Origin of the sequence: uncultured Georgenia sp., from assembly GCF_937958535.1 — a bacterium.
Taxonomy (GTDB): Bacteria; Actinomycetota; Actinomycetes; order Actinomycetales; family Actinomycetaceae; genus Oceanitalea.
This window is the reverse complement of the sequence record NZ_CALGNQ010000244.1, coordinates 1-43,722: the sequence shown is the minus strand read 5'-3', so window position 1 is coordinate 43,722 and position 43,722 is coordinate 1. Positions and strand designations below refer to the sequence as shown.

Sequence of the window (43,722 nt, the reverse complement as noted above, 5' to 3'; positions counted from 1 at the left end):
CGGGCCCCGCAGTGTGCTTCGTACTTTTCGATCGTCGCTCGCCCCTGGGAGCGGGGCGAACTGAGTGAAAGGGGCGAGACACCTGAGCCGGGGCGGGGCGGACGAGGCCGGTCAGCTCGTCAGGGCGCTGCGCATGGGGCGCAGCTTGGCCTCCGACTCACGTGCCTCGGCGGCCGGGTCGGAGGCCGCGACGATGCCGCAGCCGGCGAAGAGCCGCACCGTGCGCGGGCCGGTCACCTCACCGGACCGCAGCGCGATGCCCCACTCGCCGTCGCCGTCAGCACCCATCCAGCCGACCGGCGCGGCGTAGCGGGCGCGGTCCATCCGCTCCGCGGCGGCGAGCACCTCCACCGCCGCGGCGGTCGGGGTGCCACCCACCGCCGCCGTGGGGTGCAGCGCCGCCGCCAGCGCGAGCGAGCTGGGGGCGTCGGGGGAGGAGCGGTCGACCACGCCGGTGACGTCGCTGGCCAGGTGCATGACGTTGGGCAGGTGCAGGACGAACGGTGACTCGGGGACGTTGAAGCTCGAGCAGTACGGCGCCAGCGCCTCGGCGACGGACTCGACGGCCAGCTCGTGCTCCCCGAGGTCCTTCGAGGAGCGGGCGAGCTCTGCGGCGTGGCGCAGGTCGGCCGCGTCGTCCCCGGTGCGCTGGATCGTCCCCGCCAGCACCCGGCAGGCGACCAGCCCCTGGTCGCGGCGCACGAGCAGCTCCGGCGTCGCCCCGACGAGCGCGTCCACCGCGAAGGTCCAGCAGGTGGGGTACTCGGCGGCGAGGTTGCGCAGCAGGTGCCGCACGTCCACGTCGCGGGCGGTGTGGGCGACGACGTCGCGTGCCATGACCACCTTCTCCACCGCCCCGGTGCGGATCGTGCCGATGACCTCGGCCACCGCCCGCTGCCACTGCGCGGAGGTCAGCGCGCCGTCGGAGAACTCGACGTCGCCCGGCGCGGTGACCGCCGCGACGTCGCCGCGGCTCTGGGCGAGCGTCGGCGTCGGCCCCAGCCCGGCGGGCCCGACGACGGTGAGCCAGCTGCGTCCGTCCCGCCGGCCCACGACGACCTGCGGCACGACGAGCGTGCCACCGGCGGCCGAGTCGCGGGAGAAGGAGAAGGAGCCGAAGGCGACCGGGCCCGTACCGGGCAGCCGCACCTCGTCGCGGACCACCATCGCGGCCGCGGTCGTCCGCCACCAGGTGTCGGCATCGGCCATCCGGGTCTCGCCACGGGTGTCGACGCGGGCGGCCACCCCCCAGCCGACGAGACCGTCGCCGCGCCGCACCCAGCTCACCGTGCTCGCGGCGTCCGGGCGGGGCAGGAGGTCGAGGAGGTCGCCGGGGTCGGGGATCGGGACGGTGCGCGCGAGCAGCGGGGAGCGCGCCGGTTCCCCGGCAGGTGCAGTGGACATCGCGGTGATCCTACGGTCAGCGCGTCGCGCGGTGCAGCGCGACGATCCCACCCGACAGGTTGCGGTAGGCCACCGAGCGCCACCCGGCGCGGGCGATGACGTGGGCCAGGGCCCGCTGGTCGGGCCAGTCGGTGATGGACTCCGCCAGGTAGCCGTAGGCCGGTGTGTTGGAGGACACGAGCTGCGCCACCCGCGGCAGCACCCGGGTGAGGTACCACGTGTAGACGGCGCGGAAGGGGCCGAACGTCGGGCGGGAGAACTCGCAGACGACCAGCCGGCCGCCGGGCCGGGTCACCCGGTACATCTCGCGCAGTGCGCGGTCGGTGTCCACGACGTTGCGCAGCCCGAAGGAGATGGTGACGACGTCGAAGGACTCGTCGGCGAACGGGAGGCGGGTGGCGTCCCCGGCGACGAAGGGCAGGTCCGGCCGGCGCCGCTTGCCCACCCCGACCATCCCGGTGGAGAAGTCGCAGGGGACGACGTCGATCCCCGCGTCGGCGTACGCCTCGCTCGACGTCCCGGTCCCGGCCGCGAGGTCGAGCACCCGCATGCCCGGCTCGGCGGCGACGGCGCGCCGGGTGGCCACCCGCCACAGCCGGTCCTGCCACAGGGACAGGACGTCGTTGGTGATGTCGTACCGGTGGGCGACGGCGTCGAACATCCGGGCGACGTCACGCGGCTGCTTGTCGAGGTCGGCTCGGCTCATGGGACCATCCTCCCAGGCAGCGGGCACCCCTCCTTGGTTAGGTAAGCCTAAGCGGACCTCCCGTCGGGACCTTTGTAGACTGCCTCCGCATCCCGGTGCCCGATCTGGGCCCGCTCGAACATCCTTCGCAGAACCAGGAGAGGTGACGTGCGCCAAGCCCACGATGACGCCGACGTCATCGTCGTCGGCGCAGGTCCCGCAGGTTCGGCCACGGCGCACTACCTCGCCCAGAGCGGGCTGGACGTCCTCCTCCTGGAGAAGGCGACCTTCCCCCGCGACAAGGTGTGCGGCGACGGGCTCACCCCCCGCGCGGTGGCCGAGCTCATCCGCATGGGCGTGTCCATCGACGAGTCCGAGGGCTGGATCCGCAACTGGGGGCTGCGCACCTACGGCGCCGGCCACTGCATCGAGATCCCGTGGCCCGAGCTCGCCGAGCAGCCGGCCTACGGCCTGGCCAAGGCACGGATGAACCTCGACGAGATCCTCGCCCGGCACGCCGAGCGGAGCGGGGTGCGGCTGCGCGAGGGCGTGGCCGTCACCGGGCCGGTCCGTCACGAGCGCTCCGGACGCATCCTCGGCGTCACCGCGCGGCTGGTGGACGAGAACGGCCGCCGCACCCGTGAGGAGCGCACCTTCCGCGCCCGAGTGGTCGTCGACGCCGGCGGTGTCTCCGCGCGGCTGGCCACGACGATGGGGATCGAGAAGAACGACAACCGCCCGATGGGTGTGGCGATCCGCACGTACTTCAAGAGCCCCCGCCACGACGACCCGATGATGGAGTCCCACCTCGAGCTGTGGGACGGGGAGCCGGGCAGGTCCAACCTCCAGCCGGGCTACGGCTGGATCTTCGCCCTCGGCGACGGCACCGTGAACGTCGGCCTCGGCTCGCTCAGCTCCACCGCCCGGCCCACCAAGCTGGACTACAAGGCGCTCTTCGCCCAGTGGATGCGCAACGCCCCCCAGGAGTGGGAGTTCACCCCGGAGAACCAGGTGGGCGAGCTGCGCAGCGCCGCCCTGCCGATGGCCTTCAACCGCAAGCCGCACTACTCCCAGGGCCTGCTCCTCGTGGGCGACTCCGGCGGCATGGTCTCCCCGTTCAACGGGGAGGGCATCGCCTACGCCATGCAGTCCGGGCGGATTGCCGCCGACGTCATCTCCCAGGCGCTCGTGCGGCACACCCCCTACGCCATGGAGAAGGCGCTGCGGACCTACCCCAAGATCCTCGCCGACGAGCTCGGCGGGTACTTCACCCTCGGCCAGGGATTCGCCCGGCTCATCGAGCGCCCGGAGATCATGCGGGCATGCGTGAAGTACGGTCTCCCCCGGCCGGTGCTCATGCGCTTCGTCATGAAGCTCCTGTCCGACGGGTTCGATCGCCGCGACGGTGACTGGATGGATAGGCTCATTGCGGCACTGAGCAAGGCGGTACCGGCCTCGTGACACGCAGACATCACAGCGGCCCGAGCGGATCGGCGCCGACGGCACACCGAGCATCATCGGAGGAACGATGAACCCCTTCGTCCCGATCCTCGTCATGGCGGCGGTCGCCGCGGCCCTGGCGATCGGTGGCCTCGCGGCCAGCGCCGTCGTCGGGCCCAAGCGGTACAACCGGGTCAAGGTCGCCAACTACGAGTGCGGGGTGGAGGCCACCCCCCGGGCGGCCGGCGCCACGCGCTTCCCGATCAAGTACTACCTGGTCGCGATGACGTTCATCATCTTCGACGTCGAGGTGATCTTCCTCGTGCCGTGGGCCATCGCCTACACCGAGCTCGCCGCCTTCGGGCTGATCGCCGCGCTCGCGTTCATCGCCATCATCACCGTGCCCTTCGCCTACGAGTGGCGGCGCGGCGCACTCGAGTGGGACTGAGGAGGAGTCATGGGTCTGGAGGAGAAGCTCCCCGCGGGGTTCTTGCTCACGACGGTCGAGAAGGCCGTCGGGCTCGCCCGCAAGAGCTCGATGTGGCCCGTCACCATGGGCCTGGCCTGCTGCGCCATCGAGATGATGGCTGCGGGCACACCCCGCTTCGACATCTCCCGGTTCGGGATGGAGGTCTTCCGCGCCTCGCCGCGGCACGCCGACCTCATGATCGTCTCCGGGCGGGTGAGCCAGAAGATGGCCCCGGTCGTCCGGCAGATCTACGACCAGATGTCCGAGCCGAAGTGGGTCATCTCGATGGGCGTGTGCGCCTCGAGCGGCGGCATGTTCAACAACTACGCCGTCATCCAGGGCGTGGACCACCTCGTGCCGGTGGACATCTACCTGCCGGGCTGCCCGCCGCGGCCGGAGATGCTCATCAACGCCATCATGGCGCTGCACGAGCAGGTGCGGAACGAGCCGCTCGGCGTCAACCGTGAGGCCGCGGCACGTGCCGCGGAGGAGGCGGCCCTGGCGGCCACCCCGACCCACCAGATGAAGGGGCTGCTGGCGTGAGCGAGCGCGACGACGAGAAGCAGGCCGCCGCCGACACCGTCAAGCCGGGCGACGGCACCACCCAGGCGCAGGCCACCACCGCTGCGGCCCTCGAGGCCGGCAGCCAGAACATCCCCGCCGGGCCGGTCGGCGGCCGCCGCCGGCTGGAGGTCGTCGACGTGCGGCGCGGCATGTTCGGGGTGCACGGCACCGGCGACACCTCCGGCTTCGGCGGCCTGGTCACCACCGTGGCGATGCCCCCGGCCTCCGAGCGGCCCTACGGCGGCTGGTTCGACGAGGTCGTGGACATCCTCGTTGAGCTGCTCCAGGGCGAGGGTATCGACCCCGACGCGGCGATCGAGAAGGTCGTCGTCGACCGCGGCGAGCTGACCCTCTTCATCGTCCGGGAGCACCTGCGGCAGATCGCCCAGTGGCTGCGCGACGACCAGGACCTGCGCTTCGAGCTGTGCCTCGGGGTCTCCGGCGTGCATTTCCCGAACGACGAGGGCCGCGAGCTGCACGCCGTCTACCACCTCGTCTCCCTCACCCACAGCCGCCAGCTGCGGCTCGAGGTCGTCGCCCCCGACGCCGACCCGCACGTGCCCACCCTGGTGGACATCTACCCGGGCAACGACTGGCACGAGCGGGAGACCTGGGACCTCATGGGGATCGTCTTCGACGGCCACCCCTCCCTCGCGCGGACCGCCATGCCCGACGACTGGGTCGGCCACCCGCAGCGCAAGGACTACCCGCTGGGCGGGATCCCGGTCGAGTACAAGGGAGCGACCGTCCCGCCGCCCGACACCCGGAGGTCTTACAGCTGATGGCCGACCACACGAACCTGCACGCCACCGGGCCTGCGCTCGACTCCCACACCGGCCCGGAGTTCACCGCCGAGGGCGGGGACTGGGCGTCCATCGCCGCCGAGGCCGAGCGGCTGGGCGAGGAGCGGATCGTCGTCAACATGGGGCCGGTCCACCCCTCGACCCACGGCGTGCTGCGCCTGATCCTCGACATCGAGGGCGAGACCGTCAACGAGCTGCGGGTCGGCACCGGATACCTCCACACCGGTATCGAGAAGAACATGGAGTACCGCACCTGGACCCAGGGCGTGACGTTCTGCACCCGCATGGACTACGTCGCCCCGCTGTTCCAGGAGGTCGCCTACTGCCTGGCGGTGGAGAAGCTCCTGGGCATCACCGACCAGATCCCCGAGCGGGCCACGCTCATCCGCGTCCTGCTCATGGAGCTCAACCGCATCTCCTCCCACATCGTCGCGATCGCCACCGCCGGTAACGAGCTGGGTGCCACGACGATGATGACCATCGGGTTCCGCGGGCGGGAGGAGATCCTGCGGATCTTCGAGCACATCACCGGGCTGCGGATGAACCACGCCTACATCCGCCCGGGCGGGGTCGCCCAGGACATCCCCGCCGACACCGTCGAGATGGTGCGCGAGCTGCTTCCGAAGGTCCGCCGGGACATCGAGGAGCTCCAGGACCTCACGATGGCCAACCCGATCTACAAGCTCCGCCACGAGGGGGTGGGGTACATCTCGCTGGCCGGTGCGCTCGCGCTGGGCCTCACCGGTCCGTGCGTGCGGGCCGCCGGGTACCCGCTGGACATGCGCAAGATCCAGCCGTACTGCGGGTACGAGACCTACGACTTCGACGTCCCGACCGACACCGTCTCCGACGCCTTCACCCGCGTCAAGGTGCGCTGGGCCGAGTGCTACGAGTCGATGAAGATCATCTACCAGGTGCTCGAGCGGCTCGAGGCCACCCCCGGCCCCGTCATGGTCGAGGACAAGAAGATCGCCTGGCCGGCCCAGCTGTCGATCGGCAGCGACGGGCAGGGCAACTCGCTGGACCACATCCGCGAGATCATGGGCACCTCGATGGAGTCGCTCATCCACCACTTCAAGCTCGTGACCGAGGGCTTCCGGGTCCCGGCCGGGCAGGTGTACCAGACCATCGAGCACGCCAAGGGCGTCATGGGCGTCCACCTCGTCTCCGACGGCGGGACCCGCCCCTACCGGGCGCACTTCCGCGACCCGTCGTTCTCCAACCTGCAGTCGCTGTCGATCATGAGCGAGGGTGGCCAGCTGGCCGACGTCGTCGTCACGCTCGCCTCCCTCGATCCCGTCCTGGGAGGGGTGGACCGCTGATGAGCGTCACCGGTTACGCACCGGAGGTGGAGGAGCGGCTGCGTGGACAGGCCGCGCAGATCATCTCCCGCTACCCGCAGTCGCGGTCCGCGCTGCTGCCGATGCTGCACCTGGTCCAGTCGGAGGACGGCTACGTCAGCGCCCGCGGCATCGCGCTGTGCGCCGAGATCCTCGGCCTCACCCGCGCCGAGGTCTCCGCGGTGGCGACCTTCTACACCCAGTACAAGCGCCACCCCAACGGGGACTACACCGTGGGGGTGTGCACGAACGCGCTGTGCGCCGTCATGGGTGGGGACATCATCTTCGACCGGCTCTCCGAGCACCTGGGCGTGGGCCACGACGAGACCACCGAGGACGGCAAGATCACCCTCGAGCGGCTGGAGTGCAACGCGGCCTGCGACTACGCGCCGGTCGTCATGGTCAACTGGGAGTTCTTCGACAACCAGACCCCGACCTCCGCCGTCGAGATCGTCGACGACCTGCGCGCCGGGCGGCCGGTCGCCCCGACCCGCGGACCGTCCACCGTGGGGACCTTCAAGGAGATCTCCCACGTGCTGGCCGGCTTCGAGGACGGCCGGGCCGACGAGGGGGTGGCCGCCGGGCCCGCCACGCTGGCCGGGCTGAAGCTGGCGCGGCAGCGCGGCTGGCGGGCCCCCGCGATGCAGGCCGACCGCGAGGGCACCGCGGACGGCACCTCCGTGCGCGACGACTACGGCAGCGCCGAGCGCCCGCCGGTGACACCTGACGACACCGACCCGGCGGGCAAGCGCGGTCCCGCCGGTGAGGGTGCGACCGCCGAGAAGGGGAAGGACGAATGAGCGAGACGACGACGGCGGCCCCGACGCCGCTGACGCCGGTGCTCTCGGACATCTGGGACGCCGAACGGCCCTGGACCCTCGAGACGTACCGCTCCCGCGGCGGCTACCGGGCGCTGGCCAAGGCCTTCACCATGGCGCCGGGCGACATCATCGAGACGGTGAAGAGCTCGGGCCTGCGCGGCCGCGGCGGCGCCGGTTTCCCGACCGGCCTCAAGTGGTCCTTCCTGCCCCCGCCGGACGGCGGGCCCCGCTACCTCGTCGTCAACGCCGACGAGTCCGAGCCGGGTGCCTGCAAGGACGTGCCGCTCATGCTGGCCAACCCGCACGCCCTCATCGAGGGGGTGGCGATCACCTCCTATGCGATCGGCGGGCACCACGCCTTCATCTACCTGCGCGGGGAGGTCGTCCACGTCTACCGGCGCCTGCTGGCCGCCGTGCGCGAGGCGCGGGAGGCCGGCCTCATCGGCACCGGCCTGGGCCCGAACGGCGACTACCAGCTGGAGATCACCGTCCACGCCGGTGCGGGCGCCTACATCTGCGGTGAGGAGACGGCGCTGCTCGACTCGCTCGAGGGCCGGCGCGGCCAGCCGCGCCTCAAGCCGCCCTTCCCCGCGGTCGCCGGGCTCTACGCCCGCCCCACCGTGGTCAACAACGTCGAGTCCATCGCCTCGGTGCCCGGCATCATCGCCGGCGGGGCGGAGTGGTTCAGCTCGATGGGCACGGAGAAGTCGGCCGGCCACGGGCTGTTCTCGCTGTCCGGCCACGTCGCCCGTCCCGGCCAGTACGAGGCCCCGCTCGGCATCACCATGCGCGAGCTCATCGACATGGCCGGCGGCATCCGCGCCGGCCACCGGCTGAAGTTCTGGACGCCGGGTGGGTCCTCCAGCCCGATCCTCACCGAGGAGCACCTCGACGTGCCGCTCGACTACGAGTCCGTGGGCGCGGCCGGCTCCATGCTGGGCACCCGCTCCCTCATGGTCTTCGACGAGACCGTCTCCGTCGTGCGCGTCGTGTCCCGGTGGACCGACTTCTACCAGCACGAGTCCTGCGGCAAGTGCACCCCCTGCCGCGAGGGCACGTACTGGATGAAGCAGGTCATGCACCGCCTCGAGGAGGGCAAGGGCCTACCCACGGACATCGACCTGCTGCTCGACGTGTCGGCGAACATCGCCGGGCGCTCCTTCTGCGCCCTCGGCGACGCCTCCGCCGTCCCGATCCAGAGCGGCATCAAGTACTTCCGCTCCGAGTTCGAGGCCGGGACCCACACTCCCGCCCGCGAGCTCTTCCCGTACGAGGCCTCCGCCGTGTTCTCCGAAGTAGGTGCCCGATGACGACGACCCCCGCCAAGGTGGACGAGCAGCTCATCCCCGTCACGATCGACGGCGTCGAGGTCGAGGTCCCCAAGGGCACGCTGGTCATCCGGGCGGCCGAGCAGATCGGCATCCAGATCCCGCGGTTCTGCGACCACCCGCTGCTCAAGCCGGCCGGTGCCTGCCGCCAGTGCCTGGTCGAGGTCTCCACCCCGGACCGGGAGGGCAACCTGCGCCCGATGCCCAAGCCGCAGGCCTCCTGCACGCTGGAGGCCACCCCGGGCATGGTCGTGGCCACCCAGCACACCTCGGCCGTCGCCGACAAGGCGCAGCACGGGATGATCGAGTTCCTCCTCATCAACCACCCGCTCGACTGCCCGGTCTGCGACAAGGGCGGGGAGTGCCCGCTGCAGAACCAGGCGATGAGCAACGGCTCGGCGACCAGCCGCTTCGTCGACGTCAAGCGGACCTTCCCCAAGCCGCTGAAGATCTCCAGCGAGATCCTCCTCGACCGGGACCGCTGCATCCTGTGCCAGCGCTGCACCCGGTTCTCCGACCAGATTGCCGGCGACCCGTTCATCGCGCTCCAGGGACGCGGCGGCGGCACACCGGGCCGGGACGTCCACGGGACGCACGGCTCCCAGGTGGGCCGGTTCGACGCCGACGTCCTCGACTTCGCCTACGCGGGCGGGGACGCCCCACGCGTCACCGACCCCTCGCTCAGCGGGCCGGTCCAGGGCGAGCCGGGGATCGAGGTGGGTCTGGCCGCAGGGCCGGTCGGCGTCGCCGAGACCGACGTCACGGGCCGCCCCTTCTCCTCCTACTTCTCCGGCAACACCATCCAGATCTGCCCGGTCGGCGCGCTGACCTCGGCCACCTACCGGTTCCGCGCCCGGCCCTTCGACCTCGTGTCCACCGAGTCGGTGGCCGAGCACGACGCGAGCGGCTCGGCCATCCGGGTCGACCACCGCCGCGGCGTCGTCGTGCGCCGCCTGGCCGGTGACGACCCCGAGGTCAACGAGGAGTGGATCACCGACAAGGACCGCTTCGCCTTCGCCTGGCAGAGCGCGCCGGACCGCCTGGAGTACCCGCTCGTGCGGGACGAGGACACCGGCGAGCTCGTCGAGACCAGCTGGTCGGAGGCTCTGCACCTGGCCGCCCGCGGCCTGGAGCGTGCCCGCGACGCCGGCGGCGTCGGTGTGCTGCCCGGCGGGCGGCTCACCGTGGAGGACTCCTACGCCTGGTCCCGCTTCGCCCGCACCGTCCTGGGCACCAACGACGTCGACCACCGCGCCCGGCCCTCGTCGGCCGAGGAGGCCGACTTCCTCGCCCGCCGCGTCGCGCGCGCCCCGATGGACGTCACCTACCGGGGCCTGGAGCACGCCGGGCACGTCCTGCTCGTCGCGCTCGAGCCCGAGGAGGAGTGCGGCACGATCTTCCTGCGGCTGCGCAAGGGGATGCTCGCCGGCACCGTCTCGGTGTCGACCCTGGCCCCCTTCGCCACCCGCGGCACGACCAAGCTGCGTGCCTCCCTGCTGCCGACGACGCCGGGCACCGAGCCCGTCGTGCTCGACGGCATCACCCCCGACTCCGACGACGTCGCCCTCGCGGCCGTGGCCGAGGCCCTGGCCCAGCCGAACTCGGTCATCCTCGTCGGCGAGCGGGCGGGGGCGCTGCCCGGCACGCTGAGCGCCGTCGAGCGCCTCGCCGACCGCACCGGCGCCCGGCTCGCCTGGGTGCCGCGCCGCGCCGGTGAGCGGGGCGCCGTCGAGGCCGGCCTGCTGCCGGGGCTGCTGCCAGGCGGCCGGCACGTCACCGACGCCGAGGCCCGCGTCGACCTGGCCGCCGCCTGGGGCGTGGAGCGCGTCCCGTCGACCGCCGGCCGCGACCTGCCCGCCATCCTCGCGGCGGCGGAGTCCGGCGAGCTCGGCGGCCTCGTCGTGGGCGGGGTCGACCTGCGCGACGTGCCCGACCCGGCCCTCGCCCGCCGGGCCGTCGCCGCGGCCGGCTTCGTCGTCCAGCTCGAAGTGCGCCGCAGCGAGGTGACCGAGCACGCCGACGTCGTGCTCCCGGTCGCCCCGCCCGTGGAGAAGGCCGGCACCTTCGTCAACTGGGAGGGACGCCGCCGCCCCTTCGGCCAGGTGCTCGTCTCCCACCACCTGTCCGACCACCGCGTCCTCGACGCCCTCGCCGCCGAGATGGGGGTGCCCCTCGGCTGCGGCACGATCGAGGAGGTCCACGCCCAGCTCACCGAGCTCGCCGGCTGGCAGCCCGCCCAGGCCCCGGTCCCCGCGCCGGCGCCCGCGCCCCGCACGGTCACCGTCGGACCGGACCAGGCGGTGCTCGCCACCTGGAAGCTCATGCTCGACGACGGCCGCGGCCAGGACGGCGAGCCGCACCTCGCCGGCACCGCGCACCGCCCGGTGGTCCGGCTGTCCGCGGCCCGCGCCGCCCGCCTCGGCGTCGCGGACGGCGAGCCGGTCACCGTGCGTGGCCCGGCCGGTAGCATCACCCTGCCGCTGGCCGTCACGACGATGTCCGACGACGTCGTCTGGCTCCCGGAGAACTCCCCGGGGTCCCACGTGCACGAGATGCTCGGTGCGGGCGCCGGTGAACTCGTCGACCTGGAGGTGACGCGATGATGGTCGCGCCCATGGTGGTGAGCGACGCCGTCGCCGCCCCCACTGCCGACTTCGCCAACGACACCTGGTGGATCTGGGTGGTCAAGGCGGTCGGGATCGTCGTCATGCTGCTGCTCTTCGTGCTCTTCGCCATCTGGGCGGAGCGCAAGGTGCTCGGCCGCATGCAGACCCGACCCGGCCCCAACGTCCACGGCCCGGCGGGCTCGCTGCAGTCGGTGGCCGACGCGGTCAAACTGCTCCTCAAGGAGGACATCAACCTCAAGGGCGCCGACCGCTTCGTCTACATGCTGGCCCCGTTCATCGCCGCGCTGTGCGCCTTCCTCATCTACGCGGTGATCCCCTTCGGGCCCGAGGTGTCGATCTTCGGCGTCGTCACCCCGCTGCAGCTGGCCGACTCCTCGGTCGCCGTGCTGTACATCCTCGGCATCACCGCGCTGGGCGTGTACGGCATCGTCCTGGGCGGCTGGTCGTCCAACTCGACCTTCCCGCTGCTCGGTGCCGTGCGGTCCTCGGCGCAGGTGATCTCCTACGAGCTGGCGATGGCCCTGGCCCTGGCCTCGGTCTTCCTCCTGTCCGGCTCGGCCTCGACCTCGCAGATCGTCGACGCGCAGACCGAGCTGTGGTGGGCCATCCCGCTGCTGCCCGCGTTCCTCGTCTACCTCGTCTCGATGGTCGGTGAGGTCAACCGCCTGCCCTTCGACCTGCCCGAGGCCGAGGGTGAGCTCGTCGCCGGCCACATGGTCGAGTACTCCTCGATGAAGTTCGCGTGGTTCTTCCTCGCCGAGTACGTCAACATGCTCAACGTCTCGGCCGTGGCGGCCACGCTCTTCCTCGGTGGCTGGCGCGCACCCTTCCCGCTGTCGACGATCAACGACGGCATGTTCAACGAGGGCTGGTGGCCGCTGCTGTGGATGGTCGCCAAGATCTGGCTCGTCATGTTCTTCATGTTCTGGCTGCGCGGCACGCTCCTGCGGTTCCGCTACGACCAGTTCATGAACCTGGGCTGGAAGGTCCTCATCCCGATCGGGCTGGCCTGGCTCGCCGCCGTCGCGGTCATCCAGGGCCTGCTCCAGTTCGCCGGGCTGGACCTGCGCTCCCTGCTCTTCGTCCTCGCCGGTGTCCTCGTCGTCGTCCTGCTCCTCACCCTGGTCTGGCCGGAGAAGAAGCCCGAGCCCGAACCGGAGCCCGCGGCCGCGCGGCCGGGTGCGGACGGCGTCGTCGTGGACTCGGAGTTCGACGCGTTCGCCGGTGGCTTCCCGGTGCCGCCGCTGCCCGGCCAGCAGCTGCCGCCGTCCCCGCGGCGCCGGCTGCGCGAGCAGCAGCAGGCCCCCACCGCCACCCAGACCATTTCGGCACCCGCACAGGAGGCCACAGATGAGTAAGCGCCAGGACCACGAGCCGGGCAAGGACCGGCTGCGCAAGCAGCTGGCCAAGCCGCGCAAGGCGGAGGTAGGCAAGCGGCTGCCGATGGAGTTCGAGCGCAACAAGAAGGGCCCGATCGGCGAGCTGCTCGCCCCCGTCGCCGGGTTCGGCGTCACCTTCAGCTCGATGTTCCGGCCCACGGTCACCGAGCAGTACCCCTTCGAGAAGGTCCCCACCCAGCCGCGGTACCACGGCCGTCATCAGCTCAACCGGTACGCCGACGGGCTGGAGAAGTGCATCGGCTGCGAGCTGTGCGCCTGGGCCTGCCCCGCCGACGCGATCTTCGTCGAGGGCGCGAACAACTCCCCGGAGGAGCGCTACTCGCCCGGTGAGCGCTACGGGCGCGTGTACCAGATCAACTACCTGCGCTGCATCTTCTGCGGGTACTGCATCGAGGCCTGCCCCACCCGGGCGCTGACGATGACGAACGAGTACGAGATCACCGGCCCCACCCGCGAGGGCATGATCTACGAGAAGCAGGACCTCCTCGCCCCGCTCCAGCCCGGCATGCTCGCCCCGCCCCACCCGATGGTCGAGGGCACGGACGACGACAACTACTACCGGGACGAGATCACCGGGCCCACCGAGGCCCAGGTCGAGTGGGTGCGCGAGCGCCGCCCGGAGGACCCGAGCCTGGAGACGGCGCGACCGGTCAAGGGGGCCCCGGCATGATCCTCCCGCTCAGCCTCGCCGAGACGGGCACGGTCAGCATGGGGGAGGAGATCTTCTTCTGGGTCGTGGCGCCCCTCGCGGTGCTCGCCGCCCTCGGGCTCCTCTTCGCCCGCAAGGCCGTCTACGCCGCGATGTGCGTCGTCTTCGTCATGATCGCCCTGGCCGGGTTCTACATCGTCCAGGAGGCGATCTTCCTGGGGGTGGCCCAGATCGTCGTCTACACCGGCGCGATCATGATGCTCTTCCTCTTCGTCCTCATGCTCGTCGGCGTGGACGCCTCCGACTCGGTGGTCGAGACGCTCAAGGGGCAGCGGTGGATCGGGGTCCTCGGCGGTGCCGGCCTCGTGGCCCTCGTCGTCGCCGTCACCCTGCGCGCCACCATGCCCGCCCCCCGCGGCCTGGAGCAGGCCAACGCCGACACCAACCCGGTGGGCGTGGCCCGGCTGCTGTTCTCCGACTACGTCCTGACGATGGAGGTCGCCGGTATCCTGCTCGTCACCGCCGCCCTCGGCGCCGTCGTCCTCACCCGCGCCGAGCGGCTGCGCAAGAAGCCGACGCAGCGTGACGTCGCCGAGGCCAAGATGGCCGCCTTCGCCGCCGGCCGCGGGCGCATCCGCAGCCTGCCCGCCCCCGGTGTGTACGCCCGGCACAACGCCGCCGACGTGCCCGCCCTCGGCGCCGACGGCCGCCCGATCGACGAGTCGGTGCCCCGGGTGCTGCGCATCCGCGGCCAGCAGCGCACCATCGCCGAGGTCAGCCCCGAGCTCGCCGCCCAGCTCGCGGCCTCGACCAGCAGCCACGCCGGCGACCTCGGCTCGCGCAGCGTCGCCCAGTCCGGTGCGCCCGGGATGCCCGGCACGCAGCCGGCCCCCGGCACCCGCACGGTCGACGGTGAGGCGCCCACGAGCCAGAGCACCGAGGACACCGGCACCAAGCGTGCCCGGCTGACCGACACGCAGGAGGAGCAGCAGTGACCCTCGTCAACTACCTCGTGCTGTCGGGGATCCTCTTCTCCATCGGCGCGGTCGCCGTGCTGCTGCGTCGCAACAGCATCATCGCCCTCATGGGGGTGGAGCTCATGCTCAACGCGGCGAACCTCACGCTCATCACCTTCGCCCGGTGGCACGGCAACCTGCACGGCGAGGTCTTCGCCTTCTTCGTCATGCTCGTCGCCGCCGCTGAGGTCGTCATCGGCCTGGCGATCGTCGTCTCCATCTTCCGAACCCGCCGGTCGGCGTCCATCGACGACGTCAACCTGCTCAAGAACTGACGGGGAGCAACGTGCTAATGCTGGGAACGCCGGCCCTGTCCGTGCCCACTGCCGTGGTGGACGCCGCCACGGTGGGCGGCGCGGCCTCCTACGCCTGGCTCATGGTCGCGCTGCCGCTCCTGGGTGCGGCGGTGCTCCTCCTCGCCGGCCGCCGCTCGGACGCGTGGGGCCACTGGCTGGGCGTGCTCGCCTCCGCAGGCTCCTTCGTCGTCGGGCTCCTCGTCGTCCTCCAGCTCATCGGGCTGGACCCCGACGAGCGGGTGCTGAACCTCCACCTGTTCACCTGGCTGCCCGTCGGTGAGCTCACCGTGGAGGCGGGGCTGCAGCTCGACCCGCTGTCGATGTCATTCGTCATGCTCGTCACCTTCGTGGGCACCCTCATCCACGTGTACTCGGTGGCGTACATGAAGCACGACGTCGACCGCCGCCGGTTCTTCGCCTACCTCAACCTCTTCGTCGCCGCGATGCTCCTCCTCGTGCTCGCGGACTCCTACGCCGTGCTGTTCGTCGGCTGGGAGGGCGTGGGCCTGGCCTCCTACCTGCTCATCGGGTTCTGGAACCAGCGCACCGACTACGCCGTCGCCGCGAAGAAGGCCTTCGTGATGAACCGCGTCGGAGACGTCGGGCTGCTGCTCGCGATGATGATGATGTTCGCGGCGTTCGGCGCCGTGGACTTCCAGGGCGTCGCCGCCGGCGCACAGGGTGCCGGCACGACGATCCTCACCATCACCGGGCTGCTGCTCCTCCTCGCCGCCTGCGGCAAGTCGGCCCAGTTCCCGCTGCAGGCCTGGCTCGGCGACGCGATGGCCGGCCCCACCCCGGTCTCCGCGCTGATCCACGCCGCGACCATGGTGACCGCGGGCGTCTACCTCGTCGTGCGCTCCGGCCCGATCTTCGAGGGCGCCCCGTCCGCCCAGCTCGCCGTCGTCGTCGTCGGCGCCATCACCCTGCTCTTCGGGGCGATCGTCGGGATGGCGAAGGACGACATCAAGAAGGTGCTCGCCGCCTCGACGATGTCCCAGATCGGCTACATGATGCTCGCCGCCGGGCTGGGTGCGGTGGGTGCCGCGTTCGCCATCCTCCACCTCATCACCCACGGCTTCTTCAAGGCCGGGCTGTTCCTCGGTGCCGGGTCGGTCATGCACGGCATGGACGACCAGGTCGACATGCGCCGCTTCGGCGGCCTGTCCCGGTACATGAAGGTCACCTGGCTCACCTTCGCCGCCGGCTGGCTGGCGATCATCGGGTTCCCGGGCCTGTCCGGCTTCTGGAGCAAGGACCTCATCATCGAGGCCGCGTTCGTCGGGGAGGGCTGGCGCCCGTGGGTCTTCGGCTCCGTGGCGCTCGTCGCCGCCGGGCTCACCGCCTTCTACATGTCCCGGCTGTTCTTCATGACCTTCCACGGTGAGAAGCGCTGGGCGCCCACGCGCGAGGGCAAGGAGCAGCGGCCGCACGAGGCGCCCGCGCTCATGACCGTCCCGATGGTCATCCTCGCGGTGGGCTCGGTGGGGCTGGGAGCTGCGCTCGTCGTCGGTGACACCTTCACCGGCTGGCTCGAGCCGGCGATCGGTGCCGTCGAGCACCACGACCCGGTCCTGCCGGTCCCCGTCATCATGGGCGCGACGATCGTCCTCATGGCAGCGGGCGTCTTCCTCGCCTGGCGCCAGTACGGCGCCGCCCCCGTCCCGGTCGAGGCCCCCCGCGGCTCGGTGCTCACCCGCGCCGCCCGGCAGGACCTCTACCAGGACGCCGTCAACGAAGGAGTGTTCATGCGCCCGGGCCAGTACCTCACCCGTGCCCTCGTCTACGGCGACTCCGCGGTGGTCGACGGTGCGGTCATGGGCCTGGCCCGTGGCACGTCCGGCATGGGTGGGTGGCTGCGCCGCCTCCAGACCGGGTACATCCGCTCGTACGCCGCGATCATGCTCGTCGGTGTCGTCGCCGCCCTTGTCGTCGTCCTCGCCTCGCGCGGCTGATCCAGGAAAGCGAACATGCAGACAATCAGCGACCTTCCCTGGCTGAGCATCCTCATCGTCGTGCCGCTCGTGGCGGCCGCGCTGATCTGGCTCGTGCCCGCCCTGCAGCGCGTGGCCCGCACCGTCGGGCTCGTCGTCTCGCTGCTCGTCCTCGCCGGCTTCGTCGTCATGGCCACCGGCTTCGACTTCGGGGCCGCGGCGCAGTACCAGCTCACCGAGCAGGCCTCCTGGATCCCGCAGCTCGGCGTCTCCTACGCGCTGGGCGTCAACGGCCTGGGTCTGACCCTGGTCGGGCTGTCGGTCTTCCTCGTCCCGGTCGCCCTCCTCGCGGCCTGGCGCGAGCAGGAGGTGGCGCCGGACGGTGCCGACGTCGCCCGCCGGCAGGCCGGCTTCGTGGCCCTCGTGCTCGCGCTCGAGGCGACCATGGTGGCCGTCTTCTCCGCCCGCGACGTCTTCCTCTTCTACGTCGTCTTCGAGGCCATGCTCATCCCGGTGTACTTCCTCATCGGGAGCTACGGCGGCCCGCGGCGCCGCTACGCCGCGATCAAGTTCCTCATCTACTCCCTCGCCAGCGGCCTCATCATGCTCGTGGGCGTCATCGCCCTGGGCATCCTCGGCCCCGGTGGCACCGACGGCTTCCTCGTCGACACCCTGACCGGTGCCGAGCTCGGCGTGTGGCAGGAGCGGTGGATCTTCATCTCCTTCTTCATCGCCTTCGCGGTCAAGGCGCCGATGTGGCCGGTGCACACCTGGCTGCCCGACGCCGCCCAGCAGGCCTCGCCGGGCACCTCGGCGCTGCTCGTCGGCGTCCTGGACAAGGTCGGCACCTTCGGGATGCTCGCGCTGTGCCTCCCGCTCTTCCCGGAGGCCTCGCGCTGGGCCGCCCCGGTCATCATCGTGCTGGCCGTGATCTCCGTGCTCTACGGGGCGCTCGTCGCCCTGGGGCAGCGCGACATCATGCGGCTCGTCGCCTTCACGTCGGTGTCCCACTTCGGCTTCATCGTCCTGGGCATCTACGTGCGCGAGGAGGTCGCCCTCACCGGGGCGATGCTCTACATGGTCGCCCACGGCGTCTCGACCGCCGCGCTGTTCCTCATCTCCGGGTTCCTCACCCAGCGGGGAGGCACCCAGCAGATCGCGGCCTACGGCGGCATGCAGCGGGTGACCCCGGTGCTCGCCGGCACCTGGCTGGTCGCCGGCCTGGCGACGCTGTCGCTGCCCGGCCTGTCCGGCTTCGTCCCGGAGTACCTCGTGCTCCTGGGCACGTTCCGGGTGAACATCGTCGCCGCCGCGTTCGCGGTGCTCGCGGTCATCATCGCCGCGCTGTACATCCTCCTGCCCTACCAGCGGATGTTCACCGGCCCGCGCAACGAGAGCCTCGCGGCGCTGCCCGACCTCGGGGCCCGGGAGAAGTGGGTGGTCGCCCCGCTGGTCGCCGCGATGCTCGCCCTGGGCTTCGTGCCCGGGCCGGTCATCGACGTGCTGCGACCGGTGGCGCAGGAGGCCGCGATCGAGCAGCCCAGCTCGCTGGACACCGCGGCTGAGGCCGGTTCTGACGGATCGAGCGACGCGGCTGCCGCGGTCGCCGAGGGGAGCGAGAAGTGAACTTCGTCCCACCGCACATCGACTGGGCGGCCCTGACGCCCGTCCTCATCGTGCTCGGTGCAGGCCTGCTCGGCGTGCTCGTCGCCGGGTTCGTGCCCCGCCGGGCGAGGCGCGGCGTCCAGGTGGCGCTGGCGGCGCTGGCCACCGCGGCCGCGCTGGTGGCGGTCGTGTGGCGCTGGACCGTCGTCCAGGCCGAGGGCCCCCGCGAGATCGTCGGCGGCTCGCTCGTCGAGGACGGTCCCGCGCTGCTCGCGCAGGGGATCATCGCGCTCGTCGCGCTGGTCGGCCTGCTCGTCGTCGCCGACCGCTCCGAGTGGGGCGAGGACGCCTTCGCCGCTCAGGCCGCCACGCGGCCCGGCAGCCCGGACGAGGACGAGGCCCAGCGGGCCGGGATGAGCCAGACCGAGGTCTTCCCGCTCGTGCTCTTCTCCACCGGCGGCATGCTGCTCTTCCCCGCCGCGGGCGACCTCGTCATGATGTTCATCGCCCTCGAGGTGCTCTCCCTGCCCCTCTACCTCCTGTCCGGCATGGCCCGCCGCCGGCGCCTGCTCTCCCAGGAGGCGGCGCTGAAGTACTTCGTGCTCGGCGCCTTCTCCTCGGCGTTCTTCCTCATGGGCGCGGCCCTGCTCTACGGCTTCTCAGGCAGCGTGCGGCTCTCCGAGCTCGCCACCGCGGTACCGGCCACGGCCGGGATGGACAGCCTGCTCCTGGCGGGCAGCGTGCTGCTCGTCATCGGCCTCCTCTTCAAGGTCGGTGCGGTGCCGTTCCACACCTGGACCCCGGACGTCTACCAGGGCGCCCCGACCCCGGTCACCGGCTTCATGGCCGCCGCCACGAAGGTCGCCGCCTTCGGTGCGCTGCTCCGCTTCGCCTACGTCGTCGTGCCCGGGCTGGGCTGGGACCTCGAGCCCCTGCTCTGGGGCATCGCGGTCCTCACCATGGGCGTCGGCACGGTGGTCGCGATCGTCCAGACCGACGTCAAGCGGATGCTGGCCTACTCCTCCATCGCACACGCCGGCTTCGTCCTCGTCGGCGTCATCGCGCTGGTCCAGGACGGCATCGGCTCGGTGCTCTTCTACCTGCTGGCCTACGGCCTGGCCACGGTCGGCGCGTTCGCCGTCGTCACGCTCGTGCGCGAACGCGACGCCGCCGGCACCGTGACCGGCGAGGCGCTCCACCTGTCCCAGTGGGCGGGTCTGGGCCGGCGCAGCCCGGCTCTCGCGCTGGCAATGACCCTGTTCCTCCTGTCCTTCGCCGGCATCCCGCTCACCGGTGGCTTCATCGGGAAGTTCGCCGTCTTCGCCGCCGGCGTGGAGGGCGGGGCCACCGTGCTCGTCGTCCTCGCCGTGCTGGCCAGTGCGGCCGCCGCCTTCTTCTACATCCGCCTCGTCGTGCTCATGTTCTTCACCGAGCCCGACGGCGAGCGCACCGCCGTGGTCAAGTCCGAGGGCCTCACCTCGGTCGCCGTCGCCGCGTGCGCGCTGGGCACCGTGCTGCTCGGCGTGGTGCCCGGTCCGGTGCTCGACCTCGCCGGGCAGGCGGCGGCGTTCCTGCCGTGACCGCCGCCGGATTCCAGCTCGGGGACGACGAGCTCACCGACCGCATCGCCGCCCGCATGGCGGAGGTGGAGGAGCGCCTCGAGCAGGCGGTCACCGGCGCCGACGAGCTCGTCGACGGCCCGCTGCGGCACCTCGCCGCAGCGGGCGGGAAGCGGCTGCGCCCGGCGCTGACCCTCCTCACCGCCGAGCTCGGCCAGCCGGTGCGGGACGAGGTGACACGCGCCGCGGTCGCCGTCGAGCTCACCCACCTGGCCACCCTGTACCACGACGACGTCATGGACTCCGCCGCCATGCGGCGCGGGGCGCCGAGCGCGCACGCGGTGTGGGACAACTCGGTGGCGATCCTCACCGGGGACCTCCTGTTCGCCCGCGCCTCCCAGCTCGTCGCCTCCCTCGGCGCCGAGGCGGTGCGGGTGCACGCCGAGACCTTCGAGCGGCTGTGCCTGGGCCAGCTGCACGAGACCCTCGGGCCGCGGGAGGGGGAGGACCCCATCGCGCACTACATCCAGGTGCTCGCCGACAAGACCGGCTCGCTCATCGCCGCCTCCGCCCGGTACGGCGCCGTGTTCAGCGGCGCCGGTGACGAGGTCGCCGCCGTGCTCGAGCGGTACGGGGAGAAGGTCGGGGTGGCCTTCCAGCTCGCCGACGACGTCATCGACCTGGCGTCCGACGCCGAGACCACCGGCAAGACGCCGGGCACCGACCTGCGCGAGGGCGTGGCCACCATGCCCGTGCTCCTCCTGCGGCGGCGTGCCGCGGAGGGCCGCCTCGACGCGGCCGGGGAGGCGGTGCTGGCGCGGCTCGGCAGTGACCTGGCGTCCGACTCCGCGCTCCGCGCCGCCGTGGAGGAGCTGCGCGGCCACGAGGTGCTGGAGGAGGCACGCGAGCTGGCCCGCCAGTGGGCCCGTGACGCGGTGGCCGAGCTCGTCCCGCTGCCGGCCGGCCCCGTCCGTGAGGCGCTCACCGAGTTCGCCGGCCTCATGGTCGACCGGCTCGCCTGAACCCCGGCCCCCGTCGTCAGGGGCGTGATGCGCCGCACAGCGCCGCGGTCGACACGAGTGCCTCACCTAGACTGGACTGCGGATTTCTTCCCGCCCCCCGACCCAGACGAGGCTCTGTGACCAGTCCACTGCGCGTTGCCCTCATCGGTGCCGGCCCGGCCGGCATCTATGCCGCCGACATCCTGTCCAAGACCGGGCTCGACGTCTCCATCGACCTCTTCGAACGTCTGCCCGCCCCCTTCGGGCTGGTGCGCTACGGCGTCGCCCCGGACCACCCGCGGATCAAGCAGATCATCGTCGCGTTGCAGAAGATCCTCGCCCGCGGGGACATCCGCCTCGTCGGGAACGTCGAGGTCGGCCGGGACGTGACCATGGCGGACCTGCGCGAGCACTACGACGCCGTCATCATCTCCACCGGCGCCGACAAGGACGCCCCGCTGCCGATCCCGGGGATCGACCTGCCCGGGAGCTACGGGGCCGCGGACTTCGTCGCCTGGTACGACGGCCACCCCGACGTGCCGCGCACCTGGCCGCTGGAGGCGCAGAGCGTGGCCGTCCTCGGCGTCGGCAACGTCGCCCTCGACGTGGCCCGCATCCTGGCCAAGCACGTCGACGACCTCCTGTCGACCGAGATCCCGGCCAACGTCGTGGAGGGCCTGCGGAAGAACCCGGTGACCGACGTCCACGTCTTCGGCCGCCGCGGGCCCGCGCAGGCGAAGTTCACCCCCCTGGAGCTGCGTGAGCTGGGCAAGGTGCCCGACGTCGACGTCATCGTCTACGAGGAGGACTTCGAGTTCGACGAGGCCTCCGAGGCCGCGATCCGGTCGACCAACCAGATCAAGCAGGTCGTCAAGACGCTCACCGACTGGACGCTGCGCGAGCCCGAGGAGCTCACCGCCTCCCGCCGCATCCACCTGCACTTCCTCCACCGCCCGGTGGAGATCCTCGGCACCGACCGGGTGACCGGCATCCGCACCGAGCGCACGGAGCTCGTCGGCGACGGCACCGTGCGCGGCACGGGGGAGTACGTCGACACCCCCGTGCAGGCGGTGTACCGCGCCGTGGGGTACTTCAGCTCCCCGCTGGACGGCGTCGCGTTCGACGACGTCGCGGGCGTCGTCCCCAACGACGAGGGACGGGTGCTGGACGAGCACGGCCGCATCGTCCCCGGGCTGTACGCCACCGGCTGGATCAAGCGCGGCCCCGTCGGGCTCATCGGCTCGACGAAGTCCGACGCCCAGCAGACCATCGGCCACCTCGTCACCGACGTCCAGGAGGGCATCGTCGTGCCCGGCTCCGCGCCCCGCGACCCGGACACGCTCGTCGCGGGTCTGGAGGAGCGCGGCGTGCCGATCACCAGCTGGGCCGGCTGGGAACTGCTCGACGCCTACGAGCGTTCACTGGGTGAGGCCGAGGGCCGCGAGCGGATCAAGGTCGTGCCCCGGGACGAGATGACCCGTGTGTCGAGAGGTGAGGAGAGCTGAGGATGAACGGCGGTCGACGGCACCTGAACGGAGTCAAGACCGCCGCGCTGTTCGGCGTCATGTGGGCGGTGCTCCTGGGCATCGGCGCCCTCGTCGCCAACGGCACCGGCTCGGGCGGCTTCATCTGGCTCTTCGCGCTCATCGGCCTCGGCACGACGTTCTACAGCTACTGGAACTCGGACAAGATCGCGATCCGCGCCATGGGGGCACGCCCCGTGTCCGAGGCGGAGGCCCCGACGATGTACCGCATCGTGCGTGAGCTCTCCACCCGGGCGCGTCAACCCATGCCGCGGCTGTACATCTCGCCCACGGCCCAGCCCAACGCCTTCGCCACCGGGCGCAACCCGCGCAACGCCGCGGTGTGCTGCACCACCGGCCTCCTGCAGATCCTCGACGAGCGGGAGCTGCGCGGCGTCCTGGGCCACGAGCTCATGCACGTGTACAACCGCGACATCCTCACCTCGTCCGTCGCCGCCGCCATCGCCGGGCTCATCACCTCCGCGGCGCAGTTCCTCCTGTTCTTCGGCGGTGGGCGCGACCGCGGTGGCAACCCGCTGGCGATGATCGCCACCGCCCTCCTCGCGCCCATCGCGGCTTCGCTCATCCAGCTCGCGATCTCCCGCACCCGGGAGTTCGACGCCGACGAGGACGGGGCCCACCTCACCGGGGACCCGATGGCCCTCGCCTCGGCGCTGGCGAAGCTCGAGCGCGGGACGGCGGCCGCCCCGCTGCGGCCCGAACCGCGGCTGGAGGACGTCTCGCACATGATGATCGCCAACCCCTTCCGGGGCGGGGGCGTGTCGCGGCTCTTCTCCACCCACCCGCCGATGGGCGAGCGCATCGCCCGCCTCGAACGGATGGCCGGCTACCGCCCCTGACCGGCCCGAGCCCGCCGGCGGGCCCTGGCGCCCGCCCAGGTCGGCTCCCCGGTGGCCGGTGCGAGCCGGCTCCGGCGGGCAGCCTGAGCGGCGGGCGGGCGGCTCAGCGGTAGTTGACGAACTGGAGCGCGGCGTCGATGTCGGCGCCCTTGAGCAGGGCGATGACGGCCTGGAGGTCGTCCCGCTTCTTGCTCGACACACGCACCTCGTCCCCGGTGATCTGGGTCTTGACCCCCTTGGGGCCCTCGTCGCGGATGAGCTTGGTGATCGTCTTGGCGTTCTCCGAGCTCAGCCCCTCCTTCAGCGCAGCGACCAGACGGAACTCCTTGCCCGACTGCTTCGGCTCGTTGTCGCCGGTGTCGAGGGCCTTGAGAGACACGCCACGCCGGATGAGCTTGGACTGCAGCACGTCGAGGGCGGCCAGCACCCGCTCGGGGGAGTTGGCGGTGATGACGATGGCGTCCTGCCCGCTCCACGCGACGGAGGCGCCCACGCCCTTGAAGTCGTAGCGCTGCGAGATCTCCTTGGCGGCTTGGTTGACGGCGTTGTCCACCTCCTGCCGGTCGATCTTGCTCACGACGTCGAAGGACGAGTCGGCGGCCATCGTCGGTCTCCTCGGGGTGGTGCGAGCGGGATCACGCGGGGGCCCGGTTAGGAGCACTCGCCGCGGCTTGCTATTCTTCCACTCGGTCCTGCACGGACCAAGGCGGGTTGCCCGAGTGGCCAAAGGGAGCTGACTGTAAATCAGCCGCGGAATGCTTCGCAGGTTCGAATCCTGCACCCGCCACGTGAGTGACAGCCCGGACCCGGAGAGGGTCCGGGCTGCTGCGTCTCGGGACTCGGACGCGACGGTGCAGTCGACGCTCCTCGGACGGGTCCTCGGGTCGCCCGCGGTGCCGCTGCGTGTCCTCGGACGGGGCTCCCTGCCCTCGGTCTACCCCGTCACCGAGCTGGCGGTGGCGTCGGTCGCGGCCGCCGCGCTCGCCACCCGCAAGCTCCTCGCCGCTCTCGGGCACGACCGGCCCGATGCCGTCCTCGTCGACCGCCGCCTCGCCTCGCTGTGGTTCGGCTCCTCCCTGCGGCCCCAGGGCTGGCAGCCCCCGCCGGCGTGGGACCCGTTGGCCGGCGACTACCGCGCCGCCGACGGGTGGGTGCGGCTGCACACCAACGCCCCCGCCCACCGGCAGGCCGCGCTGCGCGTCCTCGGCGTGTCCGCCGCGCGGGAGGAGGTCGCCGCCGCCGTCGCCCGCCACCCGGCCGAGGAGCTCGAGGCCGCCGTCCACGCCGCCGGGGGCTGTGCCGCGGCCCTGCGCACCCCGCAGGAGTGGTCCCGCCACGAGCAGGGCCGTGCCGTCGCCGCCGAGCCGCTCGTCGCCTGGTCCGACGGCGCCCCGGGCGGCGCGCTCACCCTCTCCGGTCCGCCCGGCCGACCGCTGGCCGGACTGCGGGTCCTCGACCTCACCCGGGTGCTCGCCGGCCCGGTCGCCACCCGCTACCTCGCCCTGCTCGGCGCCGAGGTGCTGCGGGTCGACCCGCCGGACTGGGACGAGCCGGCGATCACCCCCGACGTCATGGCCGGCAAGCGCTCCACCCGCCTGGACCTGCGCTCCGCCGAGGGCAGGGCCTCCTTCGAGCGCCTGCTCGCCGGCGCCGACCTCCTCGTCCACGGGCTGCGACCCGGCGCCCTCGACGGCCTGGGCTACGGCACCGCGGCACGGGCCGGACTGCGGCCCGGGCTCCTCGAGGTGAGCCTGTCCGCCTACGGGCACACCGGCCCCTGGGCGGGCCGCCGCGGCTTCGACAGCCTGGTGCAGATGAGCACCGGCATCGCCGCGGAGGGCATGCGGCTCCTCGGGCGCGACCGGCCCACGCCGCTGCCCGTCCAGGCGCTCGACCACGCCACCGGCTGGCTCCTCGCCGCGGCCGCGGTCGACGCCGTCGCCGAACGGCTCCGCACCGGCCGCACCCGCCACGCCCGCCTCTCCCTGGCCCGCACCGCCCTGGCGCTCGGGCCGGCCGACCCCCGCCCGACCGACGACCTCGCCCCCGAGGACGAGGCCGACCTCGCCCCCGGCCTCGAGCACACCGGCTGGGGACCGGCCCGCCGGCTGCGCCCCCCGCTCACCGTCCCCGGCGTCGTCGTCGACGCCGACCTGCCCGCCCGCCCCCTGGGGCAGGACCTCCCGGAGTGGCGAGCGTGACGAAGCGCACGTCCGGCCGATTTCGTCCCAGGGGCATGGACCATGTAACCTCATCAGCGCTGCCCCGATAGCTCAGTCGGCAGAGCGTCTCCATGGTAAGGAGAAGGTCAAGGGTTCGATTCCCTTTCGGGGCTCAGATCGACGTCCGCGTCGTGCGTCACTTACTATGGCGTGCCGGCCATGGCGAAGATCGTGGCGGGGTAGCTCAGGTGGTTAGAGCACACGGCTCATAATCGTGGTGTCGCGGGTTCGAGTCCCGCCCCCGCTACTAGCACGACACGGCTCCGGGGCCCCGGAGCCCCGATGAACGCGAGGAAACACGTGGCCAGCAAGTCCAGCGACGTCCGCCCCAAGATCACGCTCGCCTGCGAGCAGTGCAAGGAGCGCAACTACATCACCAACAAGAACCGGCGGAACAACCCCGACCGGCTGGAGATGAAGAAGCACTGCCCGCGCTGCAACGCCCACACGGTGCACCGCGAGACCCGCTGACCCGCCTCCCGCTGACCGCGTGACCGACAGTTCGACCCGCCCCACCAGCGTCAACCCGACGCTCGTGGGGCGCTCCTATGCCCCGGCGGAGACCTACCGCGTCTCCGCCGCGAAGATCGCCGAGATGGCCGCCGCCACCGGCGCGCAGCACCCCGCCCACACCGACCCCGACGCCGCCCGGGCACTCGGGTACGACGACGTCGTCGCCCCGCCCACGTTCGCCGTCGTCGTCGCCCAGCGGGCCGAGCGGAGCTACATCGCCGACCCGGAGTCGGGGATCGACTTCTCCCGGGTCGTCCACGCCGAACAGCGCTTCACCCACCACCGCCCGATCGTCGCCGGGGACCGCCTGCGCACCACCGTCCACGTCGACTCCATCACCGAGCGGGCCGGCATCGCCATGGTGACCACCCGGGCCGAGATCGCCGACGAGGACGGCGCCCCGGTCGCGACCGTGCGCTCCACCCTCGCCGTGCGGGGGGAGGGACGATGACCGCCGAGCTCACCGTCGGCCAGGAGCTGTTCACCCGGACCTACACCCTCGACCGCGCACTGCTCGTGCGCTACGCGGGCGCCTCCGGGGACTTCAACCCGATCCACTGGAACGAGCGCTTCGCCCGCGAGGTCGGCCTCGACGGCGTCATCGCCCACGGCATGCTCACCATGGGGCTGGCGGCGTCGGCCGTCGCCGACTGGGCGGGGGACCCCGGCGCCGTCGTCGACTACGGCACCCGGTTCACCCGCCCGATCCTCGTGCCCGACCCGGGCGAGGTCGAGCTCGAGGTCACCGGCCGGGTGGGGGCGCTGGACGCCGAGGCCGGCACCGTGCGGGTCGACCTCACCGCCCGCGCCGCGGGGGTCACGGTGCTCGCCAAGGCCCAGGCCGTCGTCCGGCGGCACTGAGCGACCCGCCCACGGCCGCGGGCCGGGCGTAGATTGGGCGGGTGACTTCCACCTCCCGAGCCGACCGACCGACCCCGACCGGGACGACCACCCTCGCCGACCTCACCACCCTGCGGGTGGGGGGACCGGTCGACCGTGTCGTCGACGCCGAGACCGAGGCCGAGCTCGTCGCCGCCGTCCGGGAGGCCGACGAGTCGGGCACCCCGCTGCTCGTCCTCGGGGGCGGGTCCAACCTCCTGGCCGCCGACGAGGGCTTCCCGGGTGTCGTGGTGCGCGACCGGCGGCGCGGGGTGGAGCGCCGGGAACGCTACGCCTGCGCCGGCGCGTTCGTCGCCGTCCCTGCCGGCCAGCCGTGGGACGAGGTGGTGGCCACCGCCGTCGCCGAGGGCTGGCGCGGCATCGAGGCGCTCTCCGGCATCCCCGGTTCGACCGGCGCCACCCCGGTGCAGAACGTGGGCGCCTACGGCCAGGAGGTCGCCGAGACCCTGGAGACCGTGCGCGTCTACGACCGCCTCCAGCAGCGCACCCGTGAGCTCGTCGTCAGCGAGCTCGGCCTGGGCTACCGCACGAGCGTGCTCAAACGCTCGCTCAGCGACCCGCAGGCCGGCGGCGGGCGCACCTGGGGGCCGACCGGGCGCTATGTCGTCCTCGAGGTGGGTTTCCAGCTCGCGCTGGGCTCCACCTCCGCACCGGTGCGCTACGCCGAGCTCGCCCGCACCCTCGACGTCGACCTCGGGGACCGGGTGCCGGCCGCCCGGGTCCGGGAGGCCGTGCTCGAGCTGCGCCGCGGCAAGGGCATGGTGCTCGACGCCGCCGACCACGACACCTGGTCCGCCGGTTCCTTCTTCACCAACCCGGTGCTCACCGCCGAGCGGGCCGACGCGCTGCTGCCTCCCGACGCCCCCCGCTTCCCGGTCGAGGACCGCTCCCGGCCCTCCTTCGGCGCCACCCCGCCCACCGTCCCCGGCCTGGTCAAGACCTCCGCCGCCTGGCTCATCTCGCGCGCCGGGTTCGATCGGGGCCACGGCCACCCGCAGCGGGCCGCGCTGTCGAGCAAGCACGTGCTCGCGCTGACCAACCGCGGGCAGGCCTCGGCCGCGGACGTCCTCGCCCTCGCCCGCGAGGTCCGCGACGGCGTGCGCGACCGGTTCGGGATCGAGCTCGTGCCCGAGCCCGTCCTCGTCGGCCTCACGCTGTAGCGCTCAGGCGGAGGGCGGCGGGGTCGCCAGCCAGGCGTCGATCTCGGCCAGCCAGCGCCGCTTGCTGTCCGCGGAGGCCAGGCTCGCACGCACCGAGCCGCGGGCCAGCTCGGCCAGCTCGGCGTCGTCCATGCCGTGGTCCTCCCGGGCGATGCGGTACTGGTCGTTGAGCCGGGAGACGAAGAGCAGCGGGTCGTCGGCGCTGAGCGCGATCTGGGCGCCCGCCTCGAACAGGGTGCGCAGCGGGACGTCCGCGGGTGTCGGGTAGACGCCCAGCGCCACGTTGCTCGCCGGCGCCAGCTCCAGTGCGATCCCGGCCTCGTTGACCTTCTCCAGGAGTGGCAGGTCCTCGGCGAGACGCACCCCGTGGCCCAGCCGGGTGGGGCCGAGGTGGGCCAGGACGTCGCGGATGTGGTCGGGTCCGAGCAGCTCCCCGCCGTGCGGCAGGCTCGCCAGCCCGGCCCGCCGGGCGATGGAGAAGGCGGCGGCGAACTCGCTGGTGTCACCGCGCCGCTCGTCGTTGCTCAACCCGAAGCCGATGACCCCGTCGTCCATGTGCCGCACCGCCAGGCGGGCCAGGGTGCGGGCGTCGAGCGGGTGGCGGGTGCGGGAGGCGGCGACGACCACCCCGATCTCGATGCCGACGTCCCGGCTCGCCGCCCGGGCCTCGTCCAGGACGATCTCCAGGGCCGGGGTGAGCCCACCGACGTGCGGCGCGTAGGACGTCGGATCCACCTGGATCTCCAGCCGGCGTGAGCCCTCCGCGGCGTCGTCCTCGGCCGCCTCCCGCACGATCCGCCGCATCGCGTGCTCGGAGCGGACGACGGCGCGGGCGGCGTCGTAGAGGCGCTGGAAGCGGAACCAGCCGCGCTCGCTCGCCGGCACGCGCAGCGCCACGCCGTCGAGCAGTGCCGGTGGCAGCCGGATACCCGCCTCCTCGGCGAGCTCGGCCAGCGTCTGCGGCCGCATCGAGCCGGTGAAGTGGAGATGCAGGTGGGTCTTGGGCAACGTCGTCAGGTCCCGCACGGGGCGAGTCTGCCACGACCGGGCGGCCCGACCACCGGCCACGCACCGCACGGACGTGGTGGACTGTCCCCATGGACGAGTCGGTGTCGCAGGCCGAGCGGGAGGACGTCGCCCTGCTCACCGGCCCGGAGGCGGCGGAGATCCTGCGCGCGGCCCTCGCCGCGGAGGGCGCCACACTGGGGCCCTGGCGGGTGCACACCGTCCACCACCGGCCCGGTGCGGGCGTCACGGTCGGCTACACCGTGCGCACCCGGGACGGGGCACCGGACGACTACCTGTGCGCGACCACCGGCCGGGTGACCACCGCGCCGGGGGAGGGGCTGGTCCGGCTCGAGAACGGCCGCAGCGTCGTCCACGTCTGGCGACACCCCGCCGACCCCGAGCTGCCCGCACTCGCCGACGCGTGCTCGCCGAGCGGGCTCGCCCGGCGGCTGCGCCTCGCCGACCCGCCGGCCGTCGAGCTGCTCGCCTACCGCCCCCTGCGCCGCGCCGTCGTCCGGGCGCGCGGCGCCGACCTGCCCGACGGCGAGGTCTACGCCAAGGTGGTGCGCCCCAAGACGCTGCGCGACCTGGAGGCGCGGCACCGCATGCTCACCGCCGCCGGGGTCCCGGCACCCCGGGTGCTCCTCGCCGACGAGGACGGCCTGCTCGCCATCCGGGCCGGCACCGGGACCTCCCTGGCCAACGACCTGGCCCGCGGGATGGAGAGCTCCCGCGCCCGCGGAGTGCTGGAGGACGTCGTCGCCGTCCTCGACCACCTGCCACGGGAGGCGGTCGAGTTGCCCCGGCGGCCGGCGTGGGCGGAACGCGCCCGGCACTACGCGCACGCCGCCAGCGTCGTGCTGCCGGAGCACCGCGCACGCATCGAGGCGCTGGCCGACGGCGTGGAGGCCGCGCTGGCCCGGACCGACCCCGGGCCGGTGGTCCCCACCCACGGCGACCTCTACGAGGCGAACCTGCTCATGACCGACGGGCGGGTGAGCACCCTGCTCGACGTCGACGCCCTGGGCCCGGGGCACCGCGTCGACGACCTCGCCTGCCTCCTCGCCCACGTCAGCGTGCTGCCCCACCTCGCGCCGCTGACGTACCCGGCCGTGCCCGCCGTGCTGGAGACGTGGACCGCGATGTGCGCCCGCTGGGTGGACCCGGGGGCGCTGCACGCCCGCGCGGCCGGCGTCGTGCTCTCGCTCATCGCCGGGGCCCGCCGCGGGGGAGCCGCGGACTGGCGGGCGGACGCCGAGGGGCGTCTGGCCGAGGCCGAGCGCTGGCTGGCCGGGGCCCGCCGCGCCTCATGAGAGCCCTCTCATCTTTTCCTCCTCGCGCTCTCATCTTCGTCGGTTCTGCTGAGGTGGGGTGCCGTGGGCGCACCGGGAGGAGGAACGGGCATGAACAGGCGACGGTGGGTCACGACGGGGGTGCTCGGCGTCCTCGGTGTGGGGGCGGCGAGCTGGGCGGCGGCCGCGGTCAACGCCCCGCCGCGGACCGACACCGAGCTGCCCGCCGTGCGGCTGGAGGCACCGGAGTCGCCGTCGCCGGCGGCGGAACCGACGCCGGACACCCGCGCCACCGACCCGGCGTCCCCCGACGCGAGGAGCGCGACGACCGCACGGACGGCGACGTCGGCGGCGACGCCCGACCGCGCGCCCGGGGAGACCCGCACCCAGGCCCCGGCCCAGCAGCAGCCGGCCCGCACCCCGGCGCCCGCCCAGACGCAGCGTCCGCAGCCGGCGCGCACCCAGGCACCGGCTCAGGACACCGCGCCCACCGCCGTCTCCGCGCCGACACCGGTGAGCGCGGACACCGTGGACAGCCCGGCGAGCCCGCCCTCGGCCGACTCCGCCGACTGATGAGAGAACCCTCATCACCTCCTCCTCGTGGTCTCACCTCGGCCCGGTTGAGTAGGGGACATCAGGAAGAGCAGGCCCCCGAGGCCCACGAGACACAGGAGTGATGGAGAGATGAACCGTCGACACGGATGGGTGGTCACCGGAGCCCTCGGCGCGGTCGCCGTGCTCGGTGGGAGCATCGTGAGCGCCACGGCCGACGAGCCGCGTGAGGACTCCCTTCCCGGCATCGACCTCGCGGCCGAGGAGACGGCCGGGCCCTCCACCCGGGAGAAGGCGACCGCCGCGACGAGGACCGCGGCCGCGGACACCCGCGCGACGGACCCTGCCTCCCCGACCGCCGGCTCCGCCGTGACGGCCCAGACCGCCGTCAGCGCCCAGAGCGCCCGCTCCGCGGTGAGCGCGCAGAGCGCCCGCACCGCCGTGAGCGCGCCGAGCGCCCAGACGCCCCGGTCACCTGCCACGCCGCCGAGCCCGGCCAGCCCGCAGAGCCCGGCCAGCCCGCAGAGCCCGGCGACGCCCCCGAGCCCGCAGAGCGCGGCCAGCCCGAACACGGCCGACAGCCCTGTCTCGGCCCCGTCGCCGGTCTCGGCCGACTCCGCCGACTGACCTCCACGCCCAGCGGCCCGGCACCCCACGGTGCCGGGCCGCTGCGCTGTGTCCGTACGGCGCCGTTGCCGGGAACCGGGCCCTCGCTGGGAGGTGGGCTGTCGGTGGGAGGTGGGGCGCCGCGGGCGGAGGCCCTCAGCGGGTGACGTCGACGAGGCGGTAACCCATGCCGCGGACCGTGACGATGCGTTCCGCACCGACCTTCTTGCGCAGGTAGCGCACGTAGACGTCGACGACGTTGGAGCCCGGGTCGAAGTCGTACCCCCACACCCGGTCGAGCAGCTGCTCACGGCTGAGCACCTGGCCCGGGTGGGACAGGAACGTCTCCAACAGCGAGAACTCCCGCGCGGAGAGCTCCACCTCCGCGCGGGCCACCGTCGCGGTCCGGGTGCGCAGGTCGAGCGACAGGTCGCCGTAGGACAGCACCGAGGTGTCGGCACCCTGCTCGCCCGCGCGCAGCCGCAGCCGGATCCGGGCGAGCAGCTCCTGGAACCGGAACGGCTTGGGCATGTAGTCGTCGGCGCCGCCCTCCAGGCCGGCGACGGTGTCGTCGACCGAGGTGCGCGCGGTGAGGATGATCACGGGCAGTGTCGAGCCGCTCTCCCGGAGCCGGCGCAGCACGGTGAAGCCGTCGATGTCGGGCAGCCCGATGTCGAGCACGAGGAGCTGGAAGTCCCCGCTCAGCGCCAGGACCAGCGCCTCCTGGCCGGTCGTCACCGCGGTGGAGGCGTACCCGGCGGCACGCAGCCCCTTGGTGATGAACGAGGAGATCCCCGGCTCGTCCTCGGCGATGAGAATCTGCGACACTACCTGGCTCCGTCCTGGTCGGTGAGTTCCGTGGTGACCTCGTCGGGGTCGACGACGACCTCGTCGTCGGCGAGCGTGCTCGGCCGCAACCCCGGTGCGGGGAGCAGCAGCGTGAAGCGCGAGCCGCGGCCGACCTGCGAGCTCACCGTCACCCGCCCGCCGTGTGCTGCCGCGATGGCGGCGACGATCGACAGCCCCAGGCCCGAGCCGGACCGCGGCCGGCCGTGCGGCCCGGTGACCTGGGCGAAGCGGTCGAAGACGCGGTCCACCTGGTCGGGCGGGATGCCGATGCCCTCGTCCTCGACCCACAGCGCGACGTCGCCGTCCCGCAGGGCCGCCCCGAGCCGGACCGTGCTGCCCTCCTCGGAGAACTTCACCGCGTTGGCGGCGAGCTGGAGGAGCGCCTGCGTCACCCGCTCCTGGTCGAGCGGCACGACCGCCTCGACCCGTTCGGTCAGCCGCCAGTAGCGTCGCCCGAGCTGTCGTGCCTGGTCGAGCACGTTGTCGAGCAGGGGAGCGAGGTCGGTGGGCTCCTTGCGGACGAAGTCCGGCGCCTCGGACTTGGCGAGCAGGACGAGGTCGTCGGCCAGCCGGTGCATCCGGTCGAGCTCACGCAGGGCGAGCTCGCGGGTGTCGGCGGCGTCCTGCGGGTCGGCCGGGTCCATGAGCTCCAGGTGCCCGCGGACGATGGTGATCGGGGTGCGCAGCTCGTGCCCGGCGTCGTCGAGGAGCCTGCGCTGGGACCGGAACGCGGTGTCGAGCCGGTCGAGCATGTCGTTGAAGGTGCGCGCGAGCTCGGACAGGTCGTCGTCGCCGTCGACGGGGATGCGCCGGGACAGGTCGGTGTCGCTGATCTGCCCGGCCGTCTCGCGCAGCGTGCGCAGCGGTCGCAGCAGGCGGCCGGAGAGCACCCAGGCGACGACGGCGAGGAGGGCGAGGGAGGCGACGGCGACGATCGCGTAGGTCCGGAAGGTGTCGCCGACCGCCGACCGCAGGGCGCCCCGGTCGAAGGCGAGCACGATCGAACCGGGGGTGGAGTCGCCCACCTGGACCGGGATGCCCGCGTAGCGGTACTCCCGCTGCGCGGTCCGGATGGTGTCGAAGACCACCCCGTCGGCGGTCCACGTGTCGGCGACCGCGTCCACGAACTCCGGGTCCTGCGCCAGCGGCACCCCGATGTCCTGGGTCCGGTAGCGCAGGTCGTCCCGGGCGAAGGCGACCATGCCCTCGTAGGGGGCGGGCACCTCCCTGCTCATCATGGTGTAGAGCAGCCGGCCGGTCTCCTGGAACGACTCGCCGGTCTCGGGGTCCACCCCGGTCTCCGCGAGCGTGACCAGCTCGGCGTAGGTGCGCTCGAGCGCTCCCTGGATGTCACGGTCGACCTGCCGCAGCTGCAGCGCCCAGGCGGTGCCACCGGCGGCCGCCAGCGCCAGCGCGCTGAGCACGACCACGGTCGCCAGGATGCGGGACCGGACCGTCAGGGGGCGGCGACGAGGAGGTGGCACCCGTCCAGTATCGAGGACGGGGATGAGACGGGGATGAGAGTCGGGCGCCCGGACGGCGTGCGCACCGTGGGGTCAGCGGAGCAGCTCCTGGATGCGCCCGATGCCCTCGACGAGGTCGTCCATCCCCAGGGCATAGCTCAGCCGGAGGTAGCCGCTCGGGCCGAACGCCTCACCGGGCACGACCGCCACCTCGACCTCGTCGAGGATGAGGGCCGCCAGCTCCGCGGACGTCTGCGGGGTCCGGCCCCGGATGGTGCGGCCCAGCACGCCCTCGACGTTCGGGTAGGCGTAGAACGCGCCGCGCGGCGTGGGGACCTCCACCCCGTCGATGTCCCGCAGCATGCGCACCATGGTGCGCCGCCGCTCGTCGAAGGCCGCCCGCATCGTCTCCACCGCGGACAGGTCGCCGGACACCGCGGCCAGCGCCGCGCGCTGGGAGACGTTGGCGACGTTCGAGGTGAGGTGGGACTGGAGGTTGGTCGCGGCCTTGACGACGTCGGCCGGGCCGACCATCCAGCCCACCCGCCATCCGGTCATCGCGTAGGTCTTGGCCACCCCGTTGAGCACGATCGTCGTGTCCGCGAGCTCGGGCACCGCCCGCAGCATCGGCGTGAAGACGGCGTCGTCGTAGACGAGGTGCTCGTAGATCTCGTCGGTGACCACCCACACGCCGTGCTCGTGCGCCCAGCGGCCGATCGCCGCGGTCTGCTCGGGGGAGTAGACGGCGCCGGTCGGGTTCGACGGCGAGCAGAAGAGCAGCGCCTTGGTCCGCGGCGTGCGGGCGGCCTCGAGCTGCTCGACCGTGACGAGGTAGTCCTGGTCCGACCCGGCGAACACCTCCACCGGCGTGCCCCCGGCCAGCGCGATGGCCTCGGGGTAGGTGGTCCAGTACGGGGAGGGCAGCAGCACCTCGTCACCCGGGTCGACGACGGCGGCGAACGCCTGGTAGACGGCCTGCTTGCCGCCGTTGGTGACGAGCACGTGGTCGGGGGAGACCTCGTACCCCGAGTCGCGCAGCGTCTTGGCCGCGATCGCCTCCCGGAGCGCCGGCAGCCCCTTGGCCGGGGAGTAGCGGTGGTTCACCGGGTCCTGGGCCGCCGCCACCGCCGCCTCGACGATGTACTGCGGCGTGGGGAAGTCCGGCTCGCCGGCGCCGAAGCCGATGACCGGCCGGCCCGCGGCCTTGAGCGCCTTCGCCTTGGCGTCCACGGCGAGGGTCGCGGACTCGGCGATCGCCGAGAGCCGTGCCGACACGCGCCGGCGGGTGGGGGTGGTCGGGTTGATGGTCTCGTCGCTCACCCCGCTATGGTGGCACGGCGAGCCTCCCGGCGACCCGGCCGTCCACGTCGCAAGCAACGTTGCAACGTGGGGCGCGACGAGTATCACGGAGGGTCGGGTTCGACCCAGGGGCCCCGGACGCGTACACTCTTCCCCTGGTGGCTTCCGGCTGCCAGGCTGGACCATGCGCTCGTCCGTCCCGGACGGGGCCGCAGGGGCCGACCTGGCACGGAGGCCAGTGAAGGGCAGTGGCGCAATTGGCAGCGCACCGGTCTCCAAAACCGGCGGTTGTGGGTTCGAGTCCCACCTGCCCTGCAGCGAGTGACATCAGCGTGACGTCCTCGGTCCAGTGATCCAGATCAGTGAGGAAGCCCGCCAGTGAGTGAGTCCGCGAGCACGACATCGGGTAGGCCCGAGCGTGCCGGCCGCGGTCCGGCAGGCGCCGAGGCGGCGAAGAAGCGCGGCCTCTTCGCCCGGATCGCGCTGTTCGTCCGCCAGGTGATCGCCGAGCTGAAGAAGGTCGTCCGGCCGACCCGCAACGAGCTGTTCACGTTCTTCGTCGTCGTCATCGTCTTCGTGCTCGCGGTGATGGCCTACGTAGGCCTCGTCGACCTGGGCTTCGGACGACTCGCGCTGTGGGTCTTCGGCGGCTGAGCCGCGCCCGCAGCTGAACTACGACGCAGAAAGTTGGTGACCTTCGTGACTGAGGAGACCGTGCACCCCACGGCCCCGGACGAGGCCCCAGAGGACGACGCCACGACGCTCCCGGGCGCGGAGGCTCAGACCGACGCCGCACAGGAGGAGAGCGCGGCCGCCGGCGAGGACGCGACCCCGACCGACGACGCCGCGGTGGACGCCGCCGAGGAGGCCGAGGGGGCCGACGAGCTCTCGCCCGAGGAGGAGTTCCGCCGCGAGCTGCGCACCCTGCCCGGCCAGTGGTACGTCGTGCACTCCTACGCGGGCTACGAGAAGCGCGTCAAGGCGAACCTCGAGAACCGCATCCAGAGCCTCAACATGGAGGACTACATCTTCCAGGTCGAGGTCCCGATGGAGGACGTCGTCGAGATCAAGAACTCCCAGCGCAAGCTGGTCAGCCGGGTCCGGATCCCGGGCTACGTGCTCGTGCGGATGGACCTGACCGACGAGTCGTGGGGCGCGGTGCGCCACACGCCCGGTGTCACCGGTTTCGTCGGCCACACCCACCAGCCGGTGCCGCTGACGGAGGACGAGGTCTTCTCGATGCTCGCCCCCTCGCTCGCGCCGAAGGAGACGGCCAAGGCCGAGTCCGGCGCCGGCGCACCGAGCACCCCGATCGAGGTGGAGTTCTCCGTCGGCGAGTCCGTCACCGTCACCGACGGGCCCTTCGAGACGCTTCCCGCGACGATCTCCGAGATCAGCCCGGAGTCCCAGAAGCTCAAGGTGCTCGTGTCGATCTTCGGCCGGGAGACCCCGGTCGAGCTGTCGTTCTCGCAGGTCGCCAAGATCTGAGCGGACGACTCCCCGGTGCACGCCGCTGCGGCACCGGGCCTTGGTAACGAGGCACCGGCGGTCACCGGTGCCCAGGAACACGAAGGACGCACAATGCCTCCCAAGAAGAAGGTTGCAGGCCTGATCAAGCTCCAGATCCAGGCCGGCGCCGCGACCCCCGCCCCGCCCATCGGGCCGGCACTGGGTCAGCACGGCGTGAACATCATGGAGTTCTGCAAGGCGTACAACGCGGCGACCGAGTCGCAGCGTGGGAACGTCATCCCGGTGGAGATCACGGTTTACGAGGACCGGTCCTTCACCTTCATCACCAAGACCCCTCCGGCCGCCGAGCTCATCAAGAAGGCGGCGGGCGTGGGTAAGGGCTCCGGCACCCCGCACACCGCGAAGGTCGGCTCCCTCACCCAGGCGCAGGTCCGCGAGATCGCCGAGACGAAGATGGCCGACCTCAACGCCAACGACGTCGACGCCGCCGCGAAGATCATCGCCGGCACCGCCCGCTCCATGGGCATCACCATCTCGGACTGAAGGCAGGACGCACCGCGTCCACCGTTCCCGGCGCCTTTCGTGCGCCAGTGGCAGGGTCCGCGCGGACCCGCAGACCACACCTGCTGATAGGAGAAGCAGCATGACCACGCGCAGCAAGAACTACCGCCGGGCGGCGGAGAAGATCGACCGCTCGCGGCTCTACCCGCCGCTCGAGGCCGTCCGCCTCGCCAAGGAGGGTGCGAACACCAAGTTCGACTCCACCGTGGAGGTCGCCTTCCGGCTCGGCGTCGACCCCCGCAAGGCCGACCAGATGGTCCGCGGGACCGTCAGCCTGCCGCACGGCACCGGCAAGTCGGCACGCGTCATCGTCTTCGCCACCGGTGAGCGGGCGGCGCAGGCGGAGGCCGCCGGCGCCGACGAGGTCGGTGGCGACGAGCTCATCGAGAAGGTCGCCGGCGGCTACACGGACTTCGACGCCGCCGTCGCGACCCCGGACCTCATGGGCAAGGTCGGCCGCCTCGGCCGCGTGCTCGGTCCCCGCGGCCTCATGCCGAACCCGAAGACCGGCACGGTGACCATGGACGTCGCCAAGGCGGTCAACGAGATCAAGGGCGGCCGGATCGAGTTCCGCGTCGACAAGCACGCCAACCTCCACTTCATCATCGGCAAGGCGTCCTTCTCCGACGAGCAGCTCGTGGAGAACTACGCCGCCGCGCTGGAGGAGATCCTGCGCCTCAAGCCGTCCTCCGCGAAGGGCCGGTACATCACCAAGGCGACGGTCTCCACGACGATGGGCCCGGGTGTCCCGCTCGACGCGACGCTCACCCGGAACCTCACCACGGAGAACCCCTCCTGAGCTGAGCTCTCACCGCAGCGCCCCCGGCCCCCGGCCGGGGGCGCTCGGCGTCTGCGGGGCGCCGGCGTCTGCGGGGCCCGGGGTGGGCTGCCGACGTGCCGGCTCCTCCCGCGTCGCTGCTCCATCCCGATCCCCGCTCGTCCCACCGCCCAGGGGCGGCCGAGGGCACGGGCGACTCGCCCGCCGGGGCGGACGACGGCGTACACCGTGTGCTCTCGGGCACACCGGCCGGGGCGGGCTTGGCCCCGGGGCGGCGGGCGCGGTACTGTTGCCGTTGCCGAAGACCGCCGGTCTCCCGTCTGCCATGACGGGACGAAGTCCGCTAGCGCGGAGCCAGCGCAGGTGACCATGGAACCGCCGCCCCTCGCGGATGTGCGCCCCGTGCGAACCTGCGCGGGGCTTTTTCGTTGCTCGTGGACGTCACCGCCGGCGTCACGACCGAAAAGGAGGGCCATGGCGAGGCCTGACAAGGTGGCAGCAGTCACCGAGCTCACGCGCCAGCTGCGTGAGGCGAACGCCGTCGTGCTCACCGAGTACCGCGGGCTCAGCGTCGGCCAGCTCAAGGAGCTGCGCCGCTCGCTCAGCGCCAACGCAAGCTACGCCGTGGTGAAGAACACGCTGACCGCCATCGCGGCCCGCGAGGCCGGCCTCGAGGAGCTCGAGAGCCAGCTGACCGGCCCGACGGCGATCGCCTTCGTGTCCGGGGAGCCGGTCGAGGCGGCCAAGGGTCTGCGTGACTTCGCCAAGGACAACCCCCAGCTCATCATCAAGGGCGGAGTGCTCGAGGGGCGGATGCTGTCGGCGGAGGACGTCGACAAGCTCGCCAGCCTCGAGAGCCGCGAGGTGCTGCTGGGCAAGGCCGCCGGCGCGTTCAAGGCAGCGCTCTACCAGGCTGCGTACATGTTCACCGCGCCGGCCACCAAGGCTGCGCGCACCATCGAGGCCCTGCGCGAGAAGCAGGCCGCCGAGGCCGCCTGAGGCCCCGGCACGCTCACCCCACCCTGCTCCACGCGTAACGACCCGCAGGGACAACCCAGGAAGGAACGCCCAACATGGCGAAGCTCAGCACCGAAGAGCTCATCGAGGCTTTCAAGGAGCTCACCCTCATCGAGCTCTCCGAGTTCGTGAAGCAGTTCGAGGAGACCTTCGAGGTCACCGCTGCTGCTCCGGTCGCGGTTGCCGCGGCCGGCGCCCCGGCCGCCGGTGGCGGCGACGCCGGTGGTGCCGCGGAGGAGGAGAAGTCGGAGTTCGACGTCATCCTCGAGGCCATCGGCGACAAGAAGATCCAGGTCATCAAGGAGGTCCGCGCGCTCACCAGCCTCGGCCTCAAGGAGGCCAAGGACCTCGTCGACTCCGCCCCCAAGGCCGTGCTCGAGGGCGTCGACAAGGAGGCCGCGGACAAGGCCAAGGAGGCCCTCGAGGGCGCCGGCGCCACCGTCGCCATCAAGTGACCTCACCCTGACCGGCGCCCCCAGGGCGCTGCCACGGCCCGGTACCCCCACAGGGTGCCGGGCCGTCGGCGTCCTTCGGACCCGCGCCGCGGGGGAGCCGGTCCGCTGCGTGCGACGGTGGTCACGCACGGGCGACGGCGCCCATTGCGACACCCGCGGCGCGCCGCCACTTCCCGCCACCGCGCCGATGGCGTAAGGTGGGCGCCGTCGGGAACGGAGCGCGATGGTGCGCTGGACTCCCCCCTGCCCACCCGTGTATGCTGTCGCTTTGCGCTGGCCTCCGCCTGCCCACCTGCCGCCCCGACCACCTTCAGCCCGTCGACCGGGGCGAGCGGCGTGAACCAGGCGCCGGCGGCGCAGTGTGCACACAATTCGCAGGGAAGGACACCCTTTGGCTGCCTCGCGCACCCCTTCTGTTCCCACCGCTGAAGCCATCGCTGCACGGACCACCTCGCGCCGTGTCTCGTTCGCCAAGATCCACGAGCCGCTCCAGGCCCCCGACCTGCTGGGCCTGCAGATCGAGAGCTTCGACTGGCTGCTCGGCAACCCCGCCTGGCGCGAACGCGTCGCCGCCGCCATCGAGCGCGGCGAGAAGAACATCCCGCAGACCTCGGGCCTGGAGGAGATCTTCAACGAGATCTCCCCGATCGAGGACTTCGGGCAGTCCATGTCGCTCTCCTTCAACGACCACCGCTTCGAGCCGCCGAAGTACACCCCGGAGGAGTGCAAGGAGAAGGACTTCACCTACGCGGCCCCGCTCTTCGTCACCGCGGAGTTCACCAACTACGAGACCGGCGAGATCAAGTCGCAGACGGTCTTCATGGGCGACTTCCCGCTGATGACCGAGCGTGGCACGTTCATCATCAACGGCACCGAGCGGGTCGTCGTCTCCCAGCTCGTCCGCTCGCCCGGCGTCTACTTCGAGCGCACCGCGGACAAGACGTCCGACAAGGACATCTTCACCACCAAGATCATCCCCTCCCGCGGCGCGTGGCTCGAGTTCGAGATCGACAAGCGCGACGCCGTGGGCATCCGCATCGACCGCAAGCGCAAGCAGTCGATCACCGTCTTCCTCCGCGCCCTCGGCATGACCGAGAGCGAGATCCGGGAGGAGTTCGCCGACTACCCGGTGCTGCTCGAGACCCTCGAGAAGGACAACGTCAGCACCCAGGACGAGGCGCTCCTCGACATCTACCGCAAGGTGCGCCCGGGCGAGCCGCCGACGGTCGAGGCCGGCCGCAACCTGCTGGAGAACTACTACTTCAACCCCAAGCGCTACGACCTGGCCAAGGTCGGCCGCTACAAGCTCAACAAGAAGCTCGGCACCAACGCCGACCTCAGCGAGTCCGTGCTCAGCCTCGAGGACATCAAGGCGGCCGTGCGCTACCTCCTCGCCCTGCACAAGGGGGAGAAGGAGTACACCGTCGAGCACGACGGCGAGCAGGTCACCGTGCGTGTGGAGACCGACGACATCGACCACTTCGGCAACCGCCGCATCCGGTCCGTCGGCGAGCTCATCCAGAACCAGATCCGCACCGGCCTGTCCCGGATGGAACGGGTCGTGCGCGAGCGGATGACCACCCAGGACGTCGAGGCCATCACGCCGCAGACGCTCATCAACATCCGGCCGGTCGTCGCCTCCATCAAGGAGTTCTTCGGCACCTCCCAGCTGTCGCAGTTCATGGACCAGAACAACCCGCTGGCCGGGCTGACGCACAAGCGTCGTCTCAACGCCCTGGGCCCGGGTGGTCTGTCCCGTGACCGCGCGGCGATGGAGGTCCGCGACGTCCACCCGTCGCACTACGGCCGCATGTGCCCGATCGAGACCCCCGAGGGTCCGAACATCGGTCTCATCGGCTCGCTGGCGACCTTCGCCCGGATCAACCCGTTCGGGTTCGTCGAGACCCCGTACCGCCGGGTCGTCGACGGCCGGGTGACCGACGAGGTCGACTACCTCACCGCCGACGACGAGGACCGCTACGTCATCGCGCAGGCCAACGCCAAGCTCGACGACGACGGCAACTTCATCGAGGACCAGGTCCTCGTGCGCGCCAGCGGCGGTGGTGGCGAGATGGCCACCGTCCCGCCGGAGGAGATCGACTACATGGACGTCTCCGCGCGTCAGATGGTCTCCGTCGCCACCGCGATGATCCCGTTCCTCGAGCACGACGACGCGAACCGGGCGCTCATGGGCGCCAACATGCAGCGGCAGGCGGTGCCGCTCGTGCGCAGCGAGGCCCCGCTCGTCGGGACCGGGCTCGAGCGGCGCGCGGCGGTCGACGCCGGCGACGTCATCATCGCCAGCAAGGCCGGTGTCGTCACCGAGGTCTCCGCGGACGCCATCCACGTGGCCGCCGACGACGGCACCAACCAGGTCTACCGCGTCGCCAAGTTCCGCCGCTCCAACCAGGGCACCTCCTACAACCAGCGGGTGCTCGTCGACGAGGGCGACCGCGTCGAGGTCGGCTCCGCGCTGGCCGACGGCCCGGCCACCGACGAGGGCGAGCTCGCGCTCGGCAAGAACCTCCTCGTCGCGTTCATGTCGTGGGAGGGCCACAACTACGAGGACGCGATCATCCTGTCCCAGCGCCTCGTGTCGGAGGACGTCCTCACCTCGATCCACATCGAGGAGCACGAGGTCGACGCCCGCGACACCAAGCTGGGCCCGGAGGAGATCACCCGGGACATCCCCAACGTGTCGGAGGACGTGCTCGCCGACCTCGACGAGCGCGGCATCATCCGCATCGGCGCCGAGGTCTCGGCCGGTGACATCCTCGTCGGCAAGGTCACCCCGAAGGGTGAGACCGAGCTGACCAGCGAGGAGCGCCTCCTGCGGGCGATCTTCGGTGAGAAGGCGCGCGAGGTCCGTGACACCTCCCTCAAGGTGCCCCACGGCGAGTCCGGGACCGTCATCGGCATCCAGGAGTTCAACGCGGACGAGGACGACGAGCTGCCCGCCGGCGTCAACCAGATGGTGCGCGTCTACATCGCCCAGCGCCGCAAGGTGCAGGACGGTGACAAGCTCGCCGGCCGCCACGGCAACAAGGGCGTCATCGCCAAGATCCTGCCCGTGGAGGACATGCCGTTCCTCGAGGACGGCACGCCCGTCGACATCATCCTCAACCCGCTGGGCGTGCCCGGCCGGATGAACATCGGCCAGGTGCTGGAGACCCACCTCGGATGGGTGGCCAAGCACGGCTGGGACGCCACCGACGCACCGCGCGGCGAGGGCACGTGGACCGAGGACCTGCCGGAGGAGGCCCTCAAGGGCGAGCCCGGCACCCCGGTCGCCACGCCGGTCTTCGACGGCATCCACGAGCACGAGCTCACCGGTCTGCTCGAGCACACCCTGCCCAACCGGGACGGTGAGCGGCTCGTCGGTACCGACGGCAAGGCCCGCCTCTTCGACGGCCGCTCCGGTGAGCCGTTCCCCGAGCCGGTCTCCGTCGGCTACATGTACATCCTCAAGCTCCACCACCTCGTGGACGACAAGATCCACGCCCGGTCCACCGGCCCGTACTCCATGATCACCCAGCAGCCGCTGGGCGGTAAGGCACAGTTCGGTGGCCAGCGCTTCGGTGAGATGGAGGTGTGGGCCCTGGAGGCCTACGGCGCCGCCTACGCGCTGCAGGAGCTCCTCACCATCAAGTCCGACGACATCCCCGGACGGGTCAAGGTCTACGAGGCCATCGTCAAGGGCGAGAACATCCCCGAGCCCGGCATCCCCGAGTCCTTCAAGGTGCTCATGAAGGAGATGCAGTCGCTCTGCCTGAACGTCGAGGCGCTCGACGCGGAGGGCAACGCCATCGAGCTGCGTGACTCGGACGAGGAGGTGTACCGGGCCGCCGACGAGCTCGGTATCGACCTCTCCCGCCGTCCGGACGCCAGCAGCGTCGACGACATCTAGTGGCCGCGGCCGCCGTGGCCCTGCGCCACGGCGGCCCCGCCGGCCCAGTATGAGTTCCACACGGTGACGCACCGAAGGAAGTAGGAAACCTTGCTCGACGTCAATGTCTTCGACCAGCTCCACATCGGGCTGGCCACGGCAGCGGATATCCGTGGCTGGTCGTACGGAGAGGTCAAGAAGCCCGAGACGATCAACTACCGCACGCTGAAGCCGGAGAAGGACGGCCTGTTCTGCGAGCGGATCTTCGGTCCCACGCGGGACTGGGAGTGCAACTGCGGCAAGTACAAGCGTGTGCGCTACAAGGGCATCATCTGCGAGCGCTGCGGTGTCGAGGTCACGCGCTCCA

At 72.1% G+C, this 43,722-nt stretch carries 41 protein-coding genes and 4 tRNA genes; 38 read left to right on the top strand and 7 right to left on the bottom strand.

Going from position 1 to position 43,722, the window contains the following annotated elements; all coding sequences use genetic code 11:
* Positions 1-111: 111 nt before the first annotated feature.
* A complete protein-coding gene (locus Q0195_RS13315) occupies positions 112-1,404 on the bottom strand; it encodes an isochorismate synthase (RefSeq protein WP_299279323.1) in 1,293 nt (430 codons plus the stop codon).
* Between the two features lie 16 nt (positions 1,405-1,420).
* Positions 1,421-2,110, bottom strand: coding sequence for a demethylmenaquinone methyltransferase (locus tag Q0195_RS13310; RefSeq protein ID WP_299279321.1), 690 nt, complete (start codon positions 2,108-2,110; stop codon positions 1,421-1,423).
* 147 nt (positions 2,111-2,257) lie between these two features.
* Between Q0195_RS13310 and Q0195_RS13305 the strand changes: the two genes are divergently transcribed.
* The 18 genes from Q0195_RS13305 (at position 2,258) to htpX (ending at position 23,324) form a co-directional block, all read left to right on the top strand.
* Positions 2,258-3,550 (top strand): geranylgeranyl reductase family protein, encoded by a 1,293-nt coding sequence (locus Q0195_RS13305; RefSeq protein ID WP_299279319.1) that lies wholly within the window; start codon positions 2,258-2,260, stop codon positions 3,548-3,550.
* Positions 3,551-3,617: 67 nt separating this feature from the next.
* Complete coding sequence (locus Q0195_RS13300; protein WP_299279317.1) at positions 3,618-3,977, top strand: NADH-quinone oxidoreductase subunit A; 360 nt, start codon at positions 3,618-3,620, stop codon at positions 3,975-3,977.
* A 9-nt stretch (positions 3,978-3,986) separates the two neighbouring features.
* Positions 3,987-4,541: an NADH-quinone oxidoreductase subunit B gene (locus tag Q0195_RS13295; protein ID WP_299279315.1), complete on the top strand. Its 555-nt coding sequence runs from the start codon at positions 3,987-3,989 to the stop codon at positions 4,539-4,541.
* A gap of 110 nt (positions 4,542-4,651) precedes the next feature.
* Positions 4,652-5,344 carry an NADH-quinone oxidoreductase subunit C gene (locus Q0195_RS13290; RefSeq protein ID WP_299279330.1) on the top strand — a complete coding sequence of 231 codons (693 nt, stop codon included), beginning with the start codon at positions 4,652-4,654 and terminating at the stop codon, positions 5,342-5,344.
* Entirely contained in the window at positions 5,344-6,687 is a 1,344-nt protein-coding gene (locus Q0195_RS13285; protein WP_299279314.1) for an NADH-quinone oxidoreductase subunit D, read from the top strand. The genes Q0195_RS13290 and Q0195_RS13285 overlap by 1 nt, the downstream gene beginning before the upstream one ends.
* Positions 6,687-7,505, top strand: a complete 819-nt coding sequence (gene nuoE, locus Q0195_RS13280; RefSeq protein ID WP_299279312.1) for an NADH-quinone oxidoreductase subunit NuoE — start codon at positions 6,687-6,689, stop codon at positions 7,503-7,505. Before Q0195_RS13285 ends, nuoE begins: the two co-directional genes overlap by 1 nt.
* Positions 7,502-8,836, top strand: coding sequence for an NADH-quinone oxidoreductase subunit NuoF (gene nuoF, locus Q0195_RS13275; RefSeq protein ID WP_299279310.1), 1,335 nt, complete (start codon positions 7,502-7,504; stop codon positions 8,834-8,836). The genes nuoE and nuoF overlap by 4 nt, the downstream gene beginning before the upstream one ends.
* Positions 8,833-11,457: an NADH-quinone oxidoreductase subunit G gene (locus Q0195_RS13270; RefSeq protein WP_299279308.1), complete on the top strand. Its 2,625-nt coding sequence runs from the start codon at positions 8,833-8,835 to the stop codon at positions 11,455-11,457. The genes nuoF and Q0195_RS13270 overlap by 4 nt, the downstream gene beginning before the upstream one ends.
* On the top strand, positions 11,454-12,839 hold the full coding sequence (gene nuoH / locus Q0195_RS13265) for an NADH-quinone oxidoreductase subunit NuoH (protein WP_299279306.1): 1,386 nt from the start codon (positions 11,454-11,456) through the stop codon (positions 12,837-12,839). The genes Q0195_RS13270 and nuoH overlap by 4 nt, the downstream gene beginning before the upstream one ends.
* 85 nt (positions 12,840-12,924) lie before the next feature.
* Positions 12,925-13,551 carry an NADH-quinone oxidoreductase subunit NuoI gene (gene nuoI, locus Q0195_RS13260; RefSeq protein ID WP_299279328.1) on the top strand — a complete coding sequence of 209 codons (627 nt, stop codon included), beginning with the start codon at positions 12,925-12,927 and terminating at the stop codon, positions 13,549-13,551.
* Positions 13,548-14,525 (top strand): NADH-quinone oxidoreductase subunit J, encoded by a 978-nt coding sequence (locus Q0195_RS13255; protein ID WP_299279304.1) that lies wholly within the window; start codon positions 13,548-13,550, stop codon positions 14,523-14,525. The genes nuoI and Q0195_RS13255 overlap by 4 nt, the downstream gene beginning before the upstream one ends.
* The gene (gene nuoK, locus Q0195_RS13250) at positions 14,522-14,821 is read left to right on the top strand and encodes an NADH-quinone oxidoreductase subunit NuoK (RefSeq protein WP_251838748.1); all 300 of its coding nucleotides are present in this window, start codon (positions 14,522-14,524) and stop codon (positions 14,819-14,821) included. Before Q0195_RS13255 ends, nuoK begins: the two co-directional genes overlap by 4 nt.
* A 17-nt stretch (positions 14,822-14,838) precedes the next feature.
* Positions 14,839-16,797 carry an NADH-quinone oxidoreductase subunit L gene (nuoL, locus tag Q0195_RS13245; protein WP_299279301.1) on the top strand — a complete coding sequence of 653 codons (1,959 nt, stop codon included), beginning with the start codon at positions 14,839-14,841 and terminating at the stop codon, positions 16,795-16,797.
* 15 nt (positions 16,798-16,812) lie between these two features.
* Positions 16,813-18,402 carry an NADH-quinone oxidoreductase subunit M gene (locus Q0195_RS13240; RefSeq protein WP_299279299.1) on the top strand — a complete coding sequence of 530 codons (1,590 nt, stop codon included), beginning with the start codon at positions 16,813-16,815 and terminating at the stop codon, positions 18,400-18,402.
* Positions 18,399-19,961 carry an NADH-quinone oxidoreductase subunit NuoN gene (gene nuoN, locus Q0195_RS13235; RefSeq protein WP_366518108.1) on the top strand — a complete coding sequence of 521 codons (1,563 nt, stop codon included), beginning with the start codon at positions 18,399-18,401 and terminating at the stop codon, positions 19,959-19,961. The genes Q0195_RS13240 and nuoN overlap by 4 nt, the downstream gene beginning before the upstream one ends.
* A 56-nt stretch (positions 19,962-20,017) precedes the next feature.
* Complete coding sequence (locus Q0195_RS13230; protein ID WP_299279324.1) at positions 20,018-20,962, top strand: polyprenyl synthetase family protein; 945 nt, start codon at positions 20,018-20,020, stop codon at positions 20,960-20,962.
* 116 nt (positions 20,963-21,078) lie between these two features.
* Complete coding sequence (locus Q0195_RS13225) at positions 21,079-22,446, top strand: FAD-dependent oxidoreductase (protein WP_299279297.1); 1,368 nt, start codon at positions 21,079-21,081, stop codon at positions 22,444-22,446.
* Positions 22,447-22,448: 2 nt separating this feature from the next.
* Complete coding sequence (gene htpX / locus Q0195_RS13220; protein ID WP_299279296.1) at positions 22,449-23,324, top strand: zinc metalloprotease HtpX; 876 nt, start codon at positions 22,449-22,451, stop codon at positions 23,322-23,324.
* A gap of 103 nt (positions 23,325-23,427) precedes the next feature.
* On the opposite strand, the gene Q0195_RS13215 is transcribed toward htpX, so the two are convergent.
* Positions 23,428-23,928 (bottom strand): YajQ family cyclic di-GMP-binding protein, encoded by a 501-nt coding sequence (locus Q0195_RS13215; RefSeq protein ID WP_299279294.1) that lies wholly within the window; start codon positions 23,926-23,928, stop codon positions 23,428-23,430.
* 101 nt (positions 23,929-24,029) lie between these two features.
* Here Q0195_RS13215 and Q0195_RS13210 point away from each other — a divergent pair.
* The 8 genes from Q0195_RS13210 (at position 24,030) to Q0195_RS13175 (ending at position 28,119) form a co-directional block, all read left to right on the top strand.
* Positions 24,030-24,111 (top strand) — tRNA-Tyr (locus Q0195_RS13210).
* A gap of 64 nt (positions 24,112-24,175) precedes the next feature.
* The gene (locus Q0195_RS13205) at positions 24,176-25,525 is read left to right on the top strand and encodes a CoA transferase (protein WP_299279292.1); all 1,350 of its coding nucleotides are present in this window, start codon (positions 24,176-24,178) and stop codon (positions 25,523-25,525) included.
* Between the two features lie 61 nt (positions 25,526-25,586).
* Positions 25,587-25,659 (top strand) — tRNA-Thr (locus tag Q0195_RS13200).
* 60 nt (positions 25,660-25,719) lie between these two features.
* Positions 25,720-25,793: transfer RNA gene (locus Q0195_RS13195), tRNA-Met, on the top strand.
* A gap of 53 nt (positions 25,794-25,846) precedes the next feature.
* On the top strand, positions 25,847-26,017 hold the full coding sequence (gene rpmG / locus Q0195_RS13190; protein WP_299279291.1) for a 50S ribosomal protein L33: 171 nt from the start codon (positions 25,847-25,849) through the stop codon (positions 26,015-26,017).
* A gap of 19 nt (positions 26,018-26,036) precedes the next feature.
* Positions 26,037-26,510, top strand: coding sequence for a MaoC family dehydratase N-terminal domain-containing protein (locus Q0195_RS13185; protein ID WP_299279289.1), 474 nt, complete (start codon positions 26,037-26,039; stop codon positions 26,508-26,510).
* Positions 26,507-26,920, top strand: a complete 414-nt coding sequence (locus Q0195_RS13180; protein ID WP_299279287.1) for a MaoC family dehydratase — start codon at positions 26,507-26,509, stop codon at positions 26,918-26,920. The genes Q0195_RS13185 and Q0195_RS13180 overlap by 4 nt, the downstream gene beginning before the upstream one ends.
* A 41-nt stretch (positions 26,921-26,961) precedes the next feature.
* Entirely contained in the window at positions 26,962-28,119 is a 1,158-nt protein-coding gene (locus tag Q0195_RS13175; RefSeq protein WP_299279286.1) for a UDP-N-acetylmuramate dehydrogenase, read from the top strand.
* A 3-nt stretch (positions 28,120-28,122) separates the two neighbouring features.
* Here the strand turns inward: Q0195_RS13175 and Q0195_RS13170 are convergent, their stop codons facing one another.
* Complete coding sequence (locus Q0195_RS13170; protein ID WP_299279284.1) at positions 28,123-29,145, bottom strand: adenosine deaminase; 1,023 nt, start codon at positions 29,143-29,145, stop codon at positions 28,123-28,125.
* A gap of 71 nt (positions 29,146-29,216) precedes the next feature.
* Here Q0195_RS13170 and Q0195_RS13165 point away from each other — a divergent pair, with 71 nt between their 5' ends.
* The 3 genes from Q0195_RS13165 to Q0195_RS13155 all read left to right on the top strand — a co-directional run bounded on the left by Q0195_RS13165 (position 29,217) and on the right by Q0195_RS13155 (position 31,598).
* The gene (locus Q0195_RS13165) at positions 29,217-30,440 is read left to right on the top strand and encodes an aminoglycoside phosphotransferase family protein (protein ID WP_299279282.1); all 1,224 of its coding nucleotides are present in this window, start codon (positions 29,217-29,219) and stop codon (positions 30,438-30,440) included.
* A gap of 90 nt (positions 30,441-30,530) precedes the next feature.
* On the top strand, positions 30,531-30,992 hold the full coding sequence (locus Q0195_RS13160; protein ID WP_299279281.1) for a hypothetical protein: 462 nt from the start codon (positions 30,531-30,533) through the stop codon (positions 30,990-30,992).
* Positions 30,993-31,103: 111 nt separating this feature from the next.
* Positions 31,104-31,598 (top strand): hypothetical protein, encoded by a 495-nt coding sequence (locus tag Q0195_RS13155; protein WP_299279279.1) that lies wholly within the window; start codon positions 31,104-31,106, stop codon positions 31,596-31,598.
* 135 nt (positions 31,599-31,733) lie between these two features.
* Here Q0195_RS13155 and Q0195_RS13150 read toward each other — a convergent pair whose 3' ends face one another.
* The 3 genes from Q0195_RS13150 to Q0195_RS13140 form a co-directional block, all read right to left on the bottom strand.
* Positions 31,734-32,405, bottom strand: coding sequence for a response regulator transcription factor (locus tag Q0195_RS13150; RefSeq protein WP_299279277.1), 672 nt, complete (start codon positions 32,403-32,405; stop codon positions 31,734-31,736).
* Positions 32,405-33,856: a HAMP domain-containing sensor histidine kinase gene (locus Q0195_RS13145; RefSeq protein WP_299279275.1), complete on the bottom strand. Its 1,452-nt coding sequence runs from the start codon at positions 33,854-33,856 to the stop codon at positions 32,405-32,407. Before Q0195_RS13145 ends, Q0195_RS13150 begins: the two co-directional genes overlap by 1 nt.
* Positions 33,857-33,982: 126 nt before the next feature.
* On the bottom strand, positions 33,983-35,209 hold the full coding sequence (locus tag Q0195_RS13140) for a pyridoxal phosphate-dependent aminotransferase (protein ID WP_299279273.1): 1,227 nt from the start codon (positions 35,207-35,209) through the stop codon (positions 33,983-33,985).
* 221 nt (positions 35,210-35,430) lie between these two features.
* Here Q0195_RS13140 and Q0195_RS13135 point away from each other — a divergent pair.
* The 9 genes from Q0195_RS13135 to Q0195_RS13095 all read left to right on the top strand — a co-directional run.
* A tRNA-Trp gene (locus tag Q0195_RS13135) sits at positions 35,431-35,503 on the top strand.
* 63 nt (positions 35,504-35,566) lie between these two features.
* Complete coding sequence (gene secE / locus Q0195_RS13130; RefSeq protein ID WP_299279272.1) at positions 35,567-35,842, top strand: preprotein translocase subunit SecE; 276 nt, start codon at positions 35,567-35,569, stop codon at positions 35,840-35,842.
* 45 nt (positions 35,843-35,887) lie between these two features.
* The gene (gene nusG, locus Q0195_RS13125) at positions 35,888-36,676 is read left to right on the top strand and encodes a transcription termination/antitermination protein NusG (protein ID WP_299279270.1); all 789 of its coding nucleotides are present in this window, start codon (positions 35,888-35,890) and stop codon (positions 36,674-36,676) included.
* A 93-nt stretch (positions 36,677-36,769) separates the two neighbouring features.
* Positions 36,770-37,201, top strand: a complete 432-nt coding sequence (rplK, locus tag Q0195_RS13120) for a 50S ribosomal protein L11 (protein ID WP_299279268.1) — start codon at positions 36,770-36,772, stop codon at positions 37,199-37,201.
* 100 nt (positions 37,202-37,301) lie between these two features.
* Positions 37,302-38,018, top strand: a complete 717-nt coding sequence (rplA, locus tag Q0195_RS13115) for a 50S ribosomal protein L1 (protein ID WP_299279266.1) — start codon at positions 37,302-37,304, stop codon at positions 38,016-38,018.
* A gap of 453 nt (positions 38,019-38,471) precedes the next feature.
* Positions 38,472-38,996, top strand: a complete 525-nt coding sequence (gene rplJ, locus Q0195_RS13110; RefSeq protein WP_299279265.1) for a 50S ribosomal protein L10 — start codon at positions 38,472-38,474, stop codon at positions 38,994-38,996.
* Positions 38,997-39,070: 74 nt separating this feature from the next.
* Positions 39,071-39,469 (top strand): 50S ribosomal protein L7/L12, encoded by a 399-nt coding sequence (gene rplL / locus Q0195_RS13105; RefSeq protein WP_299279263.1) that lies wholly within the window; start codon positions 39,071-39,073, stop codon positions 39,467-39,469.
* A gap of 391 nt (positions 39,470-39,860) precedes the next feature.
* The gene (rpoB, locus tag Q0195_RS13100; protein WP_299279262.1) at positions 39,861-43,376 is read left to right on the top strand and encodes a DNA-directed RNA polymerase subunit beta; all 3,516 of its coding nucleotides are present in this window, start codon (positions 39,861-39,863) and stop codon (positions 43,374-43,376) included.
* 90 nt (positions 43,377-43,466) lie between these two features.
* On the top strand, positions 43,467-43,722 hold a 256-nt coding region (locus tag Q0195_RS13095; RefSeq protein ID WP_299279261.1), incomplete at its 3' end, for a hypothetical protein.

Excerpts from the sequence above, each read along its gene's own strand:
- Q0195_RS13315 (WP_299279323.1), bottom strand. The coding sequence starts at position 1,404 with ATGTCCACTGCACCTGCCGGGGAACCGGCGCGCTCCCCGCTGCTCGCG.
- Q0195_RS13310 (WP_299279321.1), bottom strand. The coding sequence starts at position 2,110 with ATGAGCCGAGCCGACCTCGACAAGCAGCCGCGTGACGTCGCCCGGATG.
- Q0195_RS13300 (WP_299279317.1), top strand. The coding sequence starts at position 3,618 with ATGAACCCCTTCGTCCCGATCCTCGTCATGGCGGCGGTCGCCGCGGCC.
- Q0195_RS13295 (WP_299279315.1), top strand. The coding sequence starts at position 3,987 with ATGGGTCTGGAGGAGAAGCTCCCCGCGGGGTTCTTGCTCACGACGGTC.
- Q0195_RS13285 (WP_299279314.1), top strand. The coding sequence starts at position 5,344 with ATGGCCGACCACACGAACCTGCACGCCACCGGGCCTGCGCTCGACTCC.
- nuoE (WP_299279312.1), top strand. The coding sequence starts at position 6,687 with ATGAGCGTCACCGGTTACGCACCGGAGGTGGAGGAGCGGCTGCGTGGA.
- nuoF (WP_299279310.1), top strand. The coding sequence starts at position 7,502 with ATGAGCGAGACGACGACGGCGGCCCCGACGCCGCTGACGCCGGTGCTC.
- Q0195_RS13270 (WP_299279308.1), top strand. The coding sequence starts at position 8,833 with ATGACGACGACCCCCGCCAAGGTGGACGAGCAGCTCATCCCCGTCACG.
- nuoH (WP_299279306.1), top strand. The coding sequence starts at position 11,454 with ATGATGGTCGCGCCCATGGTGGTGAGCGACGCCGTCGCCGCCCCCACT.
- nuoI (WP_299279328.1), top strand. The coding sequence starts at position 12,925 with ATGGAGTTCGAGCGCAACAAGAAGGGCCCGATCGGCGAGCTGCTCGCC.
- Q0195_RS13255 (WP_299279304.1), top strand. The coding sequence starts at position 13,548 with ATGATCCTCCCGCTCAGCCTCGCCGAGACGGGCACGGTCAGCATGGGG.
- nuoL (WP_299279301.1), top strand. The coding sequence starts at position 14,839 with ATGCTGGGAACGCCGGCCCTGTCCGTGCCCACTGCCGTGGTGGACGCC.
- Q0195_RS13240 (WP_299279299.1), top strand. The coding sequence starts at position 16,813 with ATGCAGACAATCAGCGACCTTCCCTGGCTGAGCATCCTCATCGTCGTG.
- Q0195_RS13230 (WP_299279324.1), top strand. The coding sequence starts at position 20,018 with ATGGCGGAGGTGGAGGAGCGCCTCGAGCAGGCGGTCACCGGCGCCGAC.
- htpX (WP_299279296.1), top strand. The coding sequence starts at position 22,449 with ATGAACGGCGGTCGACGGCACCTGAACGGAGTCAAGACCGCCGCGCTG.
- Q0195_RS13215 (WP_299279294.1), bottom strand. The coding sequence starts at position 23,928 with ATGGCCGCCGACTCGTCCTTCGACGTCGTGAGCAAGATCGACCGGCAG.
- Q0195_RS13180 (WP_299279287.1), top strand. The coding sequence starts at position 26,507 with ATGACCGCCGAGCTCACCGTCGGCCAGGAGCTGTTCACCCGGACCTAC.
- Q0195_RS13165 (WP_299279282.1), top strand. The coding sequence starts at position 29,217 with ATGGACGAGTCGGTGTCGCAGGCCGAGCGGGAGGACGTCGCCCTGCTC.
- Q0195_RS13160 (WP_299279281.1), top strand. The coding sequence starts at position 30,531 with ATGAACAGGCGACGGTGGGTCACGACGGGGGTGCTCGGCGTCCTCGGT.
- Q0195_RS13155 (WP_299279279.1), top strand. The coding sequence starts at position 31,104 with ATGAACCGTCGACACGGATGGGTGGTCACCGGAGCCCTCGGCGCGGTC.
- rplK (WP_299279268.1), top strand. The coding sequence starts at position 36,770 with ATGCCTCCCAAGAAGAAGGTTGCAGGCCTGATCAAGCTCCAGATCCAG.
- rplA (WP_299279266.1), top strand. The coding sequence starts at position 37,302 with ATGACCACGCGCAGCAAGAACTACCGCCGGGCGGCGGAGAAGATCGAC.
- rplJ (WP_299279265.1), top strand. The coding sequence starts at position 38,472 with ATGGCGAGGCCTGACAAGGTGGCAGCAGTCACCGAGCTCACGCGCCAG.
- rplL (WP_299279263.1), top strand. The coding sequence starts at position 39,071 with ATGGCGAAGCTCAGCACCGAAGAGCTCATCGAGGCTTTCAAGGAGCTC.